This is a genomic window from Pseudoalteromonas sp. Z1A8 (genome assembly GCF_011378855.1).
Lineage (GTDB): Bacteria > Pseudomonadota > Gammaproteobacteria > Enterobacterales > Alteromonadaceae > Pseudoalteromonas.
Window position 1 is genome coordinate 1 of record NZ_WTLB01000020.1, and the last position, 57,671, is coordinate 57,671.

Annotated in this window: 58 protein-coding genes and 1 tRNA gene (1 of these 59 running past the window's edge); 40 read left to right on the plus strand and 19 right to left on the minus strand. The window is 39.3% G+C overall.

The annotated features are described in order from the left end of the window. Nucleotides 1-305 (minus strand): EVE domain-containing protein (locus GQR55_RS09560; RefSeq protein ID WP_240916840.1); only part of this gene is annotated, 305 nt, incomplete at its 3' end. A 77-nt stretch (nt 306-382) separates the two neighbouring features. Between GQR55_RS09560 and tesB the strand changes: the two genes are divergently transcribed. After that, a complete protein-coding gene (gene tesB, locus GQR55_RS09565; RefSeq protein WP_166420405.1) occupies nt 383-1,240 on the plus strand; it encodes an acyl-CoA thioesterase II in 858 nt (285 codons plus the stop codon). Between the two features lie 21 nt (nt 1,241-1,261). Here the strand turns inward: tesB and plsB are convergent, their stop codons facing one another. Further along, nucleotides 1,262-3,700 carry a glycerol-3-phosphate 1-O-acyltransferase PlsB gene (gene plsB, locus GQR55_RS09570; protein WP_166420406.1) on the minus strand — a complete coding sequence of 813 codons (2,439 nt, stop codon included), beginning with the start codon at nt 3,698-3,700 and terminating at the stop codon, nt 1,262-1,264. Between the two features lie 418 nt (nt 3,701-4,118). Here plsB and rpsJ point away from each other — a divergent pair, with 418 nt between their 5' ends. Genes rpsJ through rpsQ form a run of 11 tightly spaced genes read left to right on the plus strand, consistent with a single transcriptional unit; the run spans nt 4,119 to nt 9,082 of the window. Beyond that, nucleotides 4,119-4,430 carry a 30S ribosomal protein S10 gene (rpsJ, locus tag GQR55_RS09575; protein WP_002957900.1) on the plus strand — a complete coding sequence of 104 codons (312 nt, stop codon included), beginning with the start codon at nt 4,119-4,121 and terminating at the stop codon, nt 4,428-4,430. A 27-nt stretch (nt 4,431-4,457) separates the two neighbouring features. Further along, nucleotides 4,458-5,093, plus strand: coding sequence for a 50S ribosomal protein L3 (gene rplC, locus GQR55_RS09580; protein WP_002957898.1), 636 nt, complete (start codon nt 4,458-4,460; stop codon nt 5,091-5,093). A gap of 17 nt (nt 5,094-5,110) precedes the next feature. Continuing rightward, on the plus strand, nt 5,111-5,716 hold the full coding sequence (gene rplD / locus GQR55_RS09585) for a 50S ribosomal protein L4 (protein ID WP_002957897.1): 606 nt from the start codon (nt 5,111-5,113) through the stop codon (nt 5,714-5,716). Further along, complete coding sequence (gene rplW, locus GQR55_RS09590) at nt 5,713-6,015, plus strand: 50S ribosomal protein L23 (protein ID WP_002957896.1); 303 nt, start codon at nt 5,713-5,715, stop codon at nt 6,013-6,015. The genes rplD and rplW overlap by 4 nt, the downstream gene beginning before the upstream one ends. Before the next feature lie 15 nt (nt 6,016-6,030). Then, nucleotides 6,031-6,855, plus strand: coding sequence for a 50S ribosomal protein L2 (rplB, locus tag GQR55_RS09595; protein ID WP_002957895.1), 825 nt, complete (start codon nt 6,031-6,033; stop codon nt 6,853-6,855). Between the two features lie 15 nt (nt 6,856-6,870). Then, entirely contained in the window at nt 6,871-7,149 is a 279-nt protein-coding gene (rpsS, locus tag GQR55_RS09600; RefSeq protein WP_004588689.1) for a 30S ribosomal protein S19, read from the plus strand. Between the two features lie 13 nt (nt 7,150-7,162). After that, on the plus strand, nt 7,163-7,495 hold the full coding sequence (gene rplV / locus GQR55_RS09605) for a 50S ribosomal protein L22 (RefSeq protein ID WP_002957892.1): 333 nt from the start codon (nt 7,163-7,165) through the stop codon (nt 7,493-7,495). An 11-nt stretch (nt 7,496-7,506) separates the two neighbouring features. Continuing rightward, nucleotides 7,507-8,208 carry a 30S ribosomal protein S3 gene (gene rpsC, locus GQR55_RS09610; RefSeq protein ID WP_002957891.1) on the plus strand — a complete coding sequence of 234 codons (702 nt, stop codon included), beginning with the start codon at nt 7,507-7,509 and terminating at the stop codon, nt 8,206-8,208. Nucleotides 8,209-8,220: 12 nt separating this feature from the next. Further along, entirely contained in the window at nt 8,221-8,634 is a 414-nt protein-coding gene (gene rplP / locus GQR55_RS09615; protein ID WP_002957890.1) for a 50S ribosomal protein L16, read from the plus strand. Further along, on the plus strand, nt 8,634-8,825 hold the full coding sequence (gene rpmC / locus GQR55_RS09620) for a 50S ribosomal protein L29 (protein WP_002957889.1): 192 nt from the start codon (nt 8,634-8,636) through the stop codon (nt 8,823-8,825). The genes rplP and rpmC overlap by 1 nt, the downstream gene beginning before the upstream one ends. Next, entirely contained in the window at nt 8,825-9,082 is a 258-nt protein-coding gene (rpsQ, locus tag GQR55_RS09625) for a 30S ribosomal protein S17 (RefSeq protein ID WP_002957888.1), read from the plus strand. Before rpmC ends, rpsQ begins: the two co-directional genes overlap by 1 nt. Nucleotides 9,083-9,328: 246 nt before the next feature. Here the strand turns inward: rpsQ and GQR55_RS09630 are convergent, their stop codons facing one another. Continuing rightward, nucleotides 9,329-9,865: a helix-turn-helix transcriptional regulator gene (locus GQR55_RS09630; RefSeq protein ID WP_166420407.1), complete on the minus strand. Its 537-nt coding sequence runs from the start codon at nt 9,863-9,865 to the stop codon at nt 9,329-9,331. Nucleotides 9,866-10,048: 183 nt separating this feature from the next. Here GQR55_RS09630 and GQR55_RS09635 point away from each other — a divergent pair, with 183 nt between their 5' ends. From GQR55_RS09635 to GQR55_RS09685, 11 genes are all read left to right on the plus strand, one after another. Next, entirely contained in the window at nt 10,049-10,513 is a 465-nt protein-coding gene (locus tag GQR55_RS09635; RefSeq protein WP_166420408.1) for a hypothetical protein, read from the plus strand. 270 nt (nt 10,514-10,783) lie between these two features. Beyond that, entirely contained in the window at nt 10,784-11,251 is a 468-nt protein-coding gene (tsaE, locus tag GQR55_RS09640) for a tRNA (adenosine(37)-N6)-threonylcarbamoyltransferase complex ATPase subunit type 1 TsaE (RefSeq protein WP_166420409.1), read from the plus strand. Between the two features lie 27 nt (nt 11,252-11,278). After that, nucleotides 11,279-12,622: an N-acetylmuramoyl-L-alanine amidase gene (locus GQR55_RS09645; protein ID WP_166420410.1), complete on the plus strand. Its 1,344-nt coding sequence runs from the start codon at nt 11,279-11,281 to the stop codon at nt 12,620-12,622. 32 nt (nt 12,623-12,654) lie between these two features. After that, nucleotides 12,655-14,502, plus strand: a complete 1,848-nt coding sequence (gene mutL, locus GQR55_RS09650) for a DNA mismatch repair endonuclease MutL (RefSeq protein ID WP_166420411.1) — start codon at nt 12,655-12,657, stop codon at nt 14,500-14,502. A gap of 10 nt (nt 14,503-14,512) precedes the next feature. Further along, complete coding sequence (miaA, locus tag GQR55_RS09655; RefSeq protein WP_166420412.1) at nt 14,513-15,430, plus strand: tRNA (adenosine(37)-N6)-dimethylallyltransferase MiaA; 918 nt, start codon at nt 14,513-14,515, stop codon at nt 15,428-15,430. Between the two features lie 81 nt (nt 15,431-15,511). Next, on the plus strand, nt 15,512-15,775 hold the full coding sequence (gene hfq / locus GQR55_RS09660; protein ID WP_024597268.1) for an RNA chaperone Hfq: 264 nt from the start codon (nt 15,512-15,514) through the stop codon (nt 15,773-15,775). A gap of 15 nt (nt 15,776-15,790) precedes the next feature. Further along, entirely contained in the window at nt 15,791-17,080 is a 1,290-nt protein-coding gene (hflX, locus tag GQR55_RS09665; RefSeq protein ID WP_166420413.1) for a ribosome rescue GTPase HflX, read from the plus strand. 100 nt (nt 17,081-17,180) lie between these two features. Then, nucleotides 17,181-18,350: an FtsH protease activity modulator HflK gene (gene hflK, locus GQR55_RS09670; RefSeq protein WP_166420414.1), complete on the plus strand. Its 1,170-nt coding sequence runs from the start codon at nt 17,181-17,183 to the stop codon at nt 18,348-18,350. A gap of 5 nt (nt 18,351-18,355) precedes the next feature. After that, complete coding sequence (gene hflC, locus GQR55_RS09675) at nt 18,356-19,234, plus strand: protease modulator HflC (protein ID WP_002957880.1); 879 nt, start codon at nt 18,356-18,358, stop codon at nt 19,232-19,234. Nucleotides 19,235-19,447: 213 nt separating this feature from the next. Continuing rightward, nucleotides 19,448-20,761 carry an adenylosuccinate synthase gene (locus tag GQR55_RS09680; protein ID WP_024600222.1) on the plus strand — a complete coding sequence of 438 codons (1,314 nt, stop codon included), beginning with the start codon at nt 19,448-19,450 and terminating at the stop codon, nt 20,759-20,761. A 110-nt stretch (nt 20,762-20,871) separates the two neighbouring features. After that, the gene (locus GQR55_RS09685) at nt 20,872-21,510 is read left to right on the plus strand and encodes a tetratricopeptide repeat protein (protein ID WP_166420415.1); all 639 of its coding nucleotides are present in this window, start codon (nt 20,872-20,874) and stop codon (nt 21,508-21,510) included. Between the two features lie 69 nt (nt 21,511-21,579). On the opposite strand, the gene GQR55_RS09690 is transcribed toward GQR55_RS09685, so the two are convergent. Further along, complete coding sequence (locus tag GQR55_RS09690) at nt 21,580-23,427, minus strand: sodium:proton antiporter (RefSeq protein ID WP_166420416.1); 1,848 nt, start codon at nt 23,425-23,427, stop codon at nt 21,580-21,582. 871 nt (nt 23,428-24,298) lie between these two features. On the opposite strand from GQR55_RS09690, the gene proB reads away from it, so the two are divergent. Then, entirely contained in the window at nt 24,299-25,405 is a 1,107-nt protein-coding gene (gene proB, locus GQR55_RS09695) for a glutamate 5-kinase (protein ID WP_166420417.1), read from the plus strand. Then, the gene (locus tag GQR55_RS09700) at nt 25,402-26,649 is read left to right on the plus strand and encodes a glutamate-5-semialdehyde dehydrogenase (RefSeq protein WP_149593763.1); all 1,248 of its coding nucleotides are present in this window, start codon (nt 25,402-25,404) and stop codon (nt 26,647-26,649) included. Before proB ends, GQR55_RS09700 begins: the two co-directional genes overlap by 4 nt. 79 nt (nt 26,650-26,728) lie before the next feature. Here GQR55_RS09700 and GQR55_RS09705 read toward each other — a convergent pair whose 3' ends face one another. The 4 genes from GQR55_RS09705 to GQR55_RS09720 form a co-directional block, all read right to left on the minus strand. Next, complete coding sequence (locus GQR55_RS09705) at nt 26,729-28,936, minus strand: EAL domain-containing protein (RefSeq protein WP_166420418.1); 2,208 nt, start codon at nt 28,934-28,936, stop codon at nt 26,729-26,731. A 59-nt stretch (nt 28,937-28,995) separates the two neighbouring features. Next, the gene (locus tag GQR55_RS09710) at nt 28,996-32,214 is read right to left on the minus strand and encodes a response regulator (protein WP_166420419.1); all 3,219 of its coding nucleotides are present in this window, start codon (nt 32,212-32,214) and stop codon (nt 28,996-28,998) included. Next, a complete protein-coding gene (locus tag GQR55_RS09715) occupies nt 32,214-33,476 on the minus strand; it encodes an extracellular solute-binding protein (protein WP_166420420.1) in 1,263 nt (420 codons plus the stop codon). The genes GQR55_RS09710 and GQR55_RS09715 overlap by 1 nt, the downstream gene beginning before the upstream one ends. Before the next feature lie 178 nt (nt 33,477-33,654). Further along, nucleotides 33,655-33,730: transfer RNA gene (locus GQR55_RS09720), tRNA-Ala, on the minus strand. 169 nt (nt 33,731-33,899) lie between these two features. Between GQR55_RS09720 and GQR55_RS09725 the strand changes: the two genes are divergently transcribed. Both GQR55_RS09725 and GQR55_RS09730 read left to right on the plus strand, forming a co-directional pair. Continuing rightward, complete coding sequence (locus GQR55_RS09725) at nt 33,900-34,295, plus strand: hypothetical protein (RefSeq protein WP_166420421.1); 396 nt, start codon at nt 33,900-33,902, stop codon at nt 34,293-34,295. A gap of 1 nt (nt 34,296) precedes the next feature. Further along, nucleotides 34,297-34,797 (plus strand): prolyl-tRNA synthetase associated domain-containing protein, encoded by a 501-nt coding sequence (locus GQR55_RS09730; protein WP_166420422.1) that lies wholly within the window; start codon nt 34,297-34,299, stop codon nt 34,795-34,797. Here the strand turns inward: GQR55_RS09730 and GQR55_RS09735 are convergent. After that, entirely contained in the window at nt 34,764-35,912 is a 1,149-nt protein-coding gene (locus GQR55_RS09735; RefSeq protein ID WP_166420423.1) for an MFS transporter, read from the minus strand. The genes GQR55_RS09730 and GQR55_RS09735 overlap by 34 nt on opposite strands. A gap of 198 nt (nt 35,913-36,110) precedes the next feature. Between GQR55_RS09735 and GQR55_RS09740 the strand changes: the two genes are divergently transcribed. The 4 genes from GQR55_RS09740 to GQR55_RS09755 all read left to right on the plus strand — a co-directional run bounded on the left by GQR55_RS09740 (nt 36,111) and on the right by GQR55_RS09755 (nt 39,279). Continuing rightward, entirely contained in the window at nt 36,111-36,650 is a 540-nt protein-coding gene (locus GQR55_RS09740) for a DUF2058 domain-containing protein (protein ID WP_166420424.1), read from the plus strand. A gap of 184 nt (nt 36,651-36,834) precedes the next feature. Then, nucleotides 36,835-37,158, plus strand: a complete 324-nt coding sequence (locus GQR55_RS09745) for a c-type cytochrome (RefSeq protein ID WP_166420425.1) — start codon at nt 36,835-36,837, stop codon at nt 37,156-37,158. A gap of 151 nt (nt 37,159-37,309) precedes the next feature. Then, nucleotides 37,310-38,077, plus strand: coding sequence for a class II aldolase/adducin family protein (locus tag GQR55_RS09750; RefSeq protein WP_166420426.1), 768 nt, complete (start codon nt 37,310-37,312; stop codon nt 38,075-38,077). A gap of 26 nt (nt 38,078-38,103) precedes the next feature. After that, nucleotides 38,104-39,279: a mandelate racemase/muconate lactonizing enzyme family protein gene (locus tag GQR55_RS09755; RefSeq protein ID WP_077536801.1), complete on the plus strand. Its 1,176-nt coding sequence runs from the start codon at nt 38,104-38,106 to the stop codon at nt 39,277-39,279. Nucleotides 39,280-39,373: 94 nt separating this feature from the next. On the opposite strand, the gene GQR55_RS09760 is transcribed toward GQR55_RS09755, so the two are convergent. The 8 genes from GQR55_RS09760 to zapB form a co-directional block, all read right to left on the minus strand. Beyond that, nucleotides 39,374-39,745 (minus strand): hypothetical protein, encoded by a 372-nt coding sequence (locus GQR55_RS09760; RefSeq protein ID WP_166420427.1) that lies wholly within the window; start codon nt 39,743-39,745, stop codon nt 39,374-39,376. A 49-nt stretch (nt 39,746-39,794) separates the two neighbouring features. Continuing rightward, nucleotides 39,795-40,634, minus strand: a complete 840-nt coding sequence (locus tag GQR55_RS09765; RefSeq protein ID WP_166420428.1) for an amidohydrolase family protein — start codon at nt 40,632-40,634, stop codon at nt 39,795-39,797. Between the two features lie 24 nt (nt 40,635-40,658). Further along, entirely contained in the window at nt 40,659-41,387 is a 729-nt protein-coding gene (locus GQR55_RS09770) for an SDR family oxidoreductase (protein WP_166420429.1), read from the minus strand. Nucleotides 41,388-41,408: 21 nt separating this feature from the next. Further along, the gene (locus GQR55_RS09775; protein WP_002957860.1) at nt 41,409-41,897 is read right to left on the minus strand and encodes a peptidylprolyl isomerase; all 489 of its coding nucleotides are present in this window, start codon (nt 41,895-41,897) and stop codon (nt 41,409-41,411) included. A gap of 66 nt (nt 41,898-41,963) precedes the next feature. Then, nucleotides 41,964-43,433 carry a LysM peptidoglycan-binding domain-containing protein gene (locus tag GQR55_RS09780; protein WP_166420430.1) on the minus strand — a complete coding sequence of 490 codons (1,470 nt, stop codon included), beginning with the start codon at nt 43,431-43,433 and terminating at the stop codon, nt 41,964-41,966. 55 nt (nt 43,434-43,488) lie between these two features. Then, a complete protein-coding gene (locus GQR55_RS09785) occupies nt 43,489-44,508 on the minus strand; it encodes an MBL fold metallo-hydrolase (RefSeq protein WP_166420431.1) in 1,020 nt (339 codons plus the stop codon). 63 nt (nt 44,509-44,571) lie between these two features. Beyond that, nucleotides 44,572-44,877, minus strand: coding sequence for a cell division protein ZapA (locus tag GQR55_RS09790; protein ID WP_166420432.1), 306 nt, complete (start codon nt 44,875-44,877; stop codon nt 44,572-44,574). Then, complete coding sequence (zapB, locus tag GQR55_RS09795) at nt 44,877-45,107, minus strand: cell division protein ZapB (RefSeq protein ID WP_166420433.1); 231 nt, start codon at nt 45,105-45,107, stop codon at nt 44,877-44,879. The genes GQR55_RS09790 and zapB overlap by 1 nt, the downstream gene beginning before the upstream one ends. 238 nt (nt 45,108-45,345) lie before the next feature. On the opposite strand from zapB, the gene rlmJ reads away from it, so the two are divergent. Further along, a complete protein-coding gene (gene rlmJ, locus GQR55_RS09800) occupies nt 45,346-46,185 on the plus strand; it encodes a 23S rRNA (adenine(2030)-N(6))-methyltransferase RlmJ (protein WP_166420434.1) in 840 nt (279 codons plus the stop codon). 49 nt (nt 46,186-46,234) lie between these two features. Here rlmJ and GQR55_RS09805 read toward each other — a convergent pair whose 3' ends face one another. After that, complete coding sequence (locus GQR55_RS09805; protein WP_166420435.1) at nt 46,235-46,801, minus strand: alkylphosphonate utilization protein; 567 nt, start codon at nt 46,799-46,801, stop codon at nt 46,235-46,237. Nucleotides 46,802-47,279: 478 nt separating this feature from the next. Between GQR55_RS09805 and GQR55_RS09810 the strand changes: the two genes are divergently transcribed. From GQR55_RS09810 to GQR55_RS09840, 7 genes are all read left to right on the plus strand, one after another. Then, nucleotides 47,280-48,545, plus strand: coding sequence for an EAL domain-containing protein (locus GQR55_RS09810; RefSeq protein ID WP_166420436.1), 1,266 nt, complete (start codon nt 47,280-47,282; stop codon nt 48,543-48,545). A gap of 2 nt (nt 48,546-48,547) precedes the next feature. Further along, nucleotides 48,548-49,159, plus strand: coding sequence for a paraquat-inducible protein A (locus GQR55_RS09815; RefSeq protein WP_166420437.1), 612 nt, complete (start codon nt 48,548-48,550; stop codon nt 49,157-49,159). Nucleotides 49,160-49,256: 97 nt separating this feature from the next. Then, nucleotides 49,257-49,619: a hypothetical protein gene (locus GQR55_RS09820; protein ID WP_240916841.1), complete on the plus strand. Its 363-nt coding sequence runs from the start codon at nt 49,257-49,259 to the stop codon at nt 49,617-49,619. Nucleotides 49,620-49,731: 112 nt separating this feature from the next. Beyond that, complete coding sequence (locus GQR55_RS09825; protein ID WP_166420438.1) at nt 49,732-51,108, plus strand: TolC family protein; 1,377 nt, start codon at nt 49,732-49,734, stop codon at nt 51,106-51,108. Further along, entirely contained in the window at nt 51,098-52,672 is a 1,575-nt protein-coding gene (locus GQR55_RS09830; protein ID WP_166420439.1) for an efflux RND transporter periplasmic adaptor subunit, read from the plus strand. The genes GQR55_RS09825 and GQR55_RS09830 overlap by 11 nt, the downstream gene beginning before the upstream one ends. A gap of 8 nt (nt 52,673-52,680) precedes the next feature. After that, nucleotides 52,681-55,800 (plus strand): efflux RND transporter permease subunit, encoded by a 3,120-nt coding sequence (locus GQR55_RS09835; RefSeq protein ID WP_166420440.1) that lies wholly within the window; start codon nt 52,681-52,683, stop codon nt 55,798-55,800. 189 nt (nt 55,801-55,989) lie between these two features. Beyond that, the gene (locus GQR55_RS09840) at nt 55,990-56,445 is read left to right on the plus strand and encodes a hypothetical protein (RefSeq protein WP_166420441.1); all 456 of its coding nucleotides are present in this window, start codon (nt 55,990-55,992) and stop codon (nt 56,443-56,445) included. Between the two features lie 181 nt (nt 56,446-56,626). On the opposite strand, the gene GQR55_RS09845 is transcribed toward GQR55_RS09840, so the two are convergent. Continuing rightward, nucleotides 56,627-57,133: an ACT domain-containing protein gene (locus tag GQR55_RS09845; protein ID WP_166420442.1), complete on the minus strand. Its 507-nt coding sequence runs from the start codon at nt 57,131-57,133 to the stop codon at nt 56,627-56,629. A 381-nt stretch (nt 57,134-57,514) separates the two neighbouring features. Between GQR55_RS09845 and GQR55_RS09850 the strand changes: the two genes are divergently transcribed. Beyond that, nucleotides 57,515-57,671: the start of an ABC transporter permease subunit gene (locus tag GQR55_RS09850; RefSeq protein ID WP_166420443.1), read on the plus strand. 2,078 nt of this gene lie beyond the right edge of the window; only the first 157 of its 2,235 coding nucleotides appear in the window; it begins with the start codon at nt 57,515-57,517; its stop codon lies beyond the right edge, outside the window.

Consider the following 57,671-nt stretch of genomic DNA (forward strand, 5'->3'; position numbering starts at 1 on the left):
TATTGAAAAATGGTCACCCGGCAAAGCAGAGGAAAAATACTGGAGCAAAGGGAGGAAAAGCTTAATGCAGTGCCATTCGGGTCTGGGTAGGCATTGTGTGTCACTTCAGCAATACCTGCCATGCCTACGTGTTTACAACTTGAATGGTAAATCATGACTGAGTCACCGACTTTAACGCCATCACGCATAAAGTTTCGTGCTTGGTAATTACGCACGCCTTCCCAGAGGGTCGTTTGTTTTGGTGCGTTTTTTAAATCATCAATCGAAAAGGCATCGGGTTCGGTTTTAAAAAGCCAGTAAGCCATAACAGTACTCCTAACAAAGATTTACATAGTTGTAGTCTATAGTATCATTAACTTATCTGGGGATTGAGGAAGAAATAATGAGCCAAGTATTAGATGATTTGTTGTCGCTATTATCACTTGAAGAAATTGAGAAAGGTTTGTACCGAGGGCAAAGCCAAGACTTAGGCTTTGGTGCTGTATTTGGCGGTCAGGTTATGGGGCAGGCACTTTCTGCAGCTAAAGAAACTCTCCCTGAGGGGCGTATAGTTCACTCATTGCATTCTTACTTTTTACGCCCAGGCGATCCGGCTAAACCTATAGTTTATGATGTAGAAACTATTCGTGATGGGAAGAGCTTTAGTACTCGACGAGTAAAAGCGATTCAGTACGGTAAACCGATTTTTTATATGACTGCATCATTTCAGGGTGAAGAAAATGGCTTATCGCATCAAGCAACAATGCCTGATGTACCAGCACCTGAAGACCTGCGTTCATCACTTGAGTTTTACCAAGATAACGCTTCGCATATCCCTGAAGTCATCCGTAATAAGTTTACGCGTGAAATGCCGATTGAAATGCGACCAGTTACTTTTCATAATCCATTTAAACCAGAAGTTATGGAGCCGGTAAAGCATATTTGGTTTAAAGCTAATGGTGAGATGCCTGACGATCAACGCATTCATAATTATTTACTTGCGTATGCGTCTGACTTTGAGTTTTTACCAACTGCATTACAGCCTCATGGTGTATCGTTTATGCAGCCAAATATGCAAGTAGCGACCATAGACCACGCAATGTGGTTTCATCGCCCGTTTAGAATGGATGATTGGATTTTGTATTCAATTGATAGTCCAAGTGCGAGCAATGGTTGTGGCTTGGTACGCGGTCAGTTTTTTGATCGCCAAGGCAACTTAGTTGCCTCAACAATGCAAGAAGGGGTTATGCGCCAGCGCTAACCCCCTTTTATGGATTGAGTACTAGTTACACTGATCTTGTACTATATCGCTTATTGACTGCCAGACGCGTGCTGGCAGTAATGTTTTAAGGTGTGCATAGGTTTCACAAAGTTGTGTACTACCTACTAAGCCCTTATCACATTCTGTTATTAATGATTCACCACGTAAGTTTTCAATAAAGCTAACAAGTACTTTTTTGTCAAAAAACTCGGGTGTTTTAATTCCATGTAGTGTGCCTAAACGCTGCGCGAGCACTTGGCTTTCTCGCTCTAACTCAGCTTTTTCAATGCCATCACTTGTTTGAATAAAACCAATCACAATAGCGTATCGTTGCAGAGTAAAGCTAAGTGCTCGCCCAAGCATTTCTAGCTTAGCTAAGCAGTCATTACCGTTTGTTATATGAATATTGTCACCATCAAACTCAATTAAATTTTGATCTGCAAAGTTCGCTAAAATACGCGTTATATAGTTTTCATCAAGAGGCTGCAAGTACCACTCTTTGGCAAACAACGGATAAAACGTTTTTACAAGCTGCTGGCATTGCTCAATGGTCGTGCTGTGTTGCTTAAATAAGTGCAACGCAATTAAGCTTGGTACTGCAAACAAGTGCAAAATATTGTTGCGGTAGTAATTAAACAATACTTTTTCTTTATCACTAATAGTAATAATTTCGCCAAACTCATCACTTATTACCTCAAACTTATTAAGCTTTAATGCATGCGTTAGTAATTGCTCTGGCGTTTCGTCTGGGGCTGTTACTTTATCGCTGTAGCTAGCGTCGCGTTGTAAACGCAGGTAAAAATCAAGTTGTGCTAATAGCTTTGGTTTGCTCAATGCTTGTTTATCGTTAACCAGCAATATCATCGCTAGTAAGTTAACCGCATTAAGCGCCGCTGCATTATTAATTTTAACCATTACTTGGTCAGCAAGTTTAGTCACTTGTGGTGCTAACCATTGTGGCTTCTGTACATCGGTAGGATGTATTGAGTCACGCCAATCAGGTTGGTTATCATTTAAATATTGGTTAATGGAGATTGGATCACCAAAGTTTAAATTACCACGACCGTAGTTTTTAAGGTTTTTGATTGCCTTAAAAATTCCAAAAATAGATTCGCCTTTTTTATCTTTTCCATCCAGCTCTTTAAGATAGGTGTTAATTTCCATTACGTGCTCGTAGCCAATGTATACAGGAACGATAGATATTGGTCTGTCTATTCCACGTAGCATTGCTTGTAATGTCATTGATAGCATACCCGTTTTAGGTGGAAGCAGACGCCCAGTTCTACTTCGACCGCCTTCTGTATAAAACTTAACAGAGTAACCTTTAATAAATAACTGGCTTAAATACTCTTTGAATATGGCAGAGTAAAGTTTATTGCCTGCAAACGAGCGACGAATGAAAAATGCGCCTGAGCGTCTAAATATGCCTCCGGCAGGGAAAAAATTAAGATTTACGCCTGCAGCAATATGTGGCGGCACTAAACCTAAATGATAAATAGAGTAAGTAAGTAGTAAATAATCCATATGGCTGCGATGGCACGGCATATAGATAATTTCATGGCCTTTATCTGTTAGTTCATGAATTTGCTCTGCGTGCTTAATATCTATACCGTTATAAAGCTTATTCCATAACCAAGTTAAAAATCGCTCGGCCACACGTATCATTGCCTCAGAGTAATTAGCTGCTATTTCATCAAGTAGTTTAAGTGCATTTTGACGGGCTTCGGTTTGGCTAATATTTTTAGCTTTAGCTTCATCTTGAATTGCTTTTTTTATTGTTGGTGACGCTAATAATGAATTAAATAATTGCTCGCGAGAGGGCATTTTAGGACCAGTTGCTGCAAGTTTTTGACGTTTAAAGTGTACGCGTGCAACACGTAACAACTTATGGGGTAATTCACTTACGTCAGCTTTTTCATTTACTAAAAGCGATAAGTCGAGAGGCTGACTGAAGCGAATAAAGTTATCGCGACCTGAAAACAACACCACAAAAATCTTTCTAAACCAGCTAGGAGTTAGAGAGTGTGTAATTAAAGTACGTAATCCTGGCTTTTCTTTACCTGGGTCGCGTCCCCATAAAATAGTAACCGGAACAACTTGTACGTTTTGCTGTCCGCTCTCTATTAGGTACTCAATGATTTGTTTACCTTGAGCTAAAGCATTGGTTGGTTTAGCTTCATCACCAAATAGTGGTGGCGGGTTTTTAATACCAATAAAACGATCTAAATTTTGGTTGCCTAATACTTGCTCTTCGGTTGGGCTAGGTAGACCATTTTTTTTACACGCATGTGCGAGAGCCGCTAAATCAAATCGTGAATTTAAACGCACTATATAAAATGTAGGGTACTCAGGGTTTAGATCATACTGTTTAATAGGGTTTTCTGGCAGCACTTTGCTTTTCACAAATAAGCGGCTAAATCCAGCAGACATAACATTTAAACAATAATTAAAAATACGCATCGACTCACCATATTGAGAGTATTAAGGCCAAAATTAGCGCAGTAGGATATCATAATATCTAAAAATCCCTTAGTTTGCGTAATTAAGGTGTTAACTTGCTTTATTGACTAACAGTAGAGGTATTAGTTCAAGTATAGCTAGTAAGTATGTATGGGTGCTTATTTAATCAAATTTACTGGCATAGTATTGTTTCTAAATAGTTGTTGCATTTATCACCAATACCTCTATAATACGCAGGCTTTCAAAATTCCTCTGGGAACTAGAAAGGATAAATTAAGCTTGGATTTCAAGCTAATAAACAGGAGTTCCGATTTGGAACTCAACGTAGATATAATCAAACAGCCGGCATCTTAAGTTTTAAGATTGTTTCGGTCGTTTTTTTATGCTCTTTTATATGCTCTTTATATTGAGGTTAAGAATGTCAAATCAACGCATTCGTATTCGCCTAAAAGCTTTTGACCACCGTTTGATTGACCAATCAACGGCAGAAATCGTGGAAACTGCGAAACGCACTGGCGCACAAGTACGTGGACCAATTCCACTACCTACACGCTTTGAACGTTTTACTGTACTAACTTCACCGCACGTTAATAAAGATGCGCGTGATCAGTACGAGATCCGCACCCATAAACGTCTGATTGACATCGTAGAACCAACTGACAAGACTGTAGACGCGCTTATGCGTTTAGATCTTGCTGCTGGTGTTGATGTTCAAATCAGCCTGGGTTAATCGAAAGATTAGAGAGGTTTTAGGAAAATGGCATTAGGTCTAGTCGGTCGTAAAGTGGGTATGACACGAATCTTCACTGAAGATGGTGTATCTATCCCTGTGACAGTTATTGAAGCGACACCTAACCGCATTGCTCAGATCAAATCTGACGCAACAGACGGTTATAACGCGCTTCAAGTAACCGCAGGCACTAAAAAAGCAAGTCGTGTAAACAAAGCTAAAGCGGGTCATTTCGCTAAAGCTGGTGTTGAAGCGGGTCGCGGTCTGTGGGAATTCCGCCTTAACGGTGGTGAAGGCGATTTTGAAGTAGGCGCTGAGCTTACTGTTGAATTATTCAACGAAATCAACAAGGTTGACGTAACCGGTACTTCTAAAGGTAAAGGTTTCCAAGGTGGTGTTAAGCGCTGGAATTTCAGCATGCAAGACGCTACACATGGTAACTCTCTATCTCACCGTGCTCCTGGTTCAATCGGTCAAAACCAATCACCTGGTAAGGTGTTTAAAGGTAAGAAAATGGCCGGTCATATGGGTGCTGAGCGTGTAACGACTCAAAACTTAGAACTAGTTCGCGTTGACGCTGAGCGTAATTTGCTTTTAGTTAAGGGTGCAGTACCTGGAGCTATTGGCGGTGACGTTATCGTTAAACCAGCTGTTAAAGCATAAGTCCTGGAGATTTAGTGATGGAATTAGCAATTAAAGACGCTTCTGGCGGTCTTGAAGTTTCTGAAGCTACTTTTGGACGTGAGTTTAACGAAGCATTAGTACATCAAGTAGTTGTTGCATACGCAGCAGGCGCTCGTCAAGGTACTCGTGCTCAGAAGACACGTTCTGAAGTAAGCGGTGGTGGTAAAAAACCATGGGCTCAAAAAGGTACTGGCCGTGCACGTGCCGGTACAATCCGTAGCCCAATTTGGCGTTCAGGTGGCGTTAGCTTTGCAGCTAAACCACAAGACCACAGCCAAAAAGTAAACCGTAAAATGTACCGTGGTGCGATTAAAAGCATCTTATCTGAATTAGTTCGTCAAGAGCGTTTAATCGTTGTTGAAAGTTTTGCTCTAGCAGCACCAAAAACTAAAGAACTAGTTGCTAAGCTTAAAGAACTTGAGCTTAAAGATGTTCTTATCGTGACTGAAGAAGTAGATGAAAATCTTTTCTTATCGGCACGTAACCTTTATAAGGTTGACACACGTGATGTAGCTGGTATCGATCCTGTAAGCTTAATTGCTTTCGATAAGGTACTTATTACAGCCGCTGCTGTTAAGCAACTTGAGGAGGCGCTAGCATGATTCGCGAAGAACGTCTTTTAAAAGTGATCCTTGCTCCACATATCTCTGAAAAAAGCACAATTGCTGCTGAAGAAAACAATACTATTGTTTTTAAAGTAGTAAATGACGCAACTAAAGCTGAAATTAAAGTAGCAGTTGAGAAGCTTTTTGAAGTAGAAGTAACTGGTGTTCGCACACTTAACGTTAAGGGTAAAACAAAACGTACTGGCGCACGTTTCGGTCGTCGTAGCGACTGGAAGAAAGCTTACGTTACTCTTAAAGAAGGCAGCGAGCTAGACTTTGTCGGCGGCGCCGAGTAATAAGGGGATAGAATTATGGCACTTCAAAAGTGTAAGCCTACTTCTGCGGGCCGTCGTCACCTAGTTAAAGTGGTTAACTCTGATCTACATAAGGGTAAGCCATACGCACCACTTTTAGAGAAAAACTCTAAATCAGGTGGTCGTAATAACAATGGTCGTATTACGGTTCGTCATATCGGTGGTGGTCATAAACAACACTACCGTTTAATCGATTTTAAACGTACTAAAGATGGCATTCCAGCTACTGTTGAACGTTTAGAATACGATCCAAATCGTAGCGCAAACATCGCTCTTGTATTATATGCAGACGGTGAGCGTCGTTACATTATCGCACCTAAAGGCTTAAAAGCTGGCGATGCAATCCAGTCTGGTGTTGATGCACCAATCAAACCTGGTAATGCATTACCAATGCGTAATATGCCTGTAGGTTCGACTGTTCACAACGTAGAATTAAAACCAGGTAAAGGTGCTCAAATAGCACGTTCTGCTGGTGCATACGTTCAAATCCTTGCTCGTGATGGTCAATATGTAACATTACGTCTTCGTTCAGGCGAAGTTCGTAAAGTTGAATCTGATTGTCGTGCGACTCTAGGTGAAGTAGGCAATGCTGAGCATATGCTTCGTTCACTTGGTAAAGCAGGTGCAAATCGCTGGCGTGGTATTCGTCCGACAGTTCGTGGTGTTGCCATGAACCCGGTAGATCACCCACACGGTGGTGGTGAAGGTCGTACATCTGGTGGTCGTCATCCTGTGTCTCCATGGGGTAAACCGACTAAAGGTGCGAAGACGCGTAAGAACAAGCGTACGGATAAATTTATAGTACGTCGTCGTACTAAGTAATATTGAGGAATAGCCATGCCACGCTCTCTCAAGAAGGGTCCTTTTATAGACCTACACTTGCTGAAGAAGGTAGAGAAAGCTTTGGAAAGCGGTGAGAAAAAGCCAATTAAAACTTGGAGCCGTCGTTCAATGATCATACCTAACATGATCGGATTGACCATTGCTGTCCATAATGGTCGCCAGCACGTACCAGTTTTCGTTTCTGACGAAATGATCGGTCACAAACTAGGTGAATTTGCACCAACTCGCACTTACCGTGGCCATGCTGCGGATAAGAAAGCGAAGAAACGATAAGAGGGGAAGATAAATGCAAGCATTAGCTAAACATAAATTCGCCTCTGGTTCGGCGCAAAAAGCACGTCTAGTTGCAGATCAGATCCGCGGGTTACCTGTAGATCGCGCACTAGAAATCCTGGCGTACAGCCCTAAGAAAGCCGCTGTATTAGTTAAGAAAGTACTTGAGTCTGCTATTGCTAACGCAGAGCATAACGAAGGTGCTGACATTGATGAGCTTCGTATAACAACGATCTTTGTGGACGATGGTCCTACAATGAAACGTATTATGCCTCGTGCTAAAGGACGCGCAGACCGCATCCTTAAGCGTACAAGCCATATCACTGTTATGGTTTCAGATAGCTAGGAGTATAAGTAATGGGACAAAAAGTTCATCCTACTGGTATTCGCCTAGGTATATCTAAACCTTGGGTTTCTACCTGGTACGCGAGTTCAAAAGATTTCTCTGCACAGCTTTTTGGCGATCACAAAGTTCGTACATTCCTTACAAAGGAATTGAAAACGGCTTCTGTGTCTAAAATCGTTATTGAGCGTCCAGCAAAATCAATCCGAGTAACAATCCACACGGCTCGTCCGGGTGTTGTTATCGGTAAAAAAGGCGAAGACGTAGAAAAATTACGTCAAGCGGTAACTAAAATCGCTGGTGTACCTGCTCAGATTAATATCTCTGAAGTACGTAAACCAGAACTAGATGCACAACTAGTAGCAGACGGCATTGCCTCTCAACTAGAACGTCGTGTTATGTTCCGTCGCGCTATGAAGCGTTCGGTACAAAATGCAATGCGCATCGGTTCTAAAGGGATTAAAGTTGAAGTTAGCGGTCGTCTTGGCGGCGCTGAAATCGCACGTTCAGAATGGTATCGTGAAGGTCGTGTACCTCTACATACTCTTCGTGCTGATATCGATTACGCAACTTCTGAAGCCTTAACCACTTATGGTATCATTGGTGTTAAAGTTTGGATCTTCAAAGGCGAAGTTATTGGTGGTTTACCACTAGTACAAGAGCAAGAGAAGCCAGCTAAACGCGCACCAAAGAAAGCCAAGAAAAGTGCTAAGTAGAGGTAGCGACTAATGTTACAGCCAAAACGTACAAAATTCCGTAAAATGCACAAAGGCCGCAACCGCGGTTTAGCGCAAAACGGTAACAAAGTAAGCTTCGGTACTTTCGGATTGAAAGCAACTGGCCGTGGCCGTATGACTGCTCGTCAAATCGAAGCAGCTCGTCGTGCTATGACGCGTCACGTGAAACGTCAAGGTAAAATCTGGATTCGTGTCTTCCCTGACAAACCGATTACAGAAAAACCTCTTGAAGTTCGTATGGGTAAAGGTAAAGGTTCTGTTGAATATTGGGTTGCTGAAATTCAGCCTGGTAAAGTACTTTACGAAATGGAAGGTGTTTCAGAAGAGCTTGCTCGTGAAGCATTCGACCTTGCTGCTCGTAAATTGCCATTCAAAACAACTTTCGTAACTCGGACGGTAATGTGATGAAAGCTAGCGAACTAAAAGACAAAAGCGTAGAAGAGCTTAATGCTGAACTTCTAGGACTACTTCGTGAGCAATTTAATATGCGCATGCAAGCTAGCACTGGTCAGTTAGCTCAGACACACACGCTAAGAACAGTACGCCGCGATATCGCGCGTGTAAAAACAGTTATTAACCAGAAGGCAGGTCAATAATGAGCGATAAAATTCGTACTCTTCAAGGCCGTGTAATCAGCGACAAGATGGAAAAATCTTTCACTATCGCTATCGCACGTTACGTGAAGCACCCAATCTATGGGAAATTCATTAAACGTACGACTAAGTTACACGTACATGACGAAAATAACACAGCAAAAGCGGGTGACGTAGTTACTATCCGTGAATGTGCACCAATTTCTAAGAATAAATCTTGGACTTTAGTAGACGTTATTTCTAGTCCAAAACAAGCTTAATTTTTTAATTAAGTTAGTTTTGTAAAAAAGCCCCAGCATTAGCTGGGGCTTTTTGTTTTCTGAAACAGTGATTTAGTAGAAGGGTATATCTAAGTTAAAGTTACTTACTATTGTTTAGATTGAGTATCACTCATACCAATTTACTTAAATATCTTAATAATTCAACGCGTAAAATTACTTCTGACTTAATTAAAATTATCATGAAGGAAGAGGGATAATTTTGTAAACTTAGAGCATAAATTTATACTAACTGCTCTTTTTCAGCCAAGATTTATTTATAAGTAGGCTTACTAAAAGCCCGCCGAGGATAAGTACAGCAGAAGATACCATTAAAGCGCGGTTCTCTAAGCGACTTACGTCACGTTGACCTATGATTTCATACACCACGTCCCCTTCTATATACTTTTCACCTTTATACATTTCAGTAATATTTATTGCCCAAAAATCTAGGTTTTTAGCTTGATAGGTAAAGTAGGTTTCAGGGTAAAATATGTTAAGCACAGCGCAAAGGTAAATCAGTATGCCAGTAGTAATTAAAATAATGCTACCCCATTTTAGCTTATTAGTAGAGTTCGATGTTTTTGCTAGATTAGGTATAAGATGGTCAAAAGAAATTTGATAGCAGGCACTTAATTTTTTAATGACATCGGGTGAAGGAATAAATTGTCCGTTTTCTAGCTTCGATAGATAGGATTGCTGAATACCAATTTCTCGAGCAGCAAAGGCTTGTGTCCATTTTTTATTTGCTCTAAGGTGCTTTAATTCTGTTCCTAACGATGACATGTTTCCATACTCTAATTATTTATCTACTCGTTCATTATCGCTAAAAATGAGTTGTTTAAATAGCCCGCTGAGTTATATTCATTGCAATGAATAAAAAGAATATCATGAATATTAGTACGTTATATATTAATTAGATGTTTTTTAGTTATGCTAAGCAGACTAATTAATAAAGGAGTGTCACTAATGAAAATGTATTTTTATCAAGCAGTCTTGTTTATTAGCTTTCTGTTTGTATCGCACACGAGTTTTGCAGAGCCTGTGCTTGCAATTAAAGCGACTATTTATAAATTGCCAAATAAAATCACCATCGATAGCCAAATAGATAAAACCTTAGAGAGTTTAAAACCAAGCCATCAGCCTCAACTATTAGCCAGTTTAAATAAAAGTGCATTAATAGAAATAGGCAATGATGCACAGTTAACGGCGCTTGAAGTTAAATCAAATGAAGATGGCAGTTACTTTAATGCAACGATGAAATTGAAGGAGAAAGTAGGTGGACAGTGGGAGTCAATTACATCTTTTATGCCTCATATTCCAGATGGGCAAACGGTGTATTTTAGTCGTACATTTACAGACAGTGTTTGGGTGATTAAATTAACAGGGAAGAGGTATGAGTCTATCGAGCTGGGTCAGGAAAGTTTTAAGTAGTATATAATTGGATTTACATGGTTATTTATAGATTGTAAAAGCCTCTTAGTTGAGGCGTTTCCTTCGAGGTCTTATTTTAGCGGGATGCTTCGTAGAGTAGGTGTAGTGCATCATTAAATATAAATGGATGACTATACACGTAAATACCATGTATACCTGTCCCACTTTTGTCCTTGAGTTTTTATGTCTAAAACTTCAATTTATCGCCTTAAATTAATATTCTGGTATGATTAGCAAATATGCGCTTTTGAATGAATTTTTGAGGTAGTAATGACGCGTAGTTTTGAATTTCATTTAACTGATGAAGTAGCCACGGTCTCAATGGGTAACCGTGTTGCTGATGTTATCGAGCAAGGTGCGGTGATTTATTTGCATGGTGATTTGGGTGCGGGTAAGACAACGTTTACACGAGGTGTGGTACAAGGTTTTGGCCATACAGGTAAGGTTAAAAGTCCAACATATACACTTGTAGAACCTTATGAACTCGAACGCGCAAATGTTTATCACTTTGATTTATACCGCTTAGGTGATCCTGAAGAACTTGAATACATGGGAATACGTGATTATTTTTCACCAGATGCAATTTGTGTTGTTGAATGGCCAGAAAAGGGTGGCGAATTTATTCCTGTGCCTGATTTAGATATTACTCTAAGCTATATGGGTAACGAGCGTAAAATTGTTATTAATAGTGCTAGTGAGCGCGGTATAGCAATTGTCGAAAAACTAAATAACAAATAATAATATAGTTAAGGCAGTAATTATCAAATGAGCCGAGGTGTAGTTAAACTTTTTATTTACCTTATGGTTATTACCATAAGTTTGCCGCTGTGGGCTAAAAATACAATCAATAGTGTTCGCGTTTGGCCATCCCCAGATAGTACGCGCGTGGTATTTGATTTAAATGATAAACCCGACTTTAGCTATTTTATGCTTAAAAACCCTAGCCGCTTGGTGATTGATTTAGAAAATACCAGCGAGTTAAAAATACTACCTGGTGTGCCACCAAAACATCAAATAGTAAGTAAATTACGTTACTCAAAACCTAAAAATAAACAAAGCGTACGTTTAGTGTTTGAGTTAAGTACGCCAGTAAAGCCCGTTGTATTTGCTTTAGCGCCTACAGGCCCTTATAAAAATAGACTTGTTGTTGATTTATACAATAAAAGCCAAGCTGCTGTAGTTACTTCACCTGCTCAAACTGCAGCTAAAAACCGCCAACTAAGCCAAGAACGCGATATTGTTATTGCAATTGATGCGGGTCATGGCGGTGAAGATCCCGGTTCAATTGGGCCGTCTGGTACGTACGAAAAAACGGTAACACTGCAAATTGCAAAACGTTTAGAGCGCATGATTGATGGTGAGCGCGGAATGATTTCGCGTATGGTACGAAGCGGTGACTATTTTGTAAAACTAAATACCCGTACCAATCGAGCTCGTGAGAAAAAAGCTGACTTTTTTGTTTCTATTCACGCGGATGCATTTACAAGCCCTGGGCCAAATGGTGCTTCTGTTTGGGTTTTGTCATTAAGGCGCGCTAATTCAGAAATAGGTAAATGGATAGAAGATAAGGAAAAGCATTCTGAGCTTTTAGGTGGTGCTGCCGACGTAATGAAAGATGCCGCTAACGAAAAATATTTGGCGCAAGCACTGCTTGATATGTCGATGGACCACTCTATGAAAACCGGCTTAAATGTAGCCGACGAAGTGGTTAAAGAGTTACGTAAAGTGGCTAAGCTCCATAAAAAAGATCCGCAACATGCGAGTCTAGCTGTACTTAAATCACCAGATATTCCGTCTATTTTAGTAGAAACAGGGTTTATATCTAACCCGCGAGAAGAAAAACTACTTAAAAGCGCTAATCATCAAGAGCGTTTGGCTAAAGCTATATTTACTTCAATTAAAAATTATTATTTAAAAAATCCACCCGATGATTCTTTATTTGCCAAATTAAAATCGCAATATCCAACAAAGCATAAAGTCCGCCCGGGTGAGTCTTTAAGTATGTTGGCGAGTCGCTATGGCATTACGGTCACTAAATTAAAACAAGTTAATAAGCTTAGCTCTAATACTTTATTTATTGGGCAAGAGCTCGATATACCGCAAAGCTAAATCATCACTAAAATATATCTGTTAGGAAATTAATGAATATTGAAATATTACCCGCGCGTTTAGCTAACCAAATTGCCGCAGGCGAAGTGGTAGAGCGCCCAGCGTCGGTAGTAAAAGAGTTGGTCGAAAACAGTTTAGATGCTGGCGCTACACGTATTCAAATAGATATAGAGCGTGGTGGTCATAAGCTTATTCGTATTCGCGACAACGGCTCAGGGATAAGTAAAGATGAGCTAACGCTTGCACTTTCTCGTCACGCTACGAGTAAATTAAAATCTCTAGATGACCTTGAAAATATTTGTTCACTTGGTTTTAGGGGCGAAGCGCTTGCGTCAATTAGCTCTGTATCGCGTTTAACGCTGAGCTCAAAACCTAAAGAGCAAGAAGCAGCCTGGCAAGCATTTGCAGAAGGTCGCGATATGGCCGTGCAAGTAAAGCCTGTAGCGCACCCTGATGGCACAACGATTGAAGTAAAAGATTTATTTTTTAATACCCCAGCAAGGCGTAAGTTTTTACGCACCGAAAAGACTGAATTTAGCCACATTGATGAGTTGATAAAACGCATAGCGCTTAGTCGCTTTGATGTCTCTATTACACTAACTCACAACGAAAAAGTAGTAAGGCAGTATCGTGCGAAGACAGATCCCTCTCAGGCTATTACACGTGTAGCGCAAGTTGCAGGTAAGGCTTTTGCTGAGCAAGGTCTGCATATTCAATCAGGAGAGGGTGGCTTACAGCTGCATGGTTGGGTACTGCCTGTAGGTTCAGCTAATACGACTCAGTATACTTATGTTAATAATCGTATGATGCGCGATAAACTTATTCTGCATGCTATACGCCAAGCATTTGAAGAAGTAAGTGGAACACAAGAATTACCCGGTTTTGTCATTTATATTGATATAGACCCTCGCCAGGTTGATGTAAATGTTCATCCAGCTAAGCATGAAGTGCGCTTTCATCAAGGGCGCTTAATTCATGATTTTATATTGCAAGCGATTAAGCAGGTAGTAGTACCACTGCAAGGCGAATTTAGTAACGAACCTGTGAACACCGGAACTGAGTCCTCGCCAGCGTTCATGGGAACAACGCATAGCACTGCTAATAATATCCAGAGCGAAGCCGTGTTTGATTACCCTAAATCGCAATTACAGCCCTCTTATTCTGGAAGTGCTGGTAGCTCATCATCAGGCACTAGAACGGGCGGAGGTAATGGGGGATATCGGGCTACACCAAGTACGAGCCATCATGATGTAAACGCGTTTTATCAAGGTGTGAGTGAGCAACACGCTGCGCATTTTGATAATGTAGCAAACATACCCGTAGCACAACACCAGTTAGAGTCTGCGCATAATGTTTTAAAGACAGTTTCAATCATCAGTGTTAATGAAGGTGCGTGTGTATTTAGTGTTGAGCAGCAATTGTATTGCTCACATTTCAAATATGCATTGGTAGATGATTGGCATAATCAAATTAAAGAGTCCGGAAGTTTAGAAGGGAAAGCTCTTTTGCTGCCCGTAAGAGTAAACTTATCAAAAGAAGATTGCTTACTTATAGAAGCTCAGCAATCGTGGTTTACTTTACTTGGTTTTGAACTCGTAATAGAAAAACAGTTTGTAATGGTTAAAAAATTGCCAGCGTGCTTATATTTACTTGATGTAAGTACAGCGATAGGTGAGCTACTTGATGGGTGTAAAGCAGGGCTTGAAAATATAGAGAATTGGTTAGAGTGGCAGATAAAATGTGTACCTCCCCGGTTTTATTTAAGCAATGTGTTTTTAGCGCAACAAATGCGCTTACAAAATAATCCGCAAACTATTGAACGCTTACGCGAAAAAGCAGTTAAAATAGAGCTAAATCACTATTTAATGCAATTAGATTAAGGTATCAGTGTTGAGTAATTTACCAGTCATATTTTTAATGGGTCCAACTGCTGCTGGTAAAACAGCATTGGCAATCTCACTGTGCGAGCATTTAAATACAGAAATAATCAGCGTTGATTCAGCCTTAGTGTATAAAGATATGAACATTGGTACTGCAAAACCCGATGCAGAAGAACTTGCTAAAGCTCCGCATCATCTGATCGACCTACTTGACCCGAGTGAAACATATTCAGTTGCTGATTTTAGGCGCGATGCAGTACAAAAAATTGACGAATTTCATAGACAAGGTAAAGTGCCTGTATTGGTTGGAGGTACAATGTTGTACTTTAAATCTTTAATTGATGGTTTATCGCCTTTGCCTGAAGCAGATACAGTAATAAGATCAGAGCTAGAAGCACAAGCTAAAGAATTTGGCTGGCCTCATTTATATAAAGAATTAGCTAAAGTTGACCCAAAAGCAGCCGAAAAAATAAGTGAGAATGACTCACAAAGGATTAATCGAGCTTTAGAGGTTTACAGGTTAACTGGTAAGACCATGACTGAGTTGCAAAAGCAAAAACAGCCGGCTTTACCTTATACTTTTCATCAATTTGCGATTGCACCGCAAGAACGCAGCGAATTACACCGCCGAATTGAAGAAAGGTTTAAAATAATGATTGATCAGGGGTTTGAAAATGAAGTTTCGACCCTATATCTACGTAAGGATTTACACCCCAATATGCCTTCTATTCGTTGTGTTGGTTATAGACAAATGTGGGATTACCTTGCGGGTGAAACAAACCATGATGAAATGGTTTTTCGTGGCATCGCAGCAACACGTCAATTGGCAAAACGTCAGTTAACGTGGCTTCGTAGTTGGCCTGATGTTACTTGGTTAACAACGGGTGACGAAGAAAACTTGCATCGTGTAGTAAGTTCGCTAAGCTAGTAGTAGTTGAATATTATTTAGTTTAATTAAATAAGTTCAGCCACTTAATTATAATAACACCTAGAACGAAGGAATAATAACATGGCAAAAGGCCAATCGTTACAAGACCCATTTTTGAATGCACTACGTCGTGAGCGCATTCCAGTATCAATCTTTTTGGTAAATGGCATAAAATTACAAGGCAAAATTCAGTCATTTGACCAATTTGTTATTTTACTAGAGAACACAGTAAATCAAATGGTTTATAAGCATGCAATTTCAACAGTTGTCCCTGCTCGCGCAGTTAACTTCCAAGCAGTCCAAGGGAGTGAAGACACTGAAGAGGCAGAAGCTGGAAACTTTTAATTAGGAGCATAATGTTTGTTTGACCGCTATGAATCCGGCGAACATGCAATTTTAGTTCATATCGACTTGCCTAAGGAAGGAGATCGTGAAGATCTTCATGAATTAGAAATGTTGGTATCTTCTGCTGGTGTTAGTAGTTTGGCGGTTGTGCAAGGCAGCCGTCAAGCACCACATCCGAAACTATTCGTCGGTACCGGTAAAGCAGAAGAAATAGCTGAGATTGTTAAAATCCACAATGCAGATGTCGTAATTTTTAATCATCAACTCAGACCATCACAAGAGCGTAATTTAGAGCGTGTTTGTCAGTGTCGCGTGCTTGATAGAACGACACTAATTCTTGATATTTTTGCCCAACGTGCACGCACCCATGAGGGTAAGCTGCAAGTTGAACTGGCACAACTTCGCCATATGTCGACTCGATTAATTCGAGGCTGGACCCATCTGGAACGCCAAAAAGGCGGGATTGGTTTACGTGGACCTGGTGAAACCCAACTTGAAACGGACAGACGATTACTTCGTGCTCGTATTCAAAATATCCGTGCGCGTTTAGCTAAAGTAGCGGTGCAGCGCGAACAAGGTAGGCGAGCTCGTACACGTAACGAAATCCCTACGGTATCGTTAGTTGGCTATACCAATGCGGGTAAATCTACATTATTTAATCGAATTACAAACTCAGATGTATACGCAGCCGATCAGTTGTTTGCAACGCTTGACCCTACTTTACGTAAGCTTGAGTTAGGTGATGTTGGTCCTGTTATTTTGGCTGATACAGTGGGCTTTATTCGTCATTTACCGCATGACTTAGTTGCTGCTTTTAAAGCTACACTAACAGAAACCCGTGAAGCTGATTTACAGTTGCATGTAATTGATGCAGCAGACTCTCGTCTTCAAGAAAATATTGAACAAGTACAATCGGTGCTTAAAGAAATTGAAGCCGATGAAGTACCACAGTTATTAATTTATAATAAAATTGATGCGCTGGATAATGTAAGCCCACGTATTGATCGCGATGACGAAGGCCAACCTATAAGAGTATGGCTTAGCGCTCAGATTGGTGAAGGGTGTGAACTACTTAGCGAGGCTATTAGTGAGCTACTTGCTAAGAAGATGTTTAACGAAACATTATTTCTTACGCCATTGTATGGTCGCCTAAGAGCTGCATTGTTTAGTTTAAATGCAGTACATGAAGAGCGATTTGATGAGCAAGGTAATTGGCTGTTAGATGTTAGGATGCCAATGGTTGAGTGGAATCGTTTAATTAAAGAATTTGGTCCTGAAATTGCTGGTTTTATCAACCGTAATTAAAAATTGACGTTTTAATGTCGGTTTTTGTATGAGAAACGCGGTAGATTTGTTAGATTTAACACAATTTCCTAATTTATTTAGATAACAATGGAGTATAGCTATGGCCTGGAATGAACCGGGTAATAATGGCAATGACAAAGATCCGTGGAATAATAAAGGCGGACGTGATCAAGGCCCACCTGATTTAGACGAGGTGTTCCGCAAGTTTAGTAACAAGTTCGGCGGCTTATTTGGCGGGAAAAAATCCGGCAATGGTAGCGGCGGTGGACTTGGCGGAGCCGGTATTTCATTCATACTTATTATCGCCGTTATTGTATGGGCGTTAAGTGGTATTTATACGGTTAAAGAAGCCGAGCGTGGTGTGGTTCTTCAATTTGGTAAATATGACCGAATTGCTGATCCTGGTCTGCGTTGGAAAATGACATTCATTGAAACTGTAATCCCAGTAGATATTGAAGCAGTTCGTTCATTATCGGCTTCTGGTTTTATGCTAACTGAAGACGAAAACGTAGTAAGCGTTGAGTTTCAGGTGCAGTACCGTGTTATTGACCCATATCTTTATCAATTTAGCGTAACTAACGCTGATAGTAGCTTAGAAGAAGCGCTTGATAGTGCATTACGTTATGTTGTGGGCCATGCAAAAATGGACCAAGTATTAACTAACGGCCGTGAGGTTGTTCGTCAAAATACATGGGATGAGCTTAATAAGATTATCGAACCATATAACTTAGGCTTAATTGTGACTGACGTGAACTTTAAAGATTCTCGTCCGCCAACTGAAGTTAAAGATGCATTTGATGATGCGATTGCTGCACAAGAAGATGAAGAACGTTTTATCCGTGAAGCAGAAGCATATGCTCGTGAAATTGAACCGCGTGCTCGTGGTCAAGTAACGCGTATGACTCAAGAAGCTGAAGGTTACCAAGAACGTATTACATTAGAAGCGCAAGGTGAGGTAGCTCGCTTTGAAAAGCTATTACCTGAATATCAAGCAGCTAAAGAAGTTACTCGTGAGCGCTTATACATCGATGCAATGGAAGAAGTGTTAGGTAGCAGCTCTAAAGTACTGGTTGATGTGAAAGGCGGTAATAACATGATTTATTTACCACTTGATAAGATCATGGATAAGCAAGGGACAGCAACACGCGTTGCACTTCCAAGCTCAAGTGATATTCAAGATTTACGTAATAAGGTAAATACGTCACGCAATAGCTCTGTTAACAGTGGAAATGACCGCTTTAACAACGACCGCTTTAATGATGGGAGATAATCATAATGAAAAACTTTAGTTTAGTAATACTATTAGCTGCCATTGTTATGTCTTTCTCGTCGGTATTTGTTGTACCTGAAGGGCAAAAAGCAATTGTAATGTTATTCAGTAAAGTACAAAAAGATAGCGACGATAAAGCGATTGTATATGGTCCAGGCCTGCAATTTAAGGTGCCATTTTTTAGCCAAGTGCGTCGCATTGATGCACGTATTCAAACGCTAGATGGTGCACCAGACCGCTTTGTTACTAGTGAGAAAAAAGACTTAATAGTTGATTCATTTGTAAAATGGCGCGTTAACGACTTTAGTGCTTTTTACTTACGTGCCCGTGGTGATAAGCAATATGCTGAAACGCTACTTAAGCAAAAAGTAAATAATGGTCTTCGTACAAACTTTGGTACACGTACAATTCGCGAAATTGTATCAGGTGAGCGTAGCGAGTTAATGGAAGAAGCGTTAGTACAAGCTTCTGAAAGCGCTCGTGAGCTAGGAATTGAAGTGTTAGATGTACGTGTTAAGCAAATTAACCTACCACAAGAAGTAAGTAGCTCTATTTACCAACGTATGCGCGCTGAGCGTACTGCTGTTGCAAAAGAGCACCGTTCTGAAGGTCAGGAAAAAGCCGAGACTATTCGTGCGGGTGTTGACCGTCGTGTAACAGTAATGCTTGCCGATGCAGAGCGTAATGCGCGTTCTGTACGTGGTCAAGGCGATGCTGATGCCGCAGGCATCTATGCTAACGCGTATAACAAAGACCCTGAGTTCTTTAGTTTTGTACGTTCGCTTGAAGCTTACAAAAAGACTTTTAAAGATAAGCAAGACGTTATGGTACTTTCACCAGATAGCGACTTCTTCCAATATATGAAAGGTGCTAAAGCTCAATAAGCTTTACCTTAATTATTTAAAAGTTAAAAGCCTCGCATTTGCGGGGCTTTTTGTTAAATGCAGTTTAAAATCATAAATCACTGTTATTTATGTGGTTATTAGCTGATATTTCGATAGAACAGTTACGCGCAGAAAAAATAAGCTGAACAGGGGTGATCTTTACTTTAGTTTTCTGGTAAAATCTCGTCCTAATTTTCTCTAAGTGAATTTACGATGGGTAAAAACGTTGTTGTATTAGGCACCCAATGGGGTGACGAAGGAAAGGGTAAGGTAGTTGATCTCCTTACAGACAAAGCATCTTTAGTAGTTCGTTATCAAGGTGGCCACAATGCGGGTCATACTTTAGTTATCGAAGGTGAAAAGACGGTTCTACACCTTATTCCATCGGGTGTATTACGTGACAATGTTAAATGTGTGATTGGTAATGGTGTAGTTTTATCACCAGAAGCGCTAATGAGAGAAATTGGCATGCTTGAAGAACGCGGCGTACCTGTACGTGAGCGTCTTTTAATAAGTGAAGCATGTCCGCTAATCTTGCCTTTCCATGTTGCATTAGATGTAGCCCGCGAAACTGCTCGTGGCGATAAGCCAATTGGTACAACTGGCCGTGGTATTGGTCCAGCGTACGAAGATAAAGTGGCGCGCCGTGGTTTACGCGTAGGCGATTTATTTAATCCTGAAGTTTTTGCAGCTAAATTAAAAGAAGTTCTTGAATACCATAACTTCACTTTAGTTAACTACTACAAAGTAGATGCTGTAGATTTCCAAAAAACGTTTGATGATGCAATGGCTGTTGCAGATATCTTAAAAGCAATGGTTGTAGATGTAACTGAGCTTTTAGATCAAACGCGTTTAGCAGGCGAAAACATTTTATTTGAAGGTGCACAAGGTACATTACTTGATATCGATCACGGTACTTACCCTTATGTAACATCTTCAAACACTACCGCTGGTGGCGTTGCGACTGGTGCTGGTTTTGGTCCACTAAACCTTGATTACGTTTTAGGTATTATTAAAGCGTACACTACACGTGTTGGTTCAGGTCCTTTCCCTACAGAGCTTTACGATGGTCTTGAAAAACAAGATCCGGTTGGTAAGCACCTAGGTGATAAAGGTCATGAATTTGGCGCAACAACAGGTCGACTTCGTCGTACTGGTTGGTTAGATGCAGTGGCTATGCGCCGTGCAGTTCAAATCAACAGTATTTCAGGTTTTTGTTTAACTAAGCTTGATGTTTTAGATGGCTTAGAAACACTTAAAATCTGTACTGGTTATAAGCTTGAAGATGGTACTGTTACTAACATAACGCCATTAGCAGCTGAAGGTTACGATAAAGTAACACCAGTATACGAAGAAATGCCAGGTTGGTCAGAAAACACTGTTGGTGTAACGAGTCTTGACGGTTTACCAAAAGCTGCGATTGACTACATCAAGCGTATTGAAGAAATTACGGGTGTTCCAATTGATATTATTTCTACAGGTCCTGACCGCGTAGAAACTATGGTACTTCGCAACCCGTTTGCGTAATTACTGTTAGATAAAAAAAGCTGCCTAGTGCAGCTTTTTTTGTGTCTAAAATTCACCTTGGAACGATCTTTGTATATCATTTAATAAGTTTATTTTTATAAGTGGTGAGCATGCGTTTATTTTCTCGTAATTGCGTATTAAGGCTTTCGTTAATTTCGTTGTCTTTATTTATATTAACCAATAGCTTAGCTACAGAAAGCCCAGCTGCAGTGCCGCTGTACACTGAATCTGAGCTAATTGCGTTAATAAATAAAAATACACATTTAGCGCGTGTAAAGGCAGATGATTGCCAGTTAGTGCAAGATATAGAAGCACGAGCCAATAAAATGGCATTGCCGTCTTATCAATTCTTATATGGCGACATGCTGGCTTATAGCGTGTGTGTTGATCGAAATGTAGAGTTAGGTGTGTATTACATGCGAAAAGCAGCTGAGCAAGGCTTAGCGGCAGCACTGGAGCAATTAGGGCGATATTACGACACCGGGCGTTTAGTTCAACAAGATAAAGCGATGGCAATTACATATTTGCGTGAAGCTTCGTCGCAAGGGAATTTAAAGGCACAACTGCGTTTAGTTAAATTATTTAATGATGGCTATGGCAGCCCGCGTGATTTTGAAGATGCTTACCGTTGGCTCTTTAACTCTATGGTGGCAGATAAAGCGACTCATAAAAAAATTGAGCGAGCGCTGACAAAGTTAGCGCAAAAAATGCCTGATAGTGTGGTTGCCCGCGCCCGGCTTCCAATTTAATGCCTCTTAAAAAACAAAACCCTAATTTTATAAGTTAGGGTTTTGTGTTTTTACAGGTAGTAAAAGTGTTTAACTTTCTTCTTTAGCCTTTGGTTGTGGGTCTTTTAAAACCGACATTTTGGGTGGCTGCAATGCAACAATACGCTCGCCTTCTTGCGGCGGCTTTTCCATGTTGATTGTAAAAGGTCTTAACTTAACTGGCGTATCGTCGTCGCTATCTTTATCACCTTTAAGAATAAACAAAGGGATAGCCTCAGGATTCATTTCTAGGTATTGCTCCCAGGTGAATTCATCAGAGATACGTGTTGAACTTACCTTACCGCCTTTGGCAATAATACTGCTTAAACGTGCATACGAGCCTTCGTCGCCAAACAGTATTTGTCTTGATAAAAACGTTGCGCTGTCTTTGTTTGCTTTAGCATGCGACGTTGATGAGCGAAGCGAAAATACATTTTTTTCATTAAGTAAATGCGAAAAGTATTGAACGCCTAGCGCATTATGATGACGGTTTGGCGATAAGGCTAATACACTACGAATAGTAGTTAACGGTAAATAGCGTTCAGCATGTTCTGATTGCGGATTACCATAATAACAAGCTAAGCCATCCATACGCGCCATTCTACAGTTTTCCCATGCTGGGTCTGAAAGGTGAACCGGAATATTTTGCTCTTGTAAGCCACGTCCAATTGCACGCGATACATGGTTTGCACCAATAATTAATATTGTATTTGGCGATGGTTGGCGTACACCTAATAGCTTGGCAACAGGAATGGCTGTTAAGCTTTGTAGCACAACCGTAATGATGATTACCGTGAATATAAGTGGCACCATTTTTTCAGCATCGGCAACGCCAGCTTCCATCATACTTAGTGCAAATACCGACCCAACAGCAGCGGCAACTATACCTCGTGGAGCAATCCAGGCAAGCACCAAGCGAGACTTCATTGGTAAGTCAGTACCAAAGGTCGAAATTGCTATACACAGTGGGCGTGCAATAAAAAGTACTATGGCTAAAAATATAAATACATCGCTATCGAGCATCATTAAATCAGAGAGCTGTAAGCGTGCTGCAAGTAAAATAAACAGCGTTGATATTAATATCATCGACAAGTCTTCTTTAAACTCAAGTACAGAATCTATTTCTAAATCGTCTTGGTTCGCAAGCCATATACCAAATACAGTTACTGCTAATAGGCCTGATTCATGGCTTAAGTGGTTTGATACAGAAAAACTAATAAGTACTAAAGCTAAAATACCAAACTTATGTAATTCAAATGGTAGCCACTCTCGGCGCATTAGTAGCGTTGTGATCCAACCTGCTGCAACACCAATACTTAAGCCAACGCCAAGTGTTTTAACTAAAGCAATAATAGTATGGCTAAATACTTCGCCTTGGCCTACAAGCATTACAGCTTCAAATACTAATACGGCAAATAATGCGCCAATAGGGTCTATTACAATACCTTCCCAGCGAAGAATGCGGTCTATGTCTTGTGTTGGGCGCATTGAGTTTAATAGCGGTGCTATAACGGTAGGGCCAGTAACAACGAGTACTGCGCCTAACACCGCAGCCACACGCCAATTGAGCTCAAGCAACCAGTAGGCGCTTAGGCTAATAATAATGCAGGTAGTAAGCATACCGATTGAGCAGAGATTCCTTACAACTTTTCCTATCCCTTTTAATTCTCTGAAATGCAGAGTTAAGGAACCTTCAAATAAAATGATGGCAACGCTGAGTGATACTACTGGAAACAGTAAATCACCTAAAAGTGCATCAGGGTCTAAAACACCACTAAATGGTCCAAGCAAAAGACCAGTAAGCAATAAAAAAAGAATAGCGGGTACTCTAAAAGCCCACGCGACCCATTGGGCAAGCACAGAGCAAAGTGCGATACCGGCTATGTAAATTGCTGACATAGATTAAGAATTCCTTATTTATGACGGTTTGTTTAGAAAGTATAACTTTTGTTAATTATTAATACAGGGGTATACACGGGAAATTCAAATATTACTAATCAATTTTAGCTGCTTATAAAAGATTAGTAGGCTTAAATTATTTAGCGAGAACTTAGTCATCTTATTTTAAAGTGTATTAATTGTTTAATTTATTGAATTTTAATAACAATATAAAGGGTATCAGTGTTTCGTATTAGCTTAGTTCGAATTTTAACCTTGATTTTAAAGGGGTATTTAGTGTATTATACTTCGTGTTCTAATAATTAGTCATCTAATGAAGTTTATTAAAGATAATACAGGCTTGTTAATCTTAACGTCATTTTTAATCTTTATAATCATGCATTAGTGATGTTGCTAGTATTTGAACATTACAAAATATCATTTACCGAATTCTTGGTATTGTTTTGCCAAACAAGTTTATTTAATTATTTAAGTAAATAAAGGTTTGAGTTGAACTATTACTTTCAATATTTAGCCCCCCATCGTGGCGGTTAAATCTCGGTCCTTTGGTCTTCACCCTATCTGTTGGTGTATCAGACTTTAGAGGCTCTATGTATGTTGTTAATAAAAAAGCCACACACAGCTTTTTACAGCGATGCATAAACAACACTTTTAAATTTTTTGATTAGTGCTGCTCAATATTATTGGGTTGTTACTACTTTGTACTTAACCTTAAATCTAAGCCTCTCGTTTTAGATATGGTTTTCGCGTGTGTGTAAAAAAGTGTTGCCTAAATGAAAAGAAAAATTCGAAGCTATGTTTTAAACCTAGCTACTTAGTTTTAGCTCGTCTAATTAAGGCGAGCGCAGATAAAATGGAAAGTTGAGCATTTATGCAAAAGTTAAATTGGCGACGTATCGTACTTAAAGTAGGTAGTGCATTAATTGCACCAGATCAAGATGGCTGCCGTTCGCGTTACATATTAACCATCGCACAGTTCATTGTTCGTTGTCGTGCCCGCGGGATAGAGGTGATTTTAGTATCATCTGGTTCAGTAGCGGCTGGCGCGCATTTATTCCCATCAGACAAACCTCGATCTGTGGTAATGAAAAAAGCAATGGCGGCAGCAGGCCAAACAGAAATGATTGCCATGTGGGACCGCTTTTTTGACTTTCCTTCTGCGCAGTTATTATTAACACACGGCGATTTACGTGACCGTGAGCGTTACCAAAGTATTCGCGAAACCGTATTCACTTTACTTGAGCATGGTGTACTCCCTATCATTAATGAAAATGATGCCGTCACCACTGACGAGCTGCGAGTAGGTGACAACGATAACTTATCAGCAATGGTTGCAGCAGCAGCAGATGCTGATGCGTTATTAATATTCTCAGACGTTGATGGACTTTATGATAAAAATCCTAATTTGCACGACGATGCCGTGTTACTGCCTGAAATAAAATCAATTGATGAATCTATTTATGCTATGGCAGGATGTGCAACAAGTGCTGTTGGCACTGGTGGCATGAAAACTAAAATAGAAGCAGCCGAAAAAGCAACGTCACATGGTATAGCGACTTATATTATAAACGGCTTTAAAGAAGAAACATTTACAAAGCTGCTAGCTGGAGAAAACCCTGGCAGCGTATTTTTACCGTACGAAAAACCAATGCAAGATTCTGTACACTGGATGACACACACAGCAAACGAGCAAGGCGAAGTTGTTGTTGATGGATCATTTGACGAATCGCTAGAAGGTGAAAGCGGATGTATTCGTGGTGATGAAATCATGGAAGTTCATGGTGAATTTGCTGTTGGTGATACCATTTTAGTACGTAGTGAAGACGGTACGCGTTTGGCGAAAGCGACCGCAAATTATAGTAGCTGTTTGTTAAACTTTATTGCAGACAACGAACAGAGTGAATTCAGCGAAAAAATGCAGGATTCAATTGGACCAGTTATATCTGAAAAACATATCGCATTATTGGAGAAGTCATGAGTTTAATTACGGACATTTCACGTCAGGCAGCAAAAGCTGCACATACACTTGCTTTACTCGATACCGAGACTAAAAACCAAGTATTAGTTGAAATGGCAGCGGCACTAAGAGAGCAAAAAGCATTTATAATCAAAGAAAACGAAAGTGACCTAAGCGCAGCACGCGACAATAACTTAGCAGCCTCAATGATCGACCGCTTAACGTTAAACGATGAGCGCATTGAAGCAATGGCAGAAGGTATTGAAGTAATTGTAAGCCTGGACGATCCTGTTGGTCAGCTACGTGATATCACAGAGCGTCCAAATGGCATTAAAATTCGTAAAATGCGCGTACCTCTTGGCGTTGTATGTATGATTTACGAAGCACGCCCAAATGTTACAGCGGATGCCGGCGCATTGTGTTTTAAATCGGGTAATGGTGTTATTTTACGAGGCGGTAAAGAAGCCCTTAAAAGCTCACAAGCTATTGCAAGCGTAATGCACAGTGTGCTTGAAAAGCATAACTTACCGGTATCACTTATTTCAGTGATTCCAGATCCGGACCGCGCACTATTAATGGAACTAATGCAGCAACGTGAAAGTATTGATTTAATCATTCCACGTGGCGGCGAAGGTTTAATTAACTTTGTTACTGAAAACAGTACGATCCCAGTAATTCAGCATTACAAAGGTGTTTGTCATCTATATGTAGATAAAGATGCAGACCTAGAAATTGCGCTTAACTTACTACTAAACGGTAAAACACAGCGTACGGGTGTTTGTAATGCACTCGAAGGCTTAGTCGTTCATCAAGATGTTGCAGATGAATTTTTAAATCTGTGTGCCGTCGTATTACGCCAAGAAGGTGTAAAAATAAACGCAGACAGTTTTGCTGCTAAATACTTTGATAACGCAACTGTTTTAGCCGATAACGAATTTGGTGAAGAATACCTAGACTTAGAAATCGCTATTCGCGTTGTTCCAAGCTTTACAGCAGCGGTTGAGCACATTGCCCAGTTTGGTTCAAACCATACTGAAGTAATTTGTACTAAAAACGAAGCTGCTGCAGAGTTATTCCAACGCAGTGTTGATGCTTCTGTAGTGATGGTTAATGCGTCATCTCGCTTTTCTGATGGCTCACAACTAGGGTTAGGTGCAGAGATTGGTATAGCAACTTCTAAGCTTCATGCTTACGGTCCAATGGGGCTTGAGTCGCTAACTACTGAAAAGTATTTAGTTAATGGGGTAGGCCAAGTTCGCGGATAACGACTAAAGCTTAATTCTGTTAAAAAGCCGAGCATGAAAATGCTCGGCTTTTTGGTTTTTAGACTACTCTGTAATTAATTTAATTTAATTTATCAAGCCAGTCATTTGCAGGTTCAGGTTTATGCAAATGGTAGCCTTGTAATATTACTTCAGGGTATTCTTTAAATAAATCAAAGTGAGATTGATTTTCCACACCTTCAGCCACTATTTCGAGTTCAAATACACGGCCTAAGTTTACAATCATATCAATAATTAATTTATCATTATTATCGGTAGGTGCTTCTAAAACAAAAGAACGGTCTATTTTTAGTTCTTGTATTGGTAATTGTTTTAGGTAAGTTAAGCTCGAATATCCAGTACCAAAGTCATCAATTGATACTCTTACACCTAACCTTTTAAGACGATGGACAGCGCTAATGGCTGCTTCCATATGATTAAGTAAAGTCCCTTCAATAATTTCAATAGTCAGCTGTTGAGGATTAATCCCATATTGTTCTATTTTATTGCTGATGAAGTCTAAAAAGCGTGGCTCATGAAAGTGGCGTCCACTTATATTTATAGATAAGTTTAAATCAGGATGTGTTTTACTAATCTGCGTTAAGATTTTTAGAGCGTTTGAGCTGACCCAGCAATCCAAATCATAAATAATATCAGACTCTTCAGCAATCGATATAAACTCCCCTGGGCTAATAAACCCTTTTTGAGGATGTTCCCACCGTAATAAAACCTCAGCACCTTTAAGTTTATGATTTCTGTCAAATTGAGATTGTAGATAAAGAGAAAGTTCATTTTGCGTAATTGCTTTGCGTAAATCTTGCTCAATTTCAAAACGACGCTTTGCTTGCTCGCCAAATGAGGTATCAAAAAAGGTAATTCTGTTACCCCCTTTCTCTTTTGCTTTGTAACAAGCAGCTTCGCAGTTTCTAATTGTTTCAATAGCGCTTTCCCACTGATCTTCTCGAGGGAAAATATACGTGCCAATACTCACAGTTAAACTTATTTCTTGTTCATCAACAAAGAAAGGCTTATTTACGGCAATTAATAACTCTTGTGCTTTTCTCTGGGCAACTATTTGAGCTCTAGTTCGGCCTATACCTTTATCAAGAGTACACAATACTGCAAATTCATCACTGCCTAAACGAGCAATAATATCTTTTTTATCAAGATGGGAATGAACACGCTTAGTAAGCTCTTTTAGTATTTTATCGCCGGCAAGTAAGCCTAAACCATCGTTAATTGAGTGGAAGCTATCTATATCAATAATGTAAATATAAGCGTAATTTTTTTCAGAGGTGCAGACTTGGAGCTGTTGTTCTAATTGTTTTAAAAATCCATTTCGATTAGGTAGGCCTGTAAGTTCATCATGCCATGTTAGGTAATCTATTCGTTCTTGAGTGACTTTTAAGCTAGATATATCGCTAAATACACCAATGTAATGTACGTTTGTATCTTGATCGCCTTTAACCATACTGAGAGTTAGTAATTCGGGATAAAGCTCGCCATTTTTTCGTCTTGTTACCAGCTCACCACTCCAGTAACCCGCTCTATTTGCATGATGCCAAACTTGATCAAAGCTAATACTTGGATGATTATTTTGTTTTACATCGTGCAACTGCATTTGCAGCGAATCAGCTTCACAGTAACCTGTAATACGACAAAAAGAGGGATTTACAGCAATTATTTTGCCATCACTGTCTGTAATAACAACGCCATCTGCAGTGCCTGTTAAAGCTTGATAAAATAATTTTTGTTTTGAAGAAAGCTGTTTGAGTTCTTCTTCACGCTCACTTAATTCTAATGCAAGCGATTCTATTTCGAGGAGTTTATCGTGCAGATCAAAGTTTTTTTCTATTAACCTATCTAGCATGCCTTGCGCTGTAATGTGGGTACGAATACGCGCTCTAACGAGTGCTAATTTATAAGGCTTATGTATGTAATCAATTGCGCCCATGGCAAAGCCTTTTTCTTCAGACTCCTCTTCGGTAAGCGCTGTTACAAATATGACAGGGATCCCTTTCGTGTTCTGTTTAGCTTTAAGTATATTACATACTTCATAGCCATCCATGCCCGGCATCATTATATCGAGCAAAATTAAATCTGGACGTGTTGACTCAACAAATACGAGTGCTTGTTCACCACTTGTAGAAATACGTACGTCATAATCAGTTAAAAGTCCTTCAACTAATACGTGTAAATTACTAGGTTCGTCATCAACAATAAGAATTAAAGGTTTTTGCTTTTGCTCTGCAGTTAATCCATTGCCATTTGCGAAATAATTTGAATGCACTATCTATCCTTCTTTGCGTTCTTTGCAACATTAAATCTAGTTCAGGTTGGTGGTTATGCCTAATTTTTATTATCGTTTCTATAGTTATCAACTAGCTCAATTACTAACGCGTAGTTAAAATGATCAATAGCTTCTTTGAGCTTAAATAAAGGATGGTCTCGATCGTACTGATTTCTGTCTAATTGCCTAATCAAACTACTAGATATTGGACGAGCCGTTAATGCTAATGAATATATATCATCAATAACTGAATCTTCACTTCCTAGTTCTTGTAATTGTATATGCTCTTTTTTTAGGTTTTCAGCTACTAAAAACTGTTTTATAGCAAAAAGCGTGAGTGTTAATTGATCAGTAAAGTTGGATAATTTAATGCTTTTTTCATCAATTAATTTTTTCTCAATATTTTGGGTACTTTGTTCCAGTAGTTCCAAACCTAATGTACCAGCTAACCCTTTAAGTGTATGCACGAGTCGAGTTAGGCTTTCGAACTCTTTATTTTTGATTAATATATCAGCTTTAATCGAAAAGTCATTGTAATCGTTGACGAATTGAGTAAATAATTTCACTAATAATTCGTCATTATTCTCTAAGTTTTCTTTTGCTAATGGGAGGTTTATAGTGCTTAGTGGTTCGCTACTTTGTAGGTGCTTTTCTATACTGTTGTAAAGCGCATCAAAAATAATTGGCTTGACTAAAAAGTCATCCATACCCGCTCTAAACGCTGCTTTTCTATCACTAGGATCGGCGGCGGCAGTAATTGCAATTATTGGGGTTTTGAAGCCTCGTTCTCTTAATATTCTTGTTGCCTCTAGCCCATCCATAACTGGCATTTGAACATCCATAAAAATAATATCGATATCATTTTTATCTATTTTCTGTAAAGCCTCTTGTCCATTATCAGCAATGATTACAGTCATATCTAGTCTGGCTAAAAGAGCTGAGGCTATTTCTTGATTAATTTTGTTGTCATCAACAACCAGTGCATTAAATCCAGAAAATTTAGGATGAGGTTTTAATGGCTTTTCTTTAAAGTTACTAGGTGAAAGCTTTCTTAATACTTCTACTTCGCTATTTTTATTACCAATAATGATAATGTCTATATTTTCATTTTTTGCAATTGGTTCAGGGAACTCTTCATCGGTAATTAACAAAATAAGCGTCAGTTTTTCATTAGCGTTTTTATTTTGAGCGTACAGTTGTTGTAAAATAAAGTTATCGTTGAGCTCTTTTTTTTCTATCGACATTATTACAATACTAAATGGGCTACTAGGCTGAGACATTTTTGCAATGGCCCTTAATGGTTCTTGTGTTGTTTCTGTTGTTATATTTATATCACTTAGTAAGTCCATTAATTTTTTAATTTGCTCATTATCGGGGCTAATTAATAGGGCATGTTTTTTAAGTTTTTGCTGCTCAGATAAGGTAAAGGGTAGAGTAAAGAAAAACTCGCTACCTTGATTAATCGTGCTTCTTACTTGAATATCTCCGCCAAGCAGTTTAGCTAATTGTTTGCTTATAGTGAGTCCTAAACCGGTACCGCCGTACTTCCTTGTTGTGCTCGAATCACCTTGTGAAAAAGACTGAAATATAATTTTTGATTGATCTTCCGTCATTCCAATTCCGGTATCTTTTATACTAAAGTGTAGGTTTATTGTTTTTTCGTGTTGAGATGTTGCTTCTATAATTAATGATACTTCACCATGCTCTGTAAATTTAATTGCGTTGCCTACACAATTATTAATTATTTGGTTTAGGTGCATTGGGTCGCCAATAAGTTCAAGTCCCGCATCTACATGTAAAATAAAGTTTAATCCTAAGCCTTTTTGTTTTGCATTAGTTGAAAACAAATTTTGAACGTTAGAAACTATAGTATGTAAGGTAAACGGGATTTGCTCTAACTGAACTTTGTCAGATTCTAGCTTAGAGAAATCTAAAATATTATTTAAGATTTGTAATAGGTTTTGAGCGCTTGAAAAAGCTTTATCTGCGTAGTGTTTTTGCCTTGAGGGAAGCTCGCTGCTTTGTAAAAGTTGCAACATACCTAATATACCATTCATTGGGGTGCGAAGCTCATGGCTCATGTTAGCTACAAAATCTATTTTTGTTTTATTGGCTTTATCGGTTTGCTGCATAGCACTCGTTAGATCGGCATTCATTGCCTCCATTTGAGAATTTAATACACGAGTTTCGTTAAGTAGCTCTTTGGTTTGCTTATTTTTAAGATATAAAGCATTAGCTGCTTTTATTACCGATGCTATTTCAGTTTGATTTTGGCTGTAATTAGAAATAGTTACTGGCTTTTCGCTATTCATATCTTTAAGCAATAAAGTGAGTTGAGTAATCGGTTTTATAACCGATCTAAAAATAAAATAGCTTAAAAATAAAACGATTAACATAATTAAAGCGGCAAATATATTCGCCTGCTCTGTATTTGTAGTTAAGTGATTACTTAGCTTATCTTCAGTTTTAGCTAGTTTGTTTTTTTCTATCTTTTTAATTTCATTTGTTAAGTATAGTAATTCGTTTTCTATACCTGTTAAAACTACATTTACAGAAAAAGTGTAGCTGCGGGTAAGCAGTACAAGTTGGTTGTAAGCTTGTTTTAAATTTACTGCTTTATTAGAAAATGATTCATTAATTATCGAGGTGCTCGTTAGCTTTTTATATAAGTGATCTAAGTTTTGTTTAACATTTTGTGCTTCATCAAAATTAGGCTTATAGAGGTAACTTACCGCTGCGTGTTTTAAATTACTAATTGTAAGTAAAACATCGTTAAAAATAACTTTATTGCTATTGTTTGAAGACTCTTCTAAGTCACTAATTGTTACTTGTAGGTCATCAATAGGTTGTTTAAATTGAGTAGTGTAAAGATGTTCACGTTTCTTTCTGTTTATGACAACTTGGCCAAATGTATCTTGATAACTATTTAAATACTCGCCAAGGCGAACTAATGAGTCACTGTGTTCTGGTGCGTGGTTTAAGGTGCTTGTTTTTAGTTGTTCAAGATTCAGATTTGCCTTATTTAAATAAAAATTAAATTTGGTAATCGTATTTTCATTTGCATGGTCAATAAATGAAACCGCATGCCCTTGCAAAGAGATTATGTCGTTTTCTAAATGCGTTACTGCCTCGCTTTGAATTAGCGCATTATGCTGAGATTGTTGTAAGCTAAGTAAAGCGTTTTGCGAATAGTTAAATAGGTAACTTTGCAAAAGGAGTAGCCCAACAAGTAAGCATAAGGCTAAAATTATTTTTGATTTAATAGAATTTATTATCATTATCGGCTAATCAACTCATACCATTTTTGCAAGCTGTAGTCATAGGTTGGCATAACTGTATTCCATACTGCTACATTGCTAAAGCGTTTATGGTAACTACCGCCATTACGCTGCTCACCCGCTTTTACTGCTACTTCGCCATTGGTATTTAATAAATCTACGTTTGTTACTTTTCCATCGTACCAGTAATCCCATTCAGCCGGAGATAGTAGTAGTTTAGAGCGTTGTGGATTACTAATGTAATAACCTTGGCGAGCGATAAATGCGCCTGGCCAGCCCGAAAGCCACCAGTTCATATAATCGTAAGCTGCATCTTTTACGCTATTTTGTGTTTGTGATGATAAGCACATAACACCATGCCAGCCTCTGTACCCTTCTTTTGGTGCAGCAAAGCGTACATTAACGTTTTGGCTGTTTAAGGCTGAAACCGCAGGCGAAAACATACTTTCTATATGGGCACGTTTACTTTTCATAAACTCAATTGACTCGGGAACTGAGTTCCAATAGCCGCTAAAGTGACCTTGGCGTTTAAAGTCGAGTAATATGCTAAACAATCTATCAAGTTCTGGGCGGGTTATTGCACCTATATCGTTAAATTTTATAAGCCCTTTACTTTGTGCTGCTAGGGCCAGGTCAAATAACCCAATGGTAGGCGCATTTACGATAGCTACTTTACCTCTGTTCTCGTCATCAAGCAGCCAACTCCAGCTTTCTGTTTCGTATGCTATACCGGGCTTAATAAAGTCGGTGTTGTAACCAAAAGAGTCAACATTATGCACATAAGGTAAAAAGCTAATATGATCGCTTTCTTGTGAGCTTAATGTGCCATCGGGTTGAACATTTAATAATTTATAGGGAGCATCACCTGCACCAATACTTGCAGTTTCGGTTAGTTTTCCCGTTTTAGTAAGTGGATTTATCTCGTTAAAGTAGGTGAGTCGTTTTTTTTCTATTGGCTGTATAGAACCTGCATCCCAAAGCACATTAATGCTGTTTGACCATTGTTCGTATAAATCAAAGGAGCTAGGGTCCATTGATGCCTTTTGCAAAACGGCAGCGCTGCCTGCGGGGGTAAATTCAATATTAATACCTAGGTCGCTCATCGCTTGTTTGCGAATAGCTTCTTGGAGTGTTACATGAGTACCAAGCACTCTTAACGTCACTTTTTTTCGGGCAAAAACATAAGGCGCATGTGTTATTGCACCAGCTGTTAAACCTATTGCAGCTAGCTTTTTTAGCGTTGAACGCTTAGGGTTGTCCATGTTAAGCCTAAAGTACTAATGTGTGACATTATGTATAGCTAAGAACTTGTAAAGACACAAGTTGAACGGATAAATTTTAAATTATATAAAATGAAAAATTAGAATAGTAGGGTGTTTAAAAATAGTTAAAACAAGGAAAAAACAGAAGAATAAAATGATTTTGAAAGGAGTAGGAAAGTGGTGGAGCTAAGCAGGATCGAACTGCTGACCTCCTGCGTGCAAGGCAGGCGCTCTCCCAGCTGAGCTATAGCCCCACATTCCTAAGTTACATATAATAATGTAACTGCTTGGCTGCTGAGTTCCAAGCGGGACGAACTTTAAGTTTTTTTATAAATTTGGTCAAGTATTTTTTCGTAAATTTTCACTGTTTACGTCAATTTTTGTTAGACTCGGCTTAATTCAAAACTAAAACGATAAAAAACAATGAAAAAATGTGTTCTAGCGCTTATGGTTTTACTCGCTGGTTGTGCCTCAAATGACGGTCCTCCTTTTGAAATAAATAATAAACAGTTTCACGAAAGGCAAGATGAGCAAGGCAATAAACTTTTTGCTTATGTTGTTTCGGTAAAAGCTAAAAATCGTGAAAACTTTAACCTAGACCGTGGTCCTAACAACAAACCAAGTCGTGGTGAAGTTAAGCAGTATATTGAGCAAGAGCATTTTGAAGAGTCAAGCGTGCTAAAACTGCAGTTAGAAGATCAAGCTGTTGAGTTATTAAACCAAGAGTTAAAAGAGCGCCAGTATTGCGATAATAAACACGAAGTAAGTGAAGTTTTATGGCGAGACCTAAGCGTACAATTAAGAGGGCGTTGTTTGTAATATGTTGGCTGATAAAAGCAAGTTAGCAGAGCTTTTAGCGCACCTAGGTATTAATTACGATGTGATAGAACATCCACCGCTACACACGAGCTTAGCGGCTGATCAGTTTATGGTTGAACGCCCGGGTACTCGTCTTAAAAACCTATTTTTGCGTGATAACGAAGGTAAGCGACACTTTTTAGTTATTACAGCGCATGATAAGCAACTCGACTTAAAGTTATTATCAAAGCAGCAAGGACTTTCACGTTTAGGATTTGCTTCAAGTGAGCGTTTAGCTAAGTATTTAAAGGTAGCGCCTGGGTGTGTATCAATGTTGGCTCTTTTAAATGATAAGCAAAACGAAGTAAGCTTATGGATTGATCAAGAGATTTGGCATGGAGAGTTGTTTCATTGTCATCCGTTTGAGAACACCCAAACATGGTTACTTAGTAAAGCTGACTTAAACACATTTTTTAATAACACAAAACATCAGCCACGCGTTGTATTTCTGCCTTCTAAGTAAGCCCACAAAATTAGCAATAAACCACATAAGCAAACAGCAAGCAGCGTAAACATAAACGCTGTTTGCCCATGATGTTGGTACACCACACCGGGTAATAACGAGCCAAGCGCTCCACCACTGTAATAAAACGATACATACCCGCCATTGGTCACGCTGGGTGGTGCTTTGCTTATTTTATTAACGAGCGGCGCTGCGGTTGAGTGAATCACAAACATTGCACCGCAAAATAAAGTAAATGCGATTAAAAATAAGCTGAGCTGGTGGCTCATTAGTAAAATAATACTCACGCTATAAAAACTAAAGACAGCAGTTAATAAATGCCAAGGAGAAGGGGCTCTTTTAAGTAACCAGGGCGCGGCAATCGAGGCTAGAGCCCCAATTAAATAGCCACTGTAAACTAAACCTATGTCGCGAGTATTTGTTATTAAAAACGTACTTTGCAATATAAACGGTAAGTAATTAAGTAGTGCAGCAAAGCAAAAAAACATACAAAAAACGGCACCGTAAACTTTAAGTACAGCGCCTTCTTTAAGTTGTTTAATGTAGTCCAGTGGCGAAAGCTGAGACTTTGTTGCTGGGTTCGAAAATTGAGAATGTTTGATTGTTAAAGCTAAAAAAATAAGCATAAAAGCAATAACGTAGTAAAAGCTCTGCCAATTCCATAAATCGCTAAATAAAGCCGCGAGGACACGGCCAAAGTAGCCTCCAACTATACTGCTACCAATATATAGGGTCATATTTTTTTGAAGTGTATCAGCGCTATAACTCATGCCTATATAACTAGTCATTGCAGTTAAGGCTGCTGGAAGCGTCAGGCCTTGTAAAAATCTAACTAATAGCAAAAGCTCAAAGCTAGGTACATATATAAAAAGCAGACAGCTAAGCCCTAAAAACACCATTGCAATACGTAATATTAGTAATGGATTTCTTTTTGCCAAAAACAAACCATAGACGAGCGGGGCAATGGCTAAGGGCAACATAGTTGCAGTCATTAAGCTGCCAGCTACTGCAGGGGCTACATTAAATTCGCTTGCAAAAAGACTCAGTAGAGGTTGTGGTGCATAAAGTACAAAAAATATAAATACCGAGCAAACGAGTAGATGAGGTAAACGCATTATATGGCTTATACATTTGCTGATTGGTTACGTGACATTGTATTAAAAATTGTTTTTAATTGATAATTAAAACCATGCTCTTTGCGCCATATCATGGTTTGTTTTAATTAGTTTGTTAGATTAATGTCGATAGCGCTGTTATTTGAACTCGTTGGTGATTAAAATAACCCTAATATTAGTTTTTAGTGGAACAAAGCCATGGGTTCATTACAAGACCAATTGCTTCAAGCAGGATTAACAACATCGCATAATGCTAAAGTTGCTAAATCAGAAAAGCGTAAGCAACAAAAAAAGCAAAAGAAAGGGGCTACTAGTAACCCAAGTGATCTGCAAAAGCATATACAACAAACCAAGCTAGAGCAGCAAAAAAAAGCTGAAGAGCTTAACCAAACACGCCAAGTGAGCTTAAAGCAACGCGAACAAGAAGCGCGTGTTAAACAAATTTTAGAGCACCACAATCAAGACGCTATTCGTGGTGAGCGCACATTTAATTTTACTTATCAAAACAAAGTAAAAAACCTAGACGTGAACGAGAAAACGCAAAAAGCGTTATCGGGCGGTCGTTTAGCTATTTGTGTACTAGAAGGGCAATTTTACGTACTAGACGACGAACCAGCACGCAAAGTGGCTGAAGTTGACGAAAAGTATATTGTTTTTCATGTAGAGGCTGAAAACAAACCAAAAGATGAAGATGACCCGTACGCAGACTTTGAAGTACCAGATGATATAGTGTGGTAATAGTCTATTAAGGATAAGCTCATTTTTATTTGCTAAAGTATATAAAAGTGAGACAGAAACAAGTTAGCGGTTTTTTGGTTAAGTTGATCGTCTAGCGTCGTTTCGTACGTATGCTTTTTATTTGATTGTTTACTACAATCAATAGAACAGTTTTTCTAACCGTCAAAAAAGAAGAGTAAATACAATGAGCAAGATGAAAACACTACTATTAGGCGCGGGTATTACTTTAGCAGCAAGCTTCTCGTTTAATGCAGCTGCTGCCGATGGCGCTGCACTTTATACCGCTAAAAATTGTCAAACCTGTCATGGCGCTGAAGGTAAAGCACCAATTATGGGTATGTACCCTAAGCTAAATGGTCAAAATAAAGACTACTTAGTAGCGCAAATGAAAGATATTAAATCAGGTAAGCGTAATAACGGTATGACCATGGCAATGAAAGCAATGGTTTCAACGGTAACTGATGAAGAGTTTGAAGCAATTGCAGATTATCTAGCTAACGTAAAATAATTCACGCAATTATTTAGCTTTATAAGCACCATAAACAGCCACACAATAGTGTGGCTGTTTTGTTTGGTGTTTGCTATAAAATAAAGACTGCTTTAGACTTCTAAACATCTATTTGTATATGCTAGTAATGTACGGTTTTAAAAGGCTTAATATGTTTGATTTACCCAAACTAGATTTAAAAAATAAAGTATCAGAACAAGAGTGGCAACTGCGTGTTGATTTAGCTGCCTGCTATAGGTTGGTAGATCACTTTCGTTGGGGCGATTTAATTTATACGCATTTATCGGCACGTTTGCCTGGTACCGATCATTACTTAGTGAATGCTTTTGGTTTAACCTTTGATGAAGTAACCGCCTCTAATTTAGTGAAGGTAGACTTAGAGGGCAATATTATTGACGATACGCCATTTAGTATTAACCCAGCCGGCTTTACCATTCACAGTGCAATTCACGAAGTGCGCGAAGATGCGCATTGCGTTATTCACCTTCATACCAAAGAAACAATTGCAGTTGCGACACAAAAAAACGGTTTATTACCGCTTAGTCAGTATTCAATGTTTTCACTGCCATCGCTTTCTTACCATGGCTACGAAGGGCTTGCAGTAAATGATGATGAGAGAAAAGTGCTGCAAGACGATTTAGGCAACACTAACCATATGTTATTGGTAAACCACGGTGGCTTAACGGTAGGGCCTACCGTTGGTGATGCGTTTATGCGTTTTTATGATTTACAACGCGCGTGCGAAATACAATTAGCACTGCAATCAAGCTCGCAAGAAGTTATTGAAGTGCCACAGCCTATAATCGACAATATTTATAATCAAGCAAACGTAGTACACAGTGGTAGTACTGGCGGGCAACTTGCGTGGCCTGCTATGTTACGTAAAGCGTACCGACTTGATCCTAGTTTTGCAAAATAACCCATAGCGGTTAATAAGGAATTTTAATGAAAGTAAATCGCGTTGAAGTATTTGATATTCACTGTCCTGATAGACCTTCTTGGACGCCTGTTTTTGTTCGTATTCATACTGACGAAGGCATTAGCGGTGTTGGCGAAGCGGGCCTTGCATACGATTTAGGCCACAGTGCTGCAGCGGCTATGATTAAGGAAATGGCCGACGCCTTCTTAATCGGCCACGACCCGTTTCAAACAGAAAAACTATGGTCTCGTATGCTGCGTGAGAGCTTTTGGGGTTTAGGCGGCGGACCTGTTGTATATGCTGCAATGAGCGCAATTGATACCGCACTTTGGGATATAAAAGGTAAAGCGCTTGGTTTACCTGTATACCAATTACTAGGCGGTAAAGTTAACGATAAACTACGTACCTACGCATCGCAATTACAGTTTGACTGGGATAGTGAATTTAAAGCGCTAGTACAACCGCAAGAATATGCAGAAGCTGCCTTAAAGGCGATGGCCGAAGGTTACGATGCAGTAAAAGTAGATCCAATTCAGTACGATAAGGACGGTAATACTTATTACGACCGTACAAAAATAATCTCACGTACTGAAATGAAACTATACCGTGCGCGCATGCAAGCTATTCGTGAAGCTGTAGGCGACGAAGTAGACATTATTTTTGAATGCCACAGCCTACCAGGTGTGACAACAGCCATTCAGTTGGGTGAAATTGCAGAAGAATTTGACTGTATGTATTTTGAAGAGCCAGTTAATTACTTAAACCACTCATTACACGCAAAAGTAGCCGATAAAGTATCTGTGCCTATTGCTGGTGGTGAGCGTTTGTATAATCGCTGGGGTGTGCGCCCGTACTTAGAAGATCAAAGTATTGATGTTCTACAACCTGATATTGGTTTATGTGGTGGTTTTACAGAAACCAAAAAAGTGTGTGATTACGCTGATATTTTTGATGTGCGTATTCAAGCTCACGTATGTGGCGGGCCAGTTGCAACAGCTGCATCACTGCACTTAGAAACGGCTATTCCTAACTTTTTGATTCATGAGCATCATACTTATGCGATTAAAAAGTGGAACCGCGAGTTATGTTTACAAGACCCACAACCTAAAAATGGCTTCTTTGAAGTGTCAGAAGAGCCAGGGTTGGGTATTGAGTTAAACGATGAGATTGTTATGCGCTCTCAACGCGTAGAAATAAAATAATAGCCTTTTAACCTAACTTTAGGTCATGCATTAAAAAGCCGGTAAGTGATTAGTCACTTACCGGCTTTTACTTGTTTGGGGGAAGTAAAGCTTGTTAAAACTCGTTGATTTTACATTCCACGTCTTTAAGTTCAATAGTTGCTTTGCTATCGAGATGGCGTATGTAGCATTGCTTGCCTTTAATCATCAATTCAAACTGATCGGGTGTATTGCGACTTTGCGTGTCGATAATATTATTACCATCTACATTACTAAGGGTTACTGTGCTGCTGGTAGTAAATACATCATCAGCTAATTGAGTCTCTTGCATATGTACAAGTGTTTTAATTGCTTTGCTAACGGCTGTTTTATTTGGCTTTGCCAGTAGGGCATGTTGCAGCTTAGGTGTCGGGTCTGGATTTTGAGATATGCAGCCATTGAGAAGAAGCGCTGAAAATACAACGATTAGTAAAAAGTACATTTTCATAAATTGGCCGTATTATCATAAAAAGAGAGTTTAATATAACTAGTTTTACTTACACTTGATAGTAGTGCTTAGCGTTTGCATAGCTAAGGTCATGCCATGTCTTATCGTTTGAGCATAACGCCTTATGGCAGTGCCATAGATTGTTGTAGCTTGTATTTATTTGGCACACAGGGAAGTTACTAGCAAACATAATACGCTGTTGGCCGAAGTGATTAAAAATAAAATTAAAACACGCTGCTTGTTGCTCGCTGGTGAGTTGTAGTAATTCAAAGCCAGAGAATTTAATTGCAATATTGTCATGCTGAGCAAGTAACTCAACACCTTGTTGCCAAGTATTTAAATTACTTGGCAGTCCTGCATGATTAATTATAATTTGAAGTTGCGGTAGCTGCTTAGCGTAATTAGCCACTTGTTTGGTTATTTCGCTATTTTCAATATCAAATTGAACTTCAAAATGAAGTTGTGTATTTGATAATGTAATTAGGTTTTTAAAGCTATTAGCATCTAATAAACGCTTTGCATCACTACCTTCGGTTATATCCCTAATGCCACATAAATTTGAATGGGCTAAAGCTTTTAAGCAATGTGTAAATTGATCTGCGGGTGAGTCAATTTGATTGTAACTAATGGCTTTAAAAGGCAGGTTTTTTAAATGTGAGCTTAGCCAGTTTAGCTCGTTAATAGGGGAGGTGTTATCAAACCCTGCTTCTATATGTACTAGGCCTGCAAGTTCAAAGTCGGTGCTTTTAACAAGTTGCTCTGCACTTATTAGCTGTTTTATTTTTTCTAAATTTGGCCACGCTGGTGGGTTAGCGCCTTGTAGCCATGAGTATTGACCTTCTACTAAATTAAAAAAGTGTACGTGTGGGTCAATAATTTTTAGGCTCATTGCACATTACTCATTGGGCAGTATTCATTGCGCTGTATAACCACCGTCAATGCTTTGTAGGCTGCCAGTAATAAAGCTGGCATCGTCGCTTGCTAAAAAGCTCACAAGGGCAGCAACTTCATCGGCTTGACCTAATCGGTTAAGCGGTTGAAGACTTGCTTCCTCGGCAACTATTTCAGCTTTGTTTGCGCCACTCTTTTTGCAATACGCATCTATTGCGTTATGAAAAAGCGGGGTTTCTATTGTGCCAGGGCACACCGCATTTGCTCTAATATTAAAACCCGCGTAATCAAGCGCCGTTGTTTTAGCCATTGAGGCAAGGGCATGTTTTGTTAGGTTATACGCAAAAGAGTTTTGCTTACCTATAATTGCCTGATCGGAAGCGACTAATATAATAGCGCCGCCATTTTGCGCTTTCATGCTTGGCAATACGCTTTGTATTGCGGCATAAGCGCCTTTTACATTAAGCGCAAAAAGTGCATCGAAAGTTTGCTCGTCGGTGCTTTCTATATTTGCGCTTAAGTGTTTTCCAGCATTAGAAACAAGTACATCAATACGTTTGCTTTGTTCACAGATAGCGTTGATACAGTTGCGTACCGCCGATACATCACTTACATCACACTGATGAAATATACCGATTTCGCTCAGCTCTATATCAAGGTTATGTACTTCATAGCCATTGTTTAGTAAACGCTTTACTACGGCTAAGCCAATACCTTTTGTACCACCTGTAACGACTGCAACTTTAGACATACTTACTTCCTTTATTGCTAACTAGTGTGAGTGACCACAGCCGCCTTCAGCGTGCACATGTCCGTGAGAAACTTCTTCACTTGTCGCTTCACGTACAGATACAACTTCAACATCAAACGTTAGCGTTTTACCAGCAAATGGGTGGTTTAAATCACAATCTGCGTTAAAACGACCAACCTTAACAATAGTAACCTGATGACGACCTTGGTTAGAGCTAACCATTGCTGTCATACCTGGTTTCCATACTTTAACGTCGCCTTGTAAGTGCTTTAATGGGATGCGTTGAATTAAGTCATCAACACGCTCGCCGTATGATTCACTTGGCTCTAGAGTTACACTAAATTTTTCGCCAGCTTCTTTGCCTTCAAGTGCTTTTTCTAAACCAGGAAGCATGCCTTCGCTGCCATGAATGTAAGTAAGTGGCGCTTCGTTTGTGCTACTTTCAATTTGCTCGCCCGCTTCGCTAAGGGTGTAATGAAATTCAACTGCTGAATTTTTGCTAATTTGCATGCTTGTCTCTTCAAATAATAACTATGTTAGGGCGCGATTTTACGCGAAATATACTTGTTTATAAACTTAACGTGGCTGATTTAGTGTTTTTTGTAAATTTAGCAGAAAATCTTTTTTTGTTGGGGCTGCTTTTTGCTTTTCAGCCTGTGGTATAAACAGCACTAATTGAGTACCAGGCTTTAAAATGCTCGATGCAGAGAGTTTGTTCCATTTTGCCAAGTCGCTATGAGGTACATCGTAAAGCTGACTTATACTCCAAAGGCTATCGCCCGACTTAACTTCGTAATCGATTTCAATGGTGGGAATCGCAATCTCTTGGTGTTCTAAATAAGGGCTAATTTTGTAATCAACTGTTAATGTGCTTGGCAGGGTTTTAGGTTGTCCAACTAATAACTTTTCTCCAACGCCTATTAAATTATTATTTTTATTATTAAGTTGTTTTAACGCTTTTACCGACATTCTAAAACGTCTAGCGATACCGTAAAGCGTGTCGTTTTGTTTAACGATGTACTCTCCAGCAAAGTTTGATTTAAAAAACTGACTTTTTAATAATGTCTCTTGCCCAATGGGAAGCAGTAAAGTATGCGGCCCGTTAGGTGAGCTTTGATTTTTTAAATATCCCTGATTAATCGCGTGTAACTGCTTTGAACCTATACCAGAGAGTTTAGCGATGACTGAAAAGTCGAATTGTTGACCTATGTTCATCTGCGTTGTAAATGGCTTATACGCAAGCTTTGGACGTTTAATGCCCTTTTGTGGGTGTTTTACCAAATAGCTTAAAGCGAGTAATTTAGGAACATAATCGGCAGTTTCTTTAGGAAGCTTAAGCGACCAATAGTCAGTACTTTTACCACGTTTCTTATTGCTTTCTATAGCGCGTTTAACCCGGCCCTCACCACTATTATAAGCGGCCAAAGCATGCAGCCAATTCCCATCAAAACGTTTGTGTAAGTAGCTTAAGTAATCAAGTGCAGCATCGGTTGAAGCAAGTACATCTTGGCGCCCGTCGTACCATTGGTCTGACTTAACACCAAAGTGATGCGCTGTTGCGCCAACCAACTGCCAAACTCCCACAGCTTGCTGTGATGAGGCTATTGTTGGTCTAAAATCGCTTTCTACAAACGGTAGTAAAGCGAGCTCCATAGGTAATTGCTTTTGCTCAATTTTTTTTACGATGTGATACAAGTAAGGCGCTGCGCGTTTACTCACAGTTCGTAAGTAGTTAGGTTGCTTTGCGTACCAGCTGATACGCTTTTTTAAAGCGCGATTTTGATAAATCGTAAAGTGTAGGTTGTTGGCTATATGTACCCACAGATCGGTGGTTTTTGGTGGGCGCTTTTTTACGATTGTTTTTTTAAATTGAAGTGGCGTAACGTGCTCACTAACTTGGGGCGTTTGAGCTACTTCATCATCAGTATCATAAGTGTAGTTAGGCTCAAAATGAGTAAATATTTGTGGAGCTTCTTGTGGTTCTTGCTCCGTTGATTGACAACCAAATAACAAAATACCCAAACAACATAAAACCAAACTGCGCATAGTGATCACTTTTGTAAATTCCTTTTATTATTTTAACACAATCCGTTGTGTTGAGTTATTCTTCGCTTTTTGCGCGATTTAGGCCTGCTTGTAAAAAAAAGTTGCTCGATTTTATATTAAGCGCTTCTTGTTTATAAGGCTCAATAACTGATTCAGGAAACGACAGCATTAACTGCTCAATACTTTGATCTTTATTGTTTTTAACGTGCTCTGTTATGGTTGTTAAAAACGATAGAGGCTGTTTTAGCTGCTCTTTTGTTAATGCGCCGCCGTGCCCAGGTAAAATAACAGTGAGCTTTTCGTCGTTAATATATTGCTTGAGCAACGCCTGCCAACTTTTAAGTTCGCCGTGACCAGGATAAGGAAGCCAGTCAACGATATCGCCACCAATTAGCACACTGCCGTTATTAGTGGTAATAGTTAAATCGCCATTGGTATGTGCCTGTTGAGGTTCAATAGTTACCTCAAAACCACCAAGGTCGATAGTTTTACGGTTATCGATTGTAATTTTAGGTTCGTTAAGTTGATACTCTTGCCAGCGAAAAAGCCGTTTTTTTGCAAGTTCTAACTTATTTCGCCATTTAGCTTGTTCATCTTTTTCTACGCTTGCTAATCGTTGGTAGCTTAGCTCAATGCTCTTTTCATAGGTGTCTAGCTTGTCGGTATAGGCTGTTTGATAAAGGTTAAAATTTTTATTTACTTGCTGATGAACAATGAGCTTGGCATCAGGATAAAATTTTTGCATAACCGCCATGCCTAATAAGTGATCATCATGGTAGTGCGTGGCAACTAAATAACATAAAGGCGTTTTAAGACGTCTTTTCAAATCTTCAGCAAGTTGCTCAACTGCGGCAAAATTGGCGCTTGTATCAACAAGCAGGGCACATTTTTCGCCTTCAATTAATACTTGATTGGAGTCGTAAAAGCGAAGCTTGTCTTGTTGCTTTAAAAACTGAATATGAGGGTTTATTGTATTCCAAGTGACGGCAGCGTAGGTGCTAGGTACTATTAATAATGTGCATGCCAATAGTAAGTGCTTACATAAAGAGGCTATGTTTGAAAGTTTTAACTTCATTTATTATCTCTACGCTGGTGTTTAATTATTTTAATAATAAACAAAAAGCGCAGTATGCGCTTTTTATTTTTGGTGTTTGGGGTCATTTGCCAAATGCTGACTGAGTTTATCAATCAATTGGTCTTGATGCTGTTGTTCAACTGTAGCCTGTGTTTTTGCTTCTAGCAATTCGTGGCTTAAGTTTAATGCAGCCAGTAGTAGGGCTTTTTGATCGCTTCTAACGGTTGAACGTAGTTTCATTTGTTCAACTAAGTCATTTAGATTTTTAGCTGCTGCTATTAATGCATCTTCCTGCCCTTCGGGGCAAGCAAATTGCTGCTCTTTACCTAGCAACTCAACAGTGACCCGCTGGTTTTGCAGCTCAGACATTAGCTAGCCTGTTGTGCGCTTTGTAACTTATCAAGAAGACCAGATAAAGTAGTGCTGGCATCTTTCTGCTTTTCTTCATTTTCAAGTGCTTCAAGCTGTAGCAATTCGTTATCATCGCTTAGTTTAGTATTTTGTTCTTTTAAAGTAGCAACATCTGTTTGTAATTGGTTATTACGTTCGATTAAAGAATCGATCAGTTGTTCGAGTTGTTGAAGAGTAGTGTTATTCATAAAGGCGCTCATATAACTGTAATTAATGTCATGCAAATGTAAAGCAAAGTGTATTGATTTGCCAGCATTTATGGCGGTTTTAGCTGATTTTTCTTCTACGTTAAGGGATAATTCAGCATATGAGCTTTTTCATTCAGAAATGGTTCACTTAAACACTCCCTTATCTTGGTGTAAGTTGCCAAAGCCCAGTGCTTATGGTTCACTTACGATATTAAATTGCGTATGGCGAAAATAAATAATGCTTAGTTACAGACACTCATTTCATGCGGGTAATCCTGCCGATGTACTTAAACATTTAGTACTGGCACAAGTACTAAATTATCAAACAATTAAAGATAAACCGCTTGATTATATAGACACACATTCAGGTGCTGGCTTTTTTGAACTTGCCGCTGCCGATGCGCAAAAAACGCAAGAGTACCAAGATGGTATTGAAAAGCTTTGGCAACATAAAAGCGAGCATGCTGAACTTAATGAGTACATTGAATTAATTAAGTCATTTAACGACACTGACGAACTTGCGTTTTATCCGGGTTCACCAAAAATTGCAGAGCATTTTTTACGTCGTCAAGATAAGGGCTGGTTTTTTGAGCTGCATCCGCGCGATTTATTATTGCTTGAAGAAAACATGCAAGGTAAGCGCTCTATTCGGGTGCGAGGCGAGGATGGTTTCGCAGGTTTAGTTGGTTTATTACCACCAGCATCTCGCAGGGCATGTGTATTAATTGATCCACCATACGAAATTAAAGATGACTACGAAACAGTTGTAAAAACCTTAGTTAAAGCTCATCAGCGTTTCGCTACTGGTACTTACATGATTTGGTATCCGGTAGTAGACAGAGAGCGTATTGATAATATGGAGCAAGGCTTAATTGATTCGGGTATGCGCAACATTCAGTTATTTGAATTAGGCACCGAAGCCGATACCGATGTACACGGTATGACAGCATCTGGCATGATTGTAATTAATCCTCCATGGAAACTAAAACAAACGATGGATGCATTGCTACCAGAGCTTATGGCTTTATTAAGCAAGCCGAGCGGCTTTTATCGTAGCGAACAATTAGTGAATGAATAGCTAAATATTAAATAAAAGCGCTGTGCAATACAGCGCTTGTTTATATGTCTTATTTTTTAACGTATTTAGTTAAAATCACAATACGCTGGCCATCAACACGCCCTTCAATATGTTCAGGGTTGCTGGTTAGGCCAATATTTCGAACAGCTGTTCCACGTTTAGCGGTAAGGCTACTGCCTTTAACGTCTAAGTCTTTAATTAGGGTAACAGTATCGCCCGCTTGAAGAACTACACCGTTGCTATCTACATGCTTTAAATCGTCATCTTCTGCAAGTGCTTTTTTAGCCCATGTTAGCGTGTCTTCTTCAAGATAAATCATGTCTAGTGCATCTTGTGCCCAGCCATTATCTGGTGCTAAACGCGAAAGCATTCTATAAGCTACAACTTGCACAGCAGGTGTTTGACTCCACATGCTGTCGTTTAAACAGTGCCAATGTGTAGGCGTTATGTCACTGTTATTCTCGATTTGATCTTTACATGTTTGACACGTGTAAATGCATTTATCTGAGTGGGTTTCAGTTACTGGTGGTACTTCGTAAACAGATAAGTTTTCGGTTGCACCGCATAATTCACATTGACTACTACTACGTTCGATTAAGGCTTTTTCAATACTCATGGGGCTCTTTCTAGTTCTGGTCGAGTTAACATTTGCTGCTATTATACTCCAAAATATGAGCTCTGCGCCATTAGTCCCTTAATTTTGTGTGGGTATATTACTCATATACTTATCTTTAATACTTTTTATATAGCCTTGAATGTTTTTTGATTATCCCCGGAGGAATGCCTGGTTTGCCCGAATCGTTTTTATAAAATTGATAATGGTTGCCTGATACACTCACATTATATTTTAAAGGCGCGGTGTTAGGCTTTGCTAAAGTTGAAAATATAAATAGCAAAGGATAAACCTTTAATACTTGAATTCAAGGCTGAATAAAGTTGGTCAAAGCGCCACCTTTTATATTAGAGTTATTATATGAGTGTTGTGTAGTTTTAGCTGTTTTGTAATGATTACTATGTTTATCTTATGCGAGTTGCATTAAAGTACACGTATTATTGGCTGTTTTGCCATCTCTTATTTATAGGTTTAGAGCCAAGTGAAATTACATAATATCTCTGATGAGGTACAAAAAATAACTCAGTTTGTCGCGCGGCAACCTATTTTTGATATTGATCAAAATGTTTTTTCGTACGAATTGCTTTATAGAGACTCAGCCAATAATGCGTTTCCTGTAGGTACTTCTGATGTGCATGCGACAAGCCGATTGTTTTTCAATGCATTAATGTTGGTAGGGCTAGATAGACTAACAGCGCATCACTTGGCGTTTATAAATTTATCGTCAGAAACTATTCTCGATAACTTTCCTAAACTTTTATTACCAGAAAATAGCGTTATTGAAATAGTAGAGCGCACGGGTAATATTCCTGCGGTTGCTGAGCGTGTGCAAGAACTTAAAAAAGAAGGGTATGTTTTTGCACTTGATGATTACGATGGCGATCCAAAATGGGAGCCACTATTAGCATATGTTGATTACATAAAAATTGAGATAGATGATCCGGTTATTAAAACCAATATGCGCATTAAAAAAATAAAACGCGCAAATCCACATGCAAAAATAATTGTTGAACGAATAGAAACGCATGAGCAATTTAATACATTAAAATTGGCAGGCTGTGATTTATTTCAGGGGTTCTTTTTTTCTCGCCCAGAAATGATTACGTATAAAGGTGTAGAACCTTCAAAGCTAACAGTATTTGACCTTTTGCGCTTTACCGCGAAACAAACACTTTGCTTTAAAGAAGTTCATCAACGTGTAGCTAGAGATGTAGCCATAACAGCGCGAGTTTTAAAGCTGGCTAATGCGCGTTCAGGTAAAGCAAATTTAGTCATTACTTCGATTTCGCAGGCTGTTATTTATTTAGGTGAAGATACAATTAGGCAATTTGTACGTGTTTTAGCAATTAGTGAGTTAGGTGTCGAAAAGCCAACCGAATTAACTAAGCTTGCTTTAACGCGTGCGCAATTTATGTCGCTTATTTTGGAGCAAAACAACAGCGATTTGACCGAACAAGGCTACTTAGTAGGTCTGTTTTCTGTGCTTGATGCCATTTTAGATGCTGATCTAAAAGATATAGTTAATGAATTCACCTTGGATGCAGCTATATCAGATGCCTTATTGCTTGAAAAAGGTATTTTAGGCGAGTGTTTATCATCAATAAAAGAGTTTGAAGTAGATGACCTTGATAAGGCGATGGTTCTGTTGGCTAAAATAAATCCTGAGCTACATGTTGGGCATATGTTTAATTTTTTACTGGATGCTGTTTTATACAGTGATGACATTATTGAGGCTATAGCAGAGTAAATATGCGTAATTGGTTGTCGGTTATAAGTGTAGTGATTGCTCTTTGTTTATTGTTTCCTGGTATTACAAAACCAGTATTAACAATTGAAGGCAATATAGATAAATCAAAATTAGCCCAAGCGGGTATAGAGATGCTGGCTGAAGAAGGTGATGGTCGCACTCGTAGTATGTTAATGATGTTTTCTAACATGCTGGGGCTTGATAAGTTAGAAGGTGAGATTAGCGCCTATAACAAAACACAAAGTATTTTAGGCACAGTTAAAGAGCTTGCCAGCAATAATAATTTATTTGTAGCCGCTTTAGTGGGGTTGTTTTCTATTGTTATTCCAAGCTTGAAGCTGCTATTACAATTGCTTTATTGTTGCCTGCCTTTGAATGGGGTTAAGCAAAAGCTCGGTCTGGTTATTTGTGCATTAAGTAAGTGGAGCATGGTTGATGTATTTGTTATTGCATTAATAGTGACTTACCTAGCAGGTAACGCTCATGGTAAAAGTGGTGAGCTACTTGTTATGAATGCACAATTTGGTGAAGGGTTTTGGTATTTTAGCGCATATTGTATATTTGCAATTATCGCGAGTAACTTAATAAAAACGCCCAGCAAAGTTTCAAAATAACTCTAAAAATTTGTGGCAGCTACTGAGTTGCCATATAATCACTGCGTGTATTTATTTAAAAGGCATAAAGTTGCAACGCTTATACTCTAGTTTACTCATGATAACTTTGCTACTCACTTTTGTGGGTCAGGCAGTTGCGTCTGTAGCTATGGTATGCGAAATGCCACATGTGCCCACTAAAACGGCAATGCATGCCCAAATGCCAATGACACACAGTAGTGATGCAACAGCTGTCGCTAGCATGTCTGAAAATATGATGCAGATGGATTGTTGCGACGACGAAAGCACGCCTCAAAACGATTGCAAATGCCCTATGAGTGGTTGCGCTGCTAACTCAATGCTTAATGTTGATACTTTATTTAGCGTTACTTTACTTGAATCTGAAAAAGTAAATGTACGTGTATTTACTACACAAATTAATATACCTCGTTCACTCTACCGCCCTCCTATGTCTGCTTAATAGCAGGATAGGTGTATGTAAAAATTGCGGTAACTCCGTTTATTGGTAATTCCTAAACACCTTTTTTGCTTCCTAATTTAAGATTTTCTTTTATTTTTAGATGGAGCAGGTGATGAACCACGCTGTAAGTATTAAAGTCGTATTATGTAGTGTTGTGTTATTTAGCACTGCTGTTAATGCGCAAAACAATCAAAATAACCTCAATACCGAATTACTAAATCAAACTAGTAATGAGCAAACGCTAAGCTTAACGCAAGCGCTTAATTATGCGCTAACGCATGAGCCATGGCTAAAAGCGAGTGGCTACCAAGAAGATGCAGCAATAGCGCAAAGCATTGCCGCAGGCACCTTACCCAATCCTGTTTTAACGGTTGGCTTACTCAACTTACCTACTAACGGTTATGCGTTTGACCAAGAAGGGATGACGCAGCTTAAAGTCGATTTGAGCCAAAAGTTTAGCCGAGGGAATAGTTTAGCGCTTAAACAAAAAGCATTAGCACAGTCTGCTCAACAATACCCTTGGCAGCGCGCCGATCGCTTAGCACAAGTAAAAGCAATTGTGATTGAGTCGTGGTTAAACGCGTATCGTGCTCAGCGAAGTATTGCTTTAATTGAGCAAGATAAAGGGCTATTTACTCAGCTTATTGACATTACCGAAGCAAGCTACGCAAGCACCTTAGGTAAAACACGTCAGCAAGATATTATTCGTGCGCAATTAGAGTTCACTCGCCTTGAAGATAAGCTGGTTATGCTTGAGCAGCAATTTGAAAGTGCTAAAAACCGTTTAGCACAGTGGTTACCTATAAATATGCTTATGCAGCCTTTAAATACCGAGTTTACTAAAACCACAGGGCTTATTGATTTTGCGAGCCTTGAATTTGATAAACTAATACAGTTGCTTATGGCGCATCCCGCAATTATTGCGATAGATAAAACCGTAACGGCAAAGCAAACCGAAGTTGCGCTCGCTAAGCAAAGCTACAAACCTCAAATGGGCGTTAATGTGGGTTATGGTTACCGAGATGATACCCCTATAGGCGAGTCGCGAGCTGATTTACTCTCAGTAGGATTTAGTATTGATTTGCCATTATTTACTGATAACAGACAAGATCAACAGGTTAAATCGGCTATCGCTAGTGCAGAAGCGACTAAAACACAAAAGCGGGTGGCGCTTCAAAAACTCAAAGGCATGTACTTTAAGGAGTTTAGCCAACTCGCTCGTTTGCAAAAACGCGATGCGCTTTATCAAAATACGTTATTACCGCAAATGTCAGAGCAATCTCAAGCAACACTTAATGCTTATACGCGCGACGATGGGAATTTTTCTGATGTGATGCGCGCGCGCATTAGTGAACTTAACGCCAAAATAGACGCACTGAACATTCAAGTAGATCAACATATTATTACCGCCCGCCTTAATTATTATGCAAGTAGCTTAGACACCCAAGTAATGAGCGAGCAAACTGGAGAATTACACAATGAATACTAATTTAAAGTTACTTGTTGCCGCCTTAGTTGGCGCAGGCGCCTTTGGGTTAATAGGCGGCTTAGTTATGCAATTTTTACCTAGCAACTCGGCAATGAATGAACAACAAAGCGCTGACAAACAGCCCTTATATTGGGTAGCCCCTATGGATAGTAATTACAGGCGTGACGCGCCAGGGCTTTCCCCAATGGGAATGGATTTAATCCCTGTGTATGAAAACGCTAGCAACGCTCAGGATGGACCAGGTGCTGTCACTATTTCGCCTGCAGTCGTTAATAACTTTGGTTTAAGAACCGCTAAAGTGCAGCTTAAAACACTTCACAGCGATATAAATACTGTGGGTTATGTGCAATATAACCAAGACCAACTTATTCACATTCATCCGCGTGTAGAAGGCTGGATTGAAAGTTTATATGTTAAAGCACAAGGTGCAGAAGTTAAAGCCGGTGAGCCTTTATATACATTGTATTCACCACAATTGGTGAACGCACAGGAAGAGTTTTTATTGGCAGTTAATCGTAATAATACCGTGTTAATTCGCGCTGCAAAGGCGCGTTTAGAGTCGTTAAATGTGTCTGATGGATTTATTGAACGTTTACAAAAAAATAAAAAGGTAATGCAAAATATTACTTTTTACGCAAAGCAAAGTGGTGTGGTAGATGAGCTAACAGTACGAGAAGGCTTTTACGTTAAACCAGGCACATCAATGATGAGCATTGCCCAGCTAGATGAAATTTGGGTAGAGGCGGAAGTGTTCGAGCGCCAATCAGAACAAGTGAGTGTTGGGTTGCCCGTTACAATGACGCTTGATTACTTAAAAGGTCAAAAGTGGGAAGGTAAGGTTGATTACATTTACCCCGCGCTTGATGCTAAAAACCGGACTCTGCGTGTAAGGCTTAGGTTTGAGAACGCAGATCATCGGTTAAAACCAAATATGTTTGCACAAGTGAGCATTCACGCTAAAGCGAGTCAGGCGCAATTTACAGTCCCTAAAGAAGCGGTAATTCGCACGCAGCATCAAAACCGTGTGGTTATTGCATTAGGTGAGGGTCGTTTTAAATCGGTTGAAGTCGAAGTTGGGCAAATTAATAGTAATGAAGCGGTCATTTTGTCAGGTGTAATGACAGGTGACACGGTAGTGACCTCAGCGCAATTTTTAATTGATTCTGAGTCGAGTAAAAGCTCTGACTTTAAACGAATGGAAATACCTGGCTCTGGTATTAGTTCAGGTATCAGCCCAGGTATGGAGGCGGATTCTGGTTCAGGCTCGAATATGAACATGGATATGCAGCCACAAAGCGCCACGGTTAACGGTACTATTAATGCCATAGATACACAAAATCGCATTATTAATATTAGCCGAGAAGCCATTGAAAAATGGAATCGAGAACCCGCCACAATGGACTTTGTATTAGCGCCAGATATTGACATTACTCAGTTTGAAAATGCCCAGTATATTAATTTTACTTTTAGCATTATTAACGATGAGTTTGTAATTACTAAAGCGCAAAACGCAGAGCCGATTGATCATTCTACTATGCAACCTATGCAAAACAGTTCTCACTAGGAGCCATTATGATAACCGCCATTATTCGCTGGTCTGTTAGCAATCGCTTTTTTGTGTTGTTGCTTACATTAATTTTACTGGGTGGAGGAGTGTTTGCACTAAAAAATACTCCCGTGGATGCCTTGCCTGACTTATCTGATGTTCAGGTCATTATAAAAACTACTTACCCGGGGCAAGCGCCGCAAGTAGTGCAAGACCAAGTTACATTTCCGCTCACCACAGCAATGCTTTCTGTTCCGGGTGCACAAACTGTAAGGGGTTTTTCGTTTTTTGGTGACTCGTACGTTTACGTTATTTTTGACGAAAAAACTGATTTGTATTGGGCGCGTAGCCGAGTACAAGAATACCTAAGCCAAGTAGCAAGCAGATTACCCGATAGCGCTACGCCAGAGCTTGGCCCTGATGCAACTGGTGTAGGTTGGATTTACTTATACGCACTCGTTGATAAAACCAATAAACACGATATTAGTCAGCTACGAAGCTTACAAGATTGGTTTTTAAAGTTTGAATTACAAACCGTGCCTGGAGTCTCTGAGGTGGCTGCTGTTGGTGGCATGGTTAAGCAATATCAAGTTAATGTTGATCCCGATAAATTACGTGCGTATGGTATTCCGCTTAGCCTTATTCAAACCGCTATTCAACAAGGCAACCAAGAGATGGGCGCCTCAGTAGTTGAAATGGCTGAAGCAGAATACATGGTAACAAGCACCGGCTATATTAAAAGTGTTGCCGACTTAGAAGCGATTCCGCTTGGCGTAAATGCTAATGGTACTGCGCTGCAATTACGTGATGTAGCCGATATTAGAGTCGGACCGCAAATGCGCCGTGGTATTGCAGAGCTTAATGGCGAAGGCGAGGTAACCGGCGGCATTGTTATTATGCGCTATGGCGAAAATGCACAAAAAACTATTGAGCTTGTAAAAGCAAAATTAGAATCGCTTAAAAAGGGATTACCAGAGGGCGTTGAAATAGTTCCTGTGTACGATCGCTCCAACTTAATAAATAACGCGGTAGATAACCTAACAAGTAAGCTAATTGAAGAGCTTATTGTAGTTGCTTTAGTGTGTGTGGTGTTTTTGTTTCATGTGCGCTCATCGCTGGTGGCGATTATTACGTTACCGCTTGGGATTTTAACGGCATTTATAATTATGTATTGGCAGGGGATTAACGCCAATATTATGTCTTTAGGAGGAATTGCAATAGCCATAGGCGCAATGACCGACGGTGCTATCGTCATGATTGAAAATATGCACAAACATATGGAAAAAACGCCTCTTACCAACGAAAACCGCTGGGAAGTTGTGGCTAAATCGGCGAGTGAAGTGGGTCCTGCATTATTTTTTAGTTTATTAATTATTACCGTCAGCTTTATGCCGGTATTTATTTTAGAAGCGCAAGAAGGGCGTATGTTTGCGCCACTGGCTTACACTAAAACCTATGCTATGGCTGCGTCTGCTGGGCTTGCGATTACCCTAGTGCCGGTATTAATGGGTTACTTTATTAGAGGTAAAGTCATTTCGGAGCAAAAAAATCCAGTTAACCGATTACTCGTCGCAGCGTATCGTCCACTACTTAACTGGGTGCTTAAATTTCCAAAAATGACATTGGTACTCGCGGTGGTTGTTTCTGTTATTGGCTTTTACCCGGTAAATAAAATAGGCAGTGAATTTATTCCGCCACTCGATGAGGGCGATTTAATGTATATGCCCACAACGTATCCTGGTTTATCGGTAGGTAAAGCGCGCGAAATACTACAGCAAACCGACAAGTTAATTGCCACAGTACCCGAGGTTAAAACGGTATTTGGTAAAGTGGGGCGAGCAGAAACTGCAACAGATCCTGCGCCGCTTACAATGATAGAGACGTTTATTCAGTTAAAACCAAAAGACGAATGGCGCGAGGGTATGACTCTTGAAAAGCTTAAAAAAGAACTCGACGGTTTGGTTAAGTTTCCGGGGCTGACGAATGCGTGGGTAATGCCTATTAAAACGCGTATTGATATGCTCGCAACCGGCATTAAAACCCCAGTGGGCATTAAAGTTGCGGGACCAAAGTTGAGTGAAATTCAAAAAATTGGTCAACAAATAGAAGTGCTTTTAAAAGATGTGCAAGGCACCGCATCGGTTTACTCAGAGCGAGTAGCCGGTGGACGTTATATAAAAGTAGATATAAATCGTGAAAAAGCCGCGCGTTATAGCTTAAACATTAGCGACGTACAGCAAGTTGTATCTACTGCAATAGGCGGCACAAACGTAACACAAACGGTAGAAGGGCAAGAGCGTTACCCTGTTAATTTACGTTATCCGCAAGCATACAGAGACTCGCCAGAAGAGTTAATGTTGTTACCTATTGTAACGCCTACAGGGCAGCGTATAGCACTTGGTGATGTAGCCGATGTATTTATTGAAGATGGACCGCCTGGTATAAAAAGCGAAAATGCACGTTTAAACGGTTGGAGTTTTATTGATATAGATGGCGTTGATATTGGTACTTACGTTGAGCACGCTCAGCAAGTGCTCGATAAAGACCTAATACTACCTGCTGGCTACTCAATTACGTGGGCTGGGCAGTATGAATACATGCAGCGCGCTAAAGACAAACTGACTTATGTATTACCACTTACATTAGCGATTATTATTGTATTGCTTTACCTTAATTTTAGAAGCTTTGCTGAGGTCACTATTATTATGGCTACGTTGCCACTGGCAATGATTGGGGGCGTATGGCTAATGTATTTAGAGGGCTTTAACTTTTCAGTTGCAGTAGGTGTGGGCTTTATTGCCTTAGCCGGTGTTGCGGTAGAAATAGGGGTTATTATGTTGGTGTATTTAAACCAAGCCTATCAAGAAAAGTGCCTCGAAGCAGAGCAGGCTGGAAAGCCACTTAGTTTAGTGCAATTACAGCAAGCTATTATTGAGGGAGCAGGGCTTCGAGTACGCCCAGTTATGATGACTGTCGCGACCATTATTATTGGCTTGCTACCTGTGCTGTATGGCACAGGCACTGGAAGCGAAGTAATGAGCCGAATAGCAGCGCCTATGGTTGGCGGTATGGGCAGTGCAATTGTACTCACCTTACTTGTTATTCCTGCGGTTTACCTACTATGGCGTAAACAAGGACTTAAATAATAAGGCTATAGAGCAATGCGTTAACTACTCACGCATTGCTCTATAAAAATTACCTATAATTTGTAAGTTGTTCTATTAAATAGCTTGTTATTACTCATATTTAAATTAACCAACTGTTTTTAAATAGCTTTTTAATTGGCACGCTTTACGCAATGTATTATCTATACAGTCAACAAGTAAGGAATGCACATGCAAGTTAAAACAATTAAAGAGGTATACGATTGGACCGTTTTGTTTCATACGCAAATGGCGGCTAATTTTTATAGCGTAAAGGATTTACTCGATGAACATAACGCAATGCTGGTGGACTATTACCTAAATTACGAAAAAAAACTCGCTGAAGATTTAGTTGGCTTTAAAGCGATAACCGAAATAAATACGCTCGATACATACAGCTACGAATATTTTGCTAAAAATCCTGAGTTAATTACTTTTAAAGATATTAGCAAAGATCAAAAATTTGATGAGCAAGCTATTCAAGGTTACTTATCAGAGCAGCATCAAAAAGTAATTGAGTTATATGAATACTTACTTGAGCGAGCTGAAACCGAAAGTGGGCAAGAAAAGCTTCAACAAATACTAGAGCTTGAAAAGCAAGGCATTAAACAAATGATGCAAAGCACTAATCGACATATGGATATGTAGCTTTATAAAAGAGCGGGATTACTGAGTTTATCTTGCTCTTATTAGCTTTAAGGTCGTTATTTAAAATAGCTGATGCTTGCATCGGCTTATTTTATGTCTGCGTTAAATAATCTGCAGAGCATTTTGATAAAATTAGTTAGAATGAGATGCGTGTCAGCAGAGTGACACGCAAAAAGGGAGGTTAAACTTCTTCTGTATCTACAATCAAATCGCTTGTGATTGATTCCAGCGCTTCAATCACTTCATCTTTGTCTATGCCTTTTGGTAAAGTTACGGTCGCAACAGCGCTAAAAATAGGCACTCCCCAATTAGGCGCACTTTGCTGCCTTGAATTTAAATGAGTAATGTTAGCGCCTTTGTGGCGTATTACACTTGCCAGTTCTTGCACAATACCAGGACGGTCGTTGCCTGTTATTACTAAATTAATTTGCTCTAGTGTTGATGGTTCAACTTCAGTGTTTCCGGTTTCAATACGAACGTCTAACTTAGGTAACTTATTTAAAGCACTCTGTAATGATTGAAAATGCTCCTCAGCAACTTCAAGTTGAATAATACCTGCAAAATGACCTAATAAATGGCTCAAGTTACTGCTTAGCCAGTTACCATGATTTTGTAATACGACTGATGAGATGCTCTCTACTAAACCAGGGCGGTCTTGCCCTAAAATAGTTATAATCAACTGCTTCATAAATAATTCTCTTTTTAAGCCCAAAGAAAGTAAATGCATAGGCATTAAGTGTGTTGTTCAATCAAAATTGTGTGTTGTTGCACTCTTTATAAATCTTTGATTTTAAATTAATAAAAATGAATATAGTTGTGTTGACTATACGCAGTATTAATAGTAATTATTATTTACTAAGTACTCTTTTAGTATTGACCTCGATAAATACTTTGTCCAATTATTTTATGATTTAGTTCACTCATAAATCTTCAATTTGAAGCTTATTTAGACATTTTATCCGCTAGTTTTATTTAAAATCGTTTTAAAGTGCTTATTATTACTGCTGTAACATTACTGTCATCTTGATGAAATATAATTTATGCAACGTTAAGATTTAAGGGTGTTTTGATGACTTCAAATCCGAATAAACCGACTTTTAATACGGATCGAAGCCGTCTATTTAAAGATCGGTTTGCCAAATTTGGTATAACCGCAGGTGGGATAATGGTATTGGTAGCACTGCTACTGATATTCTTTTACCTTCTTTATGTAGTACAGCCAATTT

Bases quoted from the DNA above. Each gene is read 5' to 3' on its own strand.
- GQR55_RS09760 (WP_166420427.1), bottom strand. From the start codon at position 39,745: ATGAAAATGTACTTTTTACTAATCGTTGTATTTTCAGCGCTTCTTCTC.
- GQR55_RS09845 (WP_166420442.1), bottom strand. From the start codon at position 57,133: ATGAAGCAGTTGATTATAACTATTTTAGGGCAAGACCGCCCTGGTTTA.
- GQR55_RS09745 (WP_166420425.1), top strand. From the start codon at position 36,835: ATGAGCAAGATGAAAACACTACTATTAGGCGCGGGTATTACTTTAGCA.
- rplC (WP_002957898.1), top strand. From the start codon at position 4,458: ATGGCATTAGGTCTAGTCGGTCGTAAAGTGGGTATGACACGAATCTTC.
- rlmJ (WP_166420434.1), top strand. From the start codon at position 45,346: ATGCTTAGTTACAGACACTCATTTCATGCGGGTAATCCTGCCGATGTA.
- mutL (WP_166420411.1), top strand. From the start codon at position 12,655: ATGAATATTGAAATATTACCCGCGCGTTTAGCTAACCAAATTGCCGCA.
- zapB (WP_166420433.1), bottom strand. From the start codon at position 45,107: ATGAATAACACTACTCTTCAACAACTCGAACAACTGATCGATTCTTTA.
- rpsJ (WP_002957900.1), top strand. From the start codon at position 4,119: ATGTCAAATCAACGCATTCGTATTCGCCTAAAAGCTTTTGACCACCGT.
- GQR55_RS09740 (WP_166420424.1), top strand. From the start codon at position 36,111: ATGGGTTCATTACAAGACCAATTGCTTCAAGCAGGATTAACAACATCG.
- tesB (WP_166420405.1), top strand. From the start codon at position 383: ATGAGCCAAGTATTAGATGATTTGTTGTCGCTATTATCACTTGAAGAA.
- hflC (WP_002957880.1), top strand. From the start codon at position 18,356: ATGAAAAACTTTAGTTTAGTAATACTATTAGCTGCCATTGTTATGTCT.
- GQR55_RS09820 (WP_240916841.1), top strand. From the start codon at position 49,257: ATGATAACTTTGCTACTCACTTTTGTGGGTCAGGCAGTTGCGTCTGTA.
- rpsC (WP_002957891.1), top strand. From the start codon at position 7,507: ATGGGACAAAAAGTTCATCCTACTGGTATTCGCCTAGGTATATCTAAA.
- GQR55_RS09835 (WP_166420440.1), top strand. From the start codon at position 52,681: ATGATAACCGCCATTATTCGCTGGTCTGTTAGCAATCGCTTTTTTGTG.
- rplB (WP_002957895.1), top strand. From the start codon at position 6,031: ATGGCACTTCAAAAGTGTAAGCCTACTTCTGCGGGCCGTCGTCACCTA.
- rpmC (WP_002957889.1), top strand. From the start codon at position 8,634: ATGAAAGCTAGCGAACTAAAAGACAAAAGCGTAGAAGAGCTTAATGCT.
- plsB (WP_166420406.1), bottom strand. From the start codon at position 3,700: ATGCGTATTTTTAATTATTGTTTAAATGTTATGTCTGCTGGATTTAGC.
- GQR55_RS09830 (WP_166420439.1), top strand. From the start codon at position 51,098: ATGAATACTAATTTAAAGTTACTTGTTGCCGCCTTAGTTGGCGCAGGC.
- hflK (WP_166420414.1), top strand. From the start codon at position 17,181: ATGGCCTGGAATGAACCGGGTAATAATGGCAATGACAAAGATCCGTGG.
- GQR55_RS09680 (WP_024600222.1), top strand. From the start codon at position 19,448: ATGGGTAAAAACGTTGTTGTATTAGGCACCCAATGGGGTGACGAAGGA.
- GQR55_RS09770 (WP_166420429.1), bottom strand. From the start codon at position 41,387: ATGTCTAAAGTTGCAGTCGTTACAGGTGGTACAAAAGGTATTGGCTTA.
- hfq (WP_024597268.1), top strand. From the start codon at position 15,512: ATGGCAAAAGGCCAATCGTTACAAGACCCATTTTTGAATGCACTACGT.
- GQR55_RS09805 (WP_166420435.1), bottom strand. From the start codon at position 46,801: ATGAGTATTGAAAAAGCCTTAATCGAACGTAGTAGTAGTCAATGTGAA.
- rpsS (WP_004588689.1), top strand. From the start codon at position 6,871: ATGCCACGCTCTCTCAAGAAGGGTCCTTTTATAGACCTACACTTGCTG.
- GQR55_RS09690 (WP_166420416.1), bottom strand. From the start codon at position 23,427: ATGTCAGCAATTTACATAGCCGGTATCGCACTTTGCTCTGTGCTTGCC.
- GQR55_RS09635 (WP_166420408.1), top strand. From the start codon at position 10,049: ATGAAAATGTATTTTTATCAAGCAGTCTTGTTTATTAGCTTTCTGTTT.
- rplV (WP_002957892.1), top strand. From the start codon at position 7,163: ATGCAAGCATTAGCTAAACATAAATTCGCCTCTGGTTCGGCGCAAAAA.
- GQR55_RS09755 (WP_077536801.1), top strand. From the start codon at position 38,104: ATGAAAGTAAATCGCGTTGAAGTATTTGATATTCACTGTCCTGATAGA.
- GQR55_RS09700 (WP_149593763.1), top strand. From the start codon at position 25,402: ATGAGTTTAATTACGGACATTTCACGTCAGGCAGCAAAAGCTGCACAT.
- GQR55_RS09790 (WP_166420432.1), bottom strand. From the start codon at position 44,877: ATGTCTGAGCTGCAAAACCAGCGGGTCACTGTTGAGTTGCTAGGTAAA.
- GQR55_RS09735 (WP_166420423.1), bottom strand. From the start codon at position 35,912: ATGCGTTTACCTCATCTACTCGTTTGCTCGGTATTTATATTTTTTGTA.
- GQR55_RS09710 (WP_166420419.1), bottom strand. From the start codon at position 32,214: ATGATAATAAATTCTATTAAATCAAAAATAATTTTAGCCTTATGCTTA.
- GQR55_RS09840 (WP_166420441.1), top strand. From the start codon at position 55,990: ATGCAAGTTAAAACAATTAAAGAGGTATACGATTGGACCGTTTTGTTT.
- GQR55_RS09730 (WP_166420422.1), top strand. From the start codon at position 34,297: ATGTTGGCTGATAAAAGCAAGTTAGCAGAGCTTTTAGCGCACCTAGGT.
- GQR55_RS09765 (WP_166420428.1), bottom strand. From the start codon at position 40,634: ATGAGCCTAAAAATTATTGACCCACACGTACACTTTTTTAATTTAGTA.
- GQR55_RS09645 (WP_166420410.1), top strand. From the start codon at position 11,279: ATGAGCCGAGGTGTAGTTAAACTTTTTATTTACCTTATGGTTATTACC.
- GQR55_RS09630 (WP_166420407.1), bottom strand. From the start codon at position 9,865: ATGTCATCGTTAGGAACAGAATTAAAGCACCTTAGAGCAAATAAAAAA.
- rplP (WP_002957890.1), top strand. From the start codon at position 8,221: ATGTTACAGCCAAAACGTACAAAATTCCGTAAAATGCACAAAGGCCGC.
- GQR55_RS09775 (WP_002957860.1), bottom strand. From the start codon at position 41,897: ATGCAAATTAGCAAAAATTCAGCAGTTGAATTTCATTACACCCTTAGC.
- tsaE (WP_166420409.1), top strand. From the start codon at position 10,784: ATGACGCGTAGTTTTGAATTTCATTTAACTGATGAAGTAGCCACGGTC.
- proB (WP_166420417.1), top strand. From the start codon at position 24,299: ATGCAAAAGTTAAATTGGCGACGTATCGTACTTAAAGTAGGTAGTGCA.
- GQR55_RS09725 (WP_166420421.1), top strand. From the start codon at position 33,900: ATGAAAAAATGTGTTCTAGCGCTTATGGTTTTACTCGCTGGTTGTGCC.
- GQR55_RS09780 (WP_166420430.1), bottom strand. From the start codon at position 43,433: ATGCGCAGTTTGGTTTTATGTTGTTTGGGTATTTTGTTATTTGGTTGT.
- GQR55_RS09815 (WP_166420437.1), top strand. From the start codon at position 48,548: ATGCGTAATTGGTTGTCGGTTATAAGTGTAGTGATTGCTCTTTGTTTA.
- rplW (WP_002957896.1), top strand. From the start codon at position 5,713: ATGATTCGCGAAGAACGTCTTTTAAAAGTGATCCTTGCTCCACATATC.
- GQR55_RS09685 (WP_166420415.1), top strand. From the start codon at position 20,872: ATGCGTTTATTTTCTCGTAATTGCGTATTAAGGCTTTCGTTAATTTCG.
- GQR55_RS09750 (WP_166420426.1), top strand. From the start codon at position 37,310: ATGTTTGATTTACCCAAACTAGATTTAAAAAATAAAGTATCAGAACAA.
- GQR55_RS09715 (WP_166420420.1), bottom strand. From the start codon at position 33,476: ATGGACAACCCTAAGCGTTCAACGCTAAAAAAGCTAGCTGCAATAGGT.
- rplD (WP_002957897.1), top strand. From the start codon at position 5,111: ATGGAATTAGCAATTAAAGACGCTTCTGGCGGTCTTGAAGTTTCTGAA.
- rpsQ (WP_002957888.1), top strand. From the start codon at position 8,825: ATGAGCGATAAAATTCGTACTCTTCAAGGCCGTGTAATCAGCGACAAG.
- GQR55_RS09785 (WP_166420431.1), bottom strand. From the start codon at position 44,508: ATGAAGTTAAAACTTTCAAACATAGCCTCTTTATGTAAGCACTTACTA.
- GQR55_RS09825 (WP_166420438.1), top strand. From the start codon at position 49,732: ATGAACCACGCTGTAAGTATTAAAGTCGTATTATGTAGTGTTGTGTTA.